The sequence below is a fragment of the Margalitia sp. FSL K6-0131 genome (assembly GCF_038008735.1).
In the GTDB taxonomy this organism is placed as follows: Bacteria; Bacillota; Bacilli; order Bacillales; family Bacillaceae_C; genus Margalitia; species Margalitia shackletonii.
In genome coordinates this window covers 4,842,405-4,900,075 of the sequence record NZ_JBBOZS010000001.1, presented here as the reverse complement: position 1 = coordinate 4,900,075, position 57,671 = coordinate 4,842,405, and the positions used below count along the sequence as shown (strand labels likewise).

The 57,671-nt window shown below is 40.0% G+C and carries 37 protein-coding genes, 27 tRNA genes, 6 rRNA genes, 1 pseudogene and 2 other annotated features (1 of these 73 only partly in view); of the genes and pseudogenes, 64 read left to right on the top strand and 7 right to left on the bottom strand.

Annotated features, from left to right (window positions below):
• From NSQ59_RS24050 to NSQ59_RS23865, 38 genes are all read left to right on the top strand, one after another.
• On the top strand, positions 1-572 hold the 3' portion of the coding sequence (locus NSQ59_RS24050; RefSeq protein ID WP_340832916.1) for an ABC transporter ATP-binding protein. 118 nt of this gene lie to the left of the window's left edge; only the last 572 of its 690 coding nucleotides appear in the window; its start codon lies beyond the left edge, outside the window; its stop codon occupies positions 570-572.
• Positions 565-1,737: an ABC transporter permease gene (locus NSQ59_RS24045; RefSeq protein ID WP_126649541.1), complete on the top strand. Its 1,173-nt coding sequence runs from the start codon at positions 565-567 to the stop codon at positions 1,735-1,737. Before NSQ59_RS24050 ends, NSQ59_RS24045 begins: the two co-directional genes overlap by 8 nt.
• A 451-nt stretch (positions 1,738-2,188) precedes the next feature.
• Positions 2,189-2,491 (top strand): DUF4190 domain-containing protein, encoded by a 303-nt coding sequence (locus tag NSQ59_RS24040; RefSeq protein ID WP_055741867.1) that lies wholly within the window; start codon positions 2,189-2,191, stop codon positions 2,489-2,491.
• Positions 2,492-3,002: 511 nt separating this feature from the next.
• Positions 3,003-4,553, top strand: a 16S ribosomal RNA gene (locus tag NSQ59_RS24035).
• Between the two features lie 187 nt (positions 4,554-4,740).
• A 23S ribosomal RNA gene (locus NSQ59_RS24030) occupies positions 4,741-7,675 on the top strand.
• A 66-nt stretch (positions 7,676-7,741) separates the two neighbouring features.
• A 5S ribosomal RNA gene (gene rrf, locus NSQ59_RS24025) occupies positions 7,742-7,858 on the top strand.
• Positions 7,859-7,897: 39 nt separating this feature from the next.
• Positions 7,898-7,972 (top strand) — tRNA-Glu (locus tag NSQ59_RS24020).
• Positions 7,973-7,975: 3 nt separating this feature from the next.
• Positions 7,976-8,051 (top strand) — tRNA-Val (locus tag NSQ59_RS24015).
• A gap of 136 nt (positions 8,052-8,187) precedes the next feature.
• A 16S ribosomal RNA gene (locus NSQ59_RS24010) occupies positions 8,188-9,738 on the top strand.
• Positions 9,739-9,926: 188 nt separating this feature from the next.
• Positions 9,927-12,861, top strand: a 23S ribosomal RNA gene (locus NSQ59_RS24005).
• A 66-nt stretch (positions 12,862-12,927) separates the two neighbouring features.
• Positions 12,928-13,044: ribosomal RNA gene (rrf, locus tag NSQ59_RS24000) — 5S ribosomal RNA — on the top strand.
• Together the 16S, 23S and 5S rRNA genes with 27 tRNA genes alongside form the textbook arrangement of a ribosomal RNA operon.
• A 9-nt stretch (positions 13,045-13,053) precedes the next feature.
• Positions 13,054-13,129 (top strand) — tRNA-Val (locus tag NSQ59_RS23995).
• A 156-nt stretch (positions 13,130-13,285) separates the two neighbouring features.
• Positions 13,286-13,361 (top strand) — tRNA-Thr (locus NSQ59_RS23990).
• A 166-nt stretch (positions 13,362-13,527) separates the two neighbouring features.
• A tRNA-Lys gene (locus NSQ59_RS23985) sits at positions 13,528-13,603 on the top strand.
• Positions 13,604-13,632: 29 nt separating this feature from the next.
• Positions 13,633-13,714, top strand: a tRNA-Leu gene (locus tag NSQ59_RS23980).
• 17 nt (positions 13,715-13,731) lie between these two features.
• Positions 13,732-13,806 (top strand) — tRNA-Gly (locus tag NSQ59_RS23975).
• Between the two features lie 10 nt (positions 13,807-13,816).
• A tRNA-Leu gene (locus NSQ59_RS23970) sits at positions 13,817-13,905 on the top strand.
• A gap of 36 nt (positions 13,906-13,941) precedes the next feature.
• Positions 13,942-14,018: transfer RNA gene (locus NSQ59_RS23965), tRNA-Arg, on the top strand.
• A gap of 13 nt (positions 14,019-14,031) precedes the next feature.
• Positions 14,032-14,108: transfer RNA gene (locus NSQ59_RS23960), tRNA-Pro, on the top strand.
• An 8-nt stretch (positions 14,109-14,116) separates the two neighbouring features.
• A tRNA-Ala gene (locus NSQ59_RS23955) sits at positions 14,117-14,189 on the top strand.
• Positions 14,190-14,206: 17 nt separating this feature from the next.
• Positions 14,207-14,280, top strand: a tRNA-Met gene (locus NSQ59_RS23950).
• 21 nt (positions 14,281-14,301) lie between these two features.
• Positions 14,302-14,375 (top strand) — tRNA-Ile (locus tag NSQ59_RS23945).
• Positions 14,376-14,382: 7 nt separating this feature from the next.
• Positions 14,383-14,475: transfer RNA gene (locus NSQ59_RS23940), tRNA-Ser, on the top strand.
• A 163-nt stretch (positions 14,476-14,638) separates the two neighbouring features.
• Positions 14,639-14,712 (top strand) — tRNA-Met (locus tag NSQ59_RS23935).
• A 63-nt stretch (positions 14,713-14,775) separates the two neighbouring features.
• Positions 14,776-14,852: transfer RNA gene (locus NSQ59_RS23930), tRNA-Asp, on the top strand.
• 179 nt (positions 14,853-15,031) lie between these two features.
• Positions 15,032-15,107: transfer RNA gene (locus NSQ59_RS23925), tRNA-Phe, on the top strand.
• A 162-nt stretch (positions 15,108-15,269) separates the two neighbouring features.
• Positions 15,270-15,345: transfer RNA gene (locus tag NSQ59_RS23920), tRNA-Thr, on the top strand.
• 9 nt (positions 15,346-15,354) lie between these two features.
• A tRNA-Tyr gene (locus NSQ59_RS23915) sits at positions 15,355-15,438 on the top strand.
• Positions 15,439-15,445: 7 nt separating this feature from the next.
• A tRNA-Trp gene (locus tag NSQ59_RS23910) sits at positions 15,446-15,519 on the top strand.
• An 11-nt stretch (positions 15,520-15,530) separates the two neighbouring features.
• Positions 15,531-15,606 (top strand) — tRNA-His (locus tag NSQ59_RS23905).
• A gap of 26 nt (positions 15,607-15,632) precedes the next feature.
• A tRNA-Gln gene (locus NSQ59_RS23900) sits at positions 15,633-15,707 on the top strand.
• A gap of 11 nt (positions 15,708-15,718) precedes the next feature.
• Positions 15,719-15,792, top strand: a tRNA-Cys gene (locus NSQ59_RS23895).
• Positions 15,793-15,802: 10 nt separating this feature from the next.
• Positions 15,803-15,876: transfer RNA gene (locus NSQ59_RS23890), tRNA-Gly, on the top strand.
• Between the two features lie 9 nt (positions 15,877-15,885).
• Positions 15,886-15,962 (top strand) — tRNA-Ile (locus NSQ59_RS23885).
• Positions 15,963-16,000: 38 nt separating this feature from the next.
• A tRNA-Asn gene (locus NSQ59_RS23880) sits at positions 16,001-16,075 on the top strand.
• Between the two features lie 107 nt (positions 16,076-16,182).
• Positions 16,183-16,256, top strand: a tRNA-Arg gene (locus tag NSQ59_RS23875).
• 597 nt (positions 16,257-16,853) lie between these two features.
• Complete coding sequence (gene ltrA / locus NSQ59_RS23870) at positions 16,854-18,110, top strand: group II intron reverse transcriptase/maturase (RefSeq protein WP_340828527.1); 1,257 nt, start codon at positions 16,854-16,856, stop codon at positions 18,108-18,110.
• 265 nt (positions 18,111-18,375) lie between these two features.
• Positions 18,376-18,591 (top strand): hypothetical protein, encoded by a 216-nt coding sequence (locus NSQ59_RS23865; RefSeq protein WP_083489571.1) that lies wholly within the window; start codon positions 18,376-18,378, stop codon positions 18,589-18,591.
• Positions 18,592-18,650: 59 nt separating this feature from the next.
• Here NSQ59_RS23865 and ileS read toward each other — a convergent pair whose 3' ends face one another.
• Complete coding sequence (gene ileS, locus NSQ59_RS23860; RefSeq protein WP_340832915.1) at positions 18,651-21,737, bottom strand: isoleucine--tRNA ligase; 3,087 nt, start codon at positions 21,735-21,737, stop codon at positions 18,651-18,653.
• A gap of 54 nt (positions 21,738-21,791) precedes the next feature.
• Positions 21,792-22,030: a binding site (T-box leader), on the bottom strand.
• A 342-nt stretch (positions 22,031-22,372) separates the two neighbouring features.
• Between ileS and NSQ59_RS23855 the strand changes: the two genes are divergently transcribed.
• The 9 genes from NSQ59_RS23855 (at position 22,373) to NSQ59_RS23815 (ending at position 33,960) form a co-directional block, all read left to right on the top strand.
• Positions 22,373-24,310, top strand: coding sequence for a heavy metal translocating P-type ATPase (locus NSQ59_RS23855; protein WP_340832913.1), 1,938 nt, complete (start codon positions 22,373-22,375; stop codon positions 24,308-24,310).
• Between the two features lie 594 nt (positions 24,311-24,904).
• The gene (gene ltrA, locus NSQ59_RS23850) at positions 24,905-26,161 is read left to right on the top strand and encodes a group II intron reverse transcriptase/maturase (protein ID WP_340828527.1); all 1,257 of its coding nucleotides are present in this window, start codon (positions 24,905-24,907) and stop codon (positions 26,159-26,161) included.
• Positions 26,162-26,590: 429 nt separating this feature from the next.
• Positions 26,591-27,109 carry a DinB family protein gene (locus NSQ59_RS23845; RefSeq protein ID WP_055742488.1) on the top strand — a complete coding sequence of 173 codons (519 nt, stop codon included), beginning with the start codon at positions 26,591-26,593 and terminating at the stop codon, positions 27,107-27,109.
• A 332-nt stretch (positions 27,110-27,441) separates the two neighbouring features.
• A complete protein-coding gene (locus tag NSQ59_RS23840; protein WP_340832912.1) occupies positions 27,442-28,638 on the top strand; it encodes an MFS transporter in 1,197 nt (398 codons plus the stop codon).
• 377 nt (positions 28,639-29,015) lie between these two features.
• On the top strand, positions 29,016-31,202 hold the full coding sequence (locus NSQ59_RS23835; RefSeq protein WP_083489554.1) for a transglycosylase domain-containing protein: 2,187 nt from the start codon (positions 29,016-29,018) through the stop codon (positions 31,200-31,202).
• A 739-nt stretch (positions 31,203-31,941) separates the two neighbouring features.
• Entirely contained in the window at positions 31,942-32,781 is an 840-nt protein-coding gene (locus NSQ59_RS23830; RefSeq protein WP_055742486.1) for a serine/threonine protein kinase, read from the top strand.
• Between the two features lie 29 nt (positions 32,782-32,810).
• Positions 32,811-33,134: a YbjQ family protein gene (locus NSQ59_RS23825; RefSeq protein ID WP_055742485.1), complete on the top strand. Its 324-nt coding sequence runs from the start codon at positions 32,811-32,813 to the stop codon at positions 33,132-33,134.
• Entirely contained in the window at positions 33,131-33,358 is a 228-nt protein-coding gene (locus NSQ59_RS23820) for a hypothetical protein (RefSeq protein WP_055742484.1), read from the top strand. The genes NSQ59_RS23825 and NSQ59_RS23820 overlap by 4 nt, the downstream gene beginning before the upstream one ends.
• Positions 33,359-33,393: 35 nt before the next feature.
• Positions 33,394-33,960: an AAA family ATPase gene (locus NSQ59_RS23815; RefSeq protein ID WP_055742483.1), complete on the top strand. Its 567-nt coding sequence runs from the start codon at positions 33,394-33,396 to the stop codon at positions 33,958-33,960.
• Positions 33,961-34,426: 466 nt separating this feature from the next.
• Here NSQ59_RS23815 and NSQ59_RS23810 read toward each other — a convergent pair whose 3' ends face one another.
• Positions 34,427-35,218, bottom strand: coding sequence for a class I SAM-dependent methyltransferase (locus tag NSQ59_RS23810; RefSeq protein ID WP_055742481.1), 792 nt, complete (start codon positions 35,216-35,218; stop codon positions 34,427-34,429).
• Positions 35,219-35,428: 210 nt separating this feature from the next.
• Positions 35,429-35,684 (top strand) — a binding site (T-box leader).
• A 190-nt stretch (positions 35,685-35,874) separates the two neighbouring features.
• On the opposite strand from NSQ59_RS23810, the gene NSQ59_RS23805 reads away from it, so the two are divergent.
• The 6 genes from NSQ59_RS23805 to NSQ59_RS23780 all read left to right on the top strand — a co-directional run bounded on the left by NSQ59_RS23805 (position 35,875) and on the right by NSQ59_RS23780 (position 41,599).
• Entirely contained in the window at positions 35,875-37,557 is a 1,683-nt protein-coding gene (locus NSQ59_RS23805; protein ID WP_055742480.1) for a glutamine--tRNA ligase/YqeY domain fusion protein, read from the top strand.
• A 258-nt stretch (positions 37,558-37,815) separates the two neighbouring features.
• Positions 37,816-37,983, top strand: a complete 168-nt coding sequence (locus tag NSQ59_RS23800; protein ID WP_161809324.1) for a hypothetical protein — start codon at positions 37,816-37,818, stop codon at positions 37,981-37,983.
• Positions 37,984-38,040: 57 nt separating this feature from the next.
• Complete coding sequence (locus tag NSQ59_RS23795; RefSeq protein ID WP_055742479.1) at positions 38,041-38,649, top strand: hypothetical protein; 609 nt, start codon at positions 38,041-38,043, stop codon at positions 38,647-38,649.
• A gap of 404 nt (positions 38,650-39,053) precedes the next feature.
• Complete coding sequence (locus tag NSQ59_RS23790) at positions 39,054-39,518, top strand: hypothetical protein (RefSeq protein ID WP_055742478.1); 465 nt, start codon at positions 39,054-39,056, stop codon at positions 39,516-39,518.
• 268 nt (positions 39,519-39,786) lie between these two features.
• The gene (locus tag NSQ59_RS23785; protein ID WP_055742477.1) at positions 39,787-40,983 is read left to right on the top strand and encodes an MFS transporter; all 1,197 of its coding nucleotides are present in this window, start codon (positions 39,787-39,789) and stop codon (positions 40,981-40,983) included.
• A gap of 232 nt (positions 40,984-41,215) precedes the next feature.
• On the top strand, positions 41,216-41,599 hold the full coding sequence (locus NSQ59_RS23780) for a hypothetical protein (protein WP_055742476.1): 384 nt from the start codon (positions 41,216-41,218) through the stop codon (positions 41,597-41,599).
• A gap of 118 nt (positions 41,600-41,717) precedes the next feature.
• On the opposite strand, the gene NSQ59_RS23775 is transcribed toward NSQ59_RS23780, so the two are convergent.
• On the bottom strand, positions 41,718-42,398 hold the full coding sequence (locus NSQ59_RS23775) for a DUF1129 family protein (protein WP_055742475.1): 681 nt from the start codon (positions 42,396-42,398) through the stop codon (positions 41,718-41,720).
• Positions 42,395-42,727 (bottom strand): PadR family transcriptional regulator, encoded by a 333-nt coding sequence (locus NSQ59_RS23770; protein WP_055742474.1) that lies wholly within the window; start codon positions 42,725-42,727, stop codon positions 42,395-42,397. The genes NSQ59_RS23775 and NSQ59_RS23770 overlap by 4 nt, the downstream gene beginning before the upstream one ends.
• A gap of 312 nt (positions 42,728-43,039) precedes the next feature.
• Between NSQ59_RS23770 and NSQ59_RS23765 the strand changes: the two genes are divergently transcribed.
• From NSQ59_RS23765 to NSQ59_RS23745, 5 genes are all read left to right on the top strand, one after another.
• Entirely contained in the window at positions 43,040-43,342 is a 303-nt protein-coding gene (locus NSQ59_RS23765) for an ArsR/SmtB family transcription factor (RefSeq protein ID WP_055742473.1), read from the top strand.
• Positions 43,343-43,513: 171 nt separating this feature from the next.
• Positions 43,514-44,695, top strand: a complete 1,182-nt coding sequence (locus tag NSQ59_RS23760) for an MFS transporter (protein WP_055742472.1) — start codon at positions 43,514-43,516, stop codon at positions 44,693-44,695.
• A 448-nt stretch (positions 44,696-45,143) separates the two neighbouring features.
• A complete protein-coding gene (locus tag NSQ59_RS23755) occupies positions 45,144-45,737 on the top strand; it encodes a YdeI/OmpD-associated family protein (RefSeq protein WP_055742471.1) in 594 nt (197 codons plus the stop codon).
• Positions 45,738-46,085: 348 nt separating this feature from the next.
• A complete protein-coding gene (locus NSQ59_RS23750; protein WP_055742470.1) occupies positions 46,086-46,409 on the top strand; it encodes an ArsR/SmtB family transcription factor in 324 nt (107 codons plus the stop codon).
• Positions 46,410-46,648: 239 nt separating this feature from the next.
• Positions 46,649-49,819 (top strand): ATP-binding cassette domain-containing protein, encoded by a 3,171-nt coding sequence (locus NSQ59_RS23745; RefSeq protein ID WP_055742469.1) that lies wholly within the window; start codon positions 46,649-46,651, stop codon positions 49,817-49,819.
• A gap of 198 nt (positions 49,820-50,017) precedes the next feature.
• Here NSQ59_RS23745 and NSQ59_RS23740 read toward each other — a convergent pair whose 3' ends face one another.
• The gene (locus NSQ59_RS23740) at positions 50,018-50,458 is read right to left on the bottom strand and encodes a hypothetical protein (protein WP_055742468.1); all 441 of its coding nucleotides are present in this window, start codon (positions 50,456-50,458) and stop codon (positions 50,018-50,020) included.
• 328 nt (positions 50,459-50,786) lie between these two features.
• Between NSQ59_RS23740 and NSQ59_RS23735 the strand changes: the two genes are divergently transcribed.
• Together NSQ59_RS23735 and NSQ59_RS23730 are read left to right on the top strand one after the other, a co-directional pair.
• Positions 50,787-51,533, top strand: coding sequence for a nucleotidyltransferase domain-containing protein (locus NSQ59_RS23735; protein WP_055742467.1), 747 nt, complete (start codon positions 50,787-50,789; stop codon positions 51,531-51,533).
• Complete coding sequence (locus NSQ59_RS23730) at positions 51,530-52,204, top strand: hypothetical protein (RefSeq protein WP_055742466.1); 675 nt, start codon at positions 51,530-51,532, stop codon at positions 52,202-52,204. Before NSQ59_RS23735 ends, NSQ59_RS23730 begins: the two co-directional genes overlap by 4 nt.
• Positions 52,205-52,334: 130 nt before the next feature.
• Here NSQ59_RS23730 and NSQ59_RS23725 read toward each other — a convergent pair whose 3' ends face one another.
• The gene (locus NSQ59_RS23725; protein ID WP_055742465.1) at positions 52,335-52,856 is read right to left on the bottom strand and encodes a topology modulation protein; all 522 of its coding nucleotides are present in this window, start codon (positions 52,854-52,856) and stop codon (positions 52,335-52,337) included.
• A gap of 128 nt (positions 52,857-52,984) precedes the next feature.
• On the opposite strand from NSQ59_RS23725, the gene NSQ59_RS23720 reads away from it, so the two are divergent.
• From NSQ59_RS23720 to NSQ59_RS23705, 4 genes are all read left to right on the top strand, one after another.
• Positions 52,985-53,815: a sporulation protein gene (locus NSQ59_RS23720; RefSeq protein WP_055742464.1), complete on the top strand. Its 831-nt coding sequence runs from the start codon at positions 52,985-52,987 to the stop codon at positions 53,813-53,815.
• Positions 53,816-54,087: 272 nt separating this feature from the next.
• Positions 54,088-54,861 (top strand): class I SAM-dependent methyltransferase, encoded by a 774-nt coding sequence (locus NSQ59_RS23715; protein ID WP_055742463.1) that lies wholly within the window; start codon positions 54,088-54,090, stop codon positions 54,859-54,861.
• A 310-nt stretch (positions 54,862-55,171) separates the two neighbouring features.
• The gene (locus tag NSQ59_RS23710) at positions 55,172-56,305 is read left to right on the top strand and encodes a GAF domain-containing sensor histidine kinase (RefSeq protein WP_055742462.1); all 1,134 of its coding nucleotides are present in this window, start codon (positions 55,172-55,174) and stop codon (positions 56,303-56,305) included.
• A gap of 12 nt (positions 56,306-56,317) precedes the next feature.
• Positions 56,318-56,956 carry a response regulator transcription factor gene (locus NSQ59_RS23705; protein WP_340832911.1) on the top strand — a complete coding sequence of 213 codons (639 nt, stop codon included), beginning with the start codon at positions 56,318-56,320 and terminating at the stop codon, positions 56,954-56,956.
• Between the two features lie 97 nt (positions 56,957-57,053).
• Here the strand turns inward: NSQ59_RS23705 and NSQ59_RS23700 are convergent.
• Positions 57,054-57,477: pseudogene (locus NSQ59_RS23700) on the bottom strand (acetyltransferase).
• Positions 57,478-57,671: the final 194 nt, after the last annotated feature.

Here is a 57,671-nt window from a genome sequence, read left to right as displayed (position 1 = left end):
TCTTGGGGCCATCAGGATCAGGAAAATCAACACTCATGAATATAATTGGCTGCCTTGATTCACCAACAAGCGGTGACTATTTCTTATCTAATCAAAAGGTTGATGAGCTTGATGAAGCCGACCTTGCTGCGATTCGTAACAAGGAGGTTGGTTTTGTGTTTCAGCAATTCCAACTTCTTCCCAGGCTCAGTGCAGTGCAGAACGTAGAGCTTCCACTTGTATATGCGGGTGTCACTGAAAAGGTACGCAAACAAAGGGCTGCCGACATGCTCGTTCGAGTTGGTCTTGAAGAAAAATTACACAATCGGCCTAATCAGCTTTCGGGAGGTCAGCAGCAAAGAGTGGCGATCGCCAGAGCGATGGTGACAGAGCCAACCATTCTACTAGCTGATGAACCAACTGGAGCATTGGATCAAAAAACAGGTTATCAAATAATGGAGCTCTTTCATGAGATTCACCAAGAAGGAAAGACCATTATTATGATTACTCATGATATTGAAATAGCTAATCATGCGAGCAGAATTGTAAATATTTTAGACGGAAACCTTAGAGAGGAGTTCGCACATGTTTAAGGAAAATATCAAGATGGCATGGATGAATCTGATCCATAATAAAATGCGTTCCTTTTTAACGATGCTGGGGATTGTTATAGGTGTGGCTTCGATTATAGCTTTAATTACTATCGTTGAAGGCGCAATGAACGGAATGACGAGTGAATTCTCCTCGTTTGGGACGGATAAAATAACCATTCAGGCAATGGGGACACCACTCAAGAAGGGGCTAGTGGACAGTGACATACAAAGCCTTACAAAAATTGATCAAGTAGCAGGAGTATCTCCAACCCTTTCTGGAAAAACAACAGTCGTTTATAACGGGAAGGAGAAAAAGGATGTTACGGTACAAGGTAAAAATGATGTGTATTTTTCAAAGACAAAGGATTTAATAGAAACCGGCAGAGGTCTTAATATTCTTGACATCCAAAATAAGAATCAAGTTTGTCTCATTGGTTCTAATATTGCAGGCGATTTGTTTTGGGAAGAAGATCCGATTAATAAAAAGCTTCTTATAGCTGGTGTGACATATACCGTGGTAGGGACATTACAGAAGTCGAATAGTTTTTCAGATTCCTCAAATAATGATGCGGTCATTATTCCTTATACCACCTCAATGGGGTTACTTGGCACTGGATATATGTCAAATGTAGATGTGTATATGAGCAATGCCAATGAATCCGAAAAAATAACGGAGGATATCGAATCGATCCTAAACCAGGCGTTCAATTATAAAGATAACAGTTTCACGGTCATGAATATGCAAGATATGATTTCATCGTTTAAAAAGATTACAACGATGTTATCCCTTATGCTAGGAGGGATTGCATCAATATCATTGGTTGTTGGTGGAATTGGAATTATGAATATGATGCTTGTTTCCGTAACGGAAAGAACGACAGAAATAGGTTTAAGAAAGGCTCTTGGGGCAGAGCCTAAACAAATACAACAGCAATTTCTCCTCGAGGCAGTTTTCCTTTCCCTTTTTGGAGGTACTATCGGCTTATTGCTAGGAGCATTAATCGCATTTGGTGTTTGCACGTTAATAGGTGCCAGTTTTGCACTTTCAGCGACAACTATATTATTAGCCTTTGGGTTTTCAGCAGCAATTGGTATTATTTTTGGAATTGCACCAGCAAGAAAAGCTTCAAAACTTAACCCGATTGACGCTTTGCGTAGTATTTAAAGGATAAACTATTTTTTTGCATCCATTTAAGACGAGAAAAAGTGCTTGCATCCCGTAGAAATTTGACCAAAGACAATTCATCTGCGGGACTAAAAACAAAGCAATATAGCATTAGGAAAGATTGTAAGTCATGGTACCTTAATGATTTTATAGGAAAGCGGATAATAGGGGCTTCACGGGAGAAAAATATAGAAACCCGCAAAATGGAAAAGTGTATACCTTTGAAAAATGATCATTAGAAGCAAATAATCGAATGGTAAACACATCTGAATGCAAATAACAGAAATATTTTTTGAAGAGTATGGTGAGAGGTTCTAATGGGGCAGTTTAAAAATAAACATAATTTGTATTGGACTTATCAAAGATGCATTGGAGAAAATTCAGTAACAATGTCTTTTTTTACATTTACCTTAAGAATAAAAACGATAATAGAGGAAAGGGGGATATGTGTATGGTTGAAAGAGGTAAGACAAATAGCAAATCAGTAATTTCCTTAACGCTTGGAATTCTCTCCATTGTAATACCTTTTATTGGAGTAATACTTGGTATTATCGGAATAGTATTTTCAAGAATAGGAATAAAAGAAATTAAGGAGACGAATGAAAATGGAAGGGGACTTGCAACGTCCGGGTTTATTTGTAGCATTATTGGGATTGTCATTCATCTGCTTTGGATTTTATTTGCTATTCTTTCTATCTATATGTTTACCAACGTAGAGTACGAATTACAATTTATTTCAGTTTCATTTAACTAATGGTATCTTACGAAAATAAGTATTATGTACCATATTGAATAAAAATAGCACGATTATACTTAAGGAAGTATTAGGATAATCATTTTTTCTATTAAAGGATATTGAAAGGATATTGAAAGGATATAATGATGCAGCATAACTTTTGTATCCTATTTAAGTGTATTGTTATTTGAGAAATAAGTTATGAGCAAAAGTTTAATTATATTTAATGAAAAAAATCTATTGACCTTATTAAAGAATAATAGTAATGTAATAAATGTCGTTAAGAGTTACCAACATATTAAACTTCTAATCATTAAAATGTTGTTGACAAAATAGTTTGATGTCAGTATAATTAGTTACTGTCGCTGATAAGAAAAATTATTTCAAAAAAGTAATTGACGACAGAAGAAAAAAATGATAGGATATAATCCTGTCACAAAAAAATAGTTCTTTGAAAACTAAACAAAACAGAAACGTCAACGTTAATTATAGTCTTTTATTTAAGACATTTTATGAGCAATCAAACATCTTTTTGGAGAGTTTGATCCTGGCTCAGGACGAACGCTGGCGGCGTGCCTAATACATGCAAGTCGAGCGGACTTTTAAAAGCTTGCTTTTAAAAGTTAGCGGCGGACGGGTGAGTAACACGTGGGTAACCTGCCTGTAAGACTGGGATAACTCCGGGAAACCGGGGCTAATACCGGATAACTTCTTTCCTCGCATGAGGAAAGATTGAAAGATGGCTTCGGCTATCACTTACAGATGGACCCGCGGCGCATTAGCTAGTTGGTGAGGTAACGGCTCACCAAGGCGACGATGCGTAGCCGACCTGAGAGGGTGATCGGCCACACTGGGACTGAGACACGGCCCAGACTCCTACGGGAGGCAGCAGTAGGGAATCTTCCGCAATGGACGAAAGTCTGACGGAGCAACGCCGCGTGAGTGATGAAGGTTTTCGGATCGTAAAACTCTGTTGTTAGGGAAGAACAAGTATCGTTCGAATAGGGCGGTACCTTGACGGTACCTAACCAGAAAGCCACGGCTAACTACGTGCCAGCAGCCGCGGTAATACGTAGGTGGCAAGCGTTGTCCGGAATTATTGGGCGTAAAGCGCGCGCAGGCGGTTTCTTAAGTCTGATGTGAAAGCCCACGGCTCAACCGTGGAGGGTCATTGGAAACTGGGAGACTTGAGTGCAGAAGAGGAGAGTGGAATTCCACGTGTAGCGGTGAAATGCGTAGAGATGTGGAGGAACACCAGTGGCGAAGGCGACTCTCTGGTCTGTAACTGACGCTGAGGCGCGAAAGCGTGGGGAGCGAACAGGATTAGATACCCTGGTAGTCCACGCCGTAAACGATGAGTGCTAAGTGTTAGAGGGTTTCCGCCCTTTAGTGCTGCAGCTAACGCATTAAGCACTCCGCCTGGGGAGTACGGCCGCAAGGCTGAAACTCAAAGGAATTGACGGGGGCCCGCACAAGCGGTGGAGCATGTGGTTTAATTCGAAGCAACGCGAAGAACCTTACCAGGTCTTGACATCCTCTGACAACCCTAGAGATAGGGCGTTCCCCTTCGGGGGACAGAGTGACAGGTGGTGCATGGTTGTCGTCAGCTCGTGTCGTGAGATGTTGGGTTAAGTCCCGCAACGAGCGCAACCCTTGACCTTAGTTGCCAGCATTCAGTTGGGCACTCTAAGGTGACTGCCGGTGACAAACCGGAGGAAGGTGGGGATGACGTCAAATCATCATGCCCCTTATGACCTGGGCTACACACGTGCTACAATGGATGGTACAAAGGGCTGCGAGACCGCGAGGTTAAGCCAATCCCATAAAACCATTCTCAGTTCGGATTGCAGGCTGCAACTCGCCTGCATGAAGCCGGAATCGCTAGTAATCGCGGATCAGCATGCCGCGGTGAATACGTTCCCGGGCCTTGTACACACCGCCCGTCACACCACGAGAGTTTGTAACACCCGAAGTCGGTGAGGTAACCTTTTGGAGCCAGCCGCCGAAGGTGGGACAGATGATTGGGGTGAAGTCGTAACAAGGTAGCCGTATCGGAAGGTGCGGCTGGATCACCTCCTTTCTAAGGATAATGGAAAACCACTTACGTGGTTATAAGAAGACGTTTTTAAGTTCTGTTCAGTTTTGGATGATCAATTCATCCAGGATAATTTGTTCCTTGAAAACTAGATACTGATAGAAGAAACCAAGTAAAACCGAGAATCGCCACTTTATGGATTTATCCATTTTAAAGTAGTAATAACCTTATAGGTTAAGTTAGTAAGGGCGCACGGTGGATGCCTTGGCACTAGGAGCCGATGAAGGACGGGACTAACACCGATATGCTTCGGGGAGCTGTAAGCAAGCTTTGATCCGGAGATTTCCGAATGGGGGAACCCACTGCTCGTAATGGAGCAGTATCTTTACCTGAATACATAGGGTAATGAAGGCAGACCCGGGGAACTGAAACATCTAAGTACCCGGAGGAAGAGAAAGCAAACGCGATTTCCTGAGTAGCGGCGAGCGAAACGGAAGAAGCCCAAACCAAGAGGCTTGCCTCTTGGGGTTGTAGGACACTCTATACGGAGTTACAAAGGAACGGAGTAGATGAAGAGGTCTGGAAAGGCCCGTCAAAGAAGGTAACAACCCTGTAGTTGAAACTTCGTTCCCTCCAGAGTGGATCCTGAGTACGGCGGGACACGTGAAATCCCGTCGGAAGCAGGGAGGACCATCTCCCAAGGCTAAATACTCCCTAGTGACCGATAGTGAACCAGTACCGTGAGGGAAAGGTGAAAAGCACCCCGGGAGGGGAGTGAAAGAGAACCTGAAACCGTGTGCCTACAAGTAGTTAGAGCCCGTTAATGGGTGATAGCGTGCCTTTTGTAGAATGAACCGGCGAGTTACGATTTCATGCAAGGTTAAGCTGATGAAGCGGAGCCGCAGCGAAAGCGAGTCTGAATAGGGCGAATAAGTATGAGGTCGTAGACCCGAAACCAGGTGATCTACCCATGTCCAGGGTGAAGGTAAGGTAACACTTACTGGAGGCCCGAACCCACGCACGTTGAAAAGTGCGGGGATGAGGTGTGGGTAGCGGAGAAATTCCAATCGAACTTGGAGATAGCTGGTTCTCTCCGAAATAGCTTTAGGGCTAGCCTCAAGATGAAGAGTATTGGAGGTAGAGCACTGTTTGGACTAGGGGCCCTCATCGGGTTACCGAATTCAGACAAACTCCGAATGCCAAATACTTATGCTTGGGAGTCAGACTGCGAGTGATAAGATCCGTAGTCAAAAGGGAAACAGCCCAGACCACCAGCTAAGGTCCCAAAGTATACGTTAAGTGGAAAAGGATGTGGAGTTGCTTAGACAACCAGGATGTTGGCTTAGAAGCAGCCACCATTTAAAGAGTGCGTAATAGCTCACTGGTCGAGTGACTCTGCGCCGAAAATGTACCGGGGCTAAACGTATCACCGAAGCTGTGGATGGACACCTGACAGGTGTCCGTGGTAGGAGAGCGTTCTAAGGGCGGTGAAGCTAGACCGGAAGGACTAGTGGAGCGCTTAGAAGTGAGAATGCCGGTATGAGTAGCGAAAGAAGGGTGAGAATCCCTTCCACCGAATGCCTAAGGTTTCCTGAGGAAGGCTCGTCCGCTCAGGGTTAGTCGGGACCTAAGCCGAGGCCGAAAGGCGTAGGCGATGGACAACAGGTTGATATTCCTGTACCACCTCTTCACCGTTTGAACGATGGGGGGACGCAGGAGGATAGGGTAAGCGCACTGCTGGTTATGTGCGTCTAAGCAGTTAGGCTGGTTACGAGGCAAATCCCGTAACCGTGAAGGCGGAGCTGTGATAGCGAGGGAAATATAGTACCGAAGTTCCTGATTCCACACTGCCAAGAAAATCCTCTAGTGAGGTGAAAGGTGCCCGTACCGCAAACCGACACAGGTAGGCGAGGAGAGAATCCTAAGGTGAGCGAGAGAACTCTCGTTAAGGAACTCGGCAAAATGACCCCGTAACTTCGGGAGAAGGGGTGCTCTGGTAGGGTGCAAGCCCGAGAGAGCCGCAGTGAATAGGCCCAGGCGACTGTTTAGCAAAAACACAGGTCTCTGCGAAGCCGCAAGGCGAAGTATAGGGGCTGACGCCTGCCCGGTGCTGGAAGGTTAAGAGGAGGGGTTAGCGTAAGCGAAGCTCTGAATTGAAGCCCCAGTAAACGGCGGCCGTAACTATAACGGTCCTAAGGTAGCGAAATTCCTTGTCAGGTAAGTTCTGACCCGCACGAAAGGCGTAACGATCTGGGCACTGTCTCAACGAGAGACTCGGTGAAATTATAGTACCTGTGAAGATGCAGGTTACCCGCGACAGGACGGAAAGACCCCGTGGAGCTTTACTGCAGCCTGATATTGAATTTTGGTACAGCTTGTACAGGATAGGTAGGAGCCTTTGAAGCCGGAGCGCCAGCTTCGGTGGAGGCGTCGGTGGGATACTACCCTGGCTGTATTGAAATTCTAACCCGCACCCCTGATCGGGGTGGGAGACAGTGTCAGGCAGGCAGTTTGACTGGGGCGGTCGCCTCCTAAAGAGTAACGGAGGCGCCCAAAGGTTCCCTCAGAATGGTTGGAAATCATTCGTAGAGTGTAAAGGCACAAGGGAGCTTGACTGCGAGACCTACAAGTCGAGCAGGGACGAAAGTCGGGCTTAGTGATCCGGTGGTTCCGCATGGAAGGGCCATCGCTCAACGGATAAAAGCTACCCCGGGGATAACAGGCTTATCTCCCCCAAGAGTCCACATCGACGGGGAGGTTTGGCACCTCGATGTCGGCTCATCGCATCCTGGGGCTGTAGTCGGTCCCAAGGGTTGGGCTGTTCGCCCATTAAAGCGGTACGCGAGCTGGGTTCAGAACGTCGTGAGACAGTTCGGTCCCTATCCGTCGTGGGCGTAGGAAATTTGAGAGGAGCTGTCCTTAGTACGAGAGGACCGGGATGGACGCACCGCTGGTGTACCAGTTGTCTTGCCAAAGGCATCGCTGGGTAGCTATGTGCGGAAGGGATAAGTGCTGAAAGCATCTAAGCATGAAGCCCCCCTCAAGATGAGATTTCCCATAGCGCAAGCTAGTAAGATCCCTGAAAGATGATCAGGTTGATAGGTTCGAGGTGGAAGTGTGGCGACACATGGAGCTGACGAATACTAATCGATCGAGGACTTAACCAAAATAGAGCGATTCTCTTTACTTCTTCTTCTACAGTATTTAGTTTTGAGGGAACAAACCTCATATAGTCTGGTAATTATGGCGAGAAGGTCACACCCGTTCCCATCCCGAACACGGAAGTTAAGCTTCTCAGCGCCGATGGTAGTTGGGGGCTCTCCCCCTGCAAGAGTAGGACGTTGCCAGGCAAACCCCTTTTGGGGATATTTTTTTCCCTTATTTTAATTGGCCCGTTGGTCAAGCGGTTAAGACACCGCCCTTTCACGGCGGTAACACGGGTTCGAATCCCGTACGGGTCACCATATGGAGGATTAGCTCAGCTGGGAGAGCACCTGCCTTACAAGCAGGGGGTCGGCGGTTCGATCCCGTCATCCTCCACCAAAAAAGTTCTTGACATTCTTTGTTTAGAAGAGTAATATAGAAAAAGTCGTCACTGTTAGTGACTAAGAATTGATCTTTGAAAACTGAACAGAACGAAACGTCAATGTTTTGAAATTTATGAGCTATATCAAACACTTTTTTGGAGAGTTTGATCCTGGCTCAGGACGAACGCTGGCGGCGTGCCTAATACATGCAAGTCGAGCGGACTTTTAAAAGCTTGCTTTTAAAAGTTAGCGGCGGACGGGTGAGTAACACGTGGGTAACCTGCCTGTAAGACTGGGATAACTCCGGGAAACCGGGGCTAATACCGGATAACTTCTTTCCTCGCATGAGGAAAGATTGAAAGATGGCTTCGGCTATCACTTACAGATGGACCCGCGGCGCATTAGCTAGTTGGTGAGGTAACGGCTCACCAAGGCGACGATGCGTAGCCGACCTGAGAGGGTGATCGGCCACACTGGGACTGAGACACGGCCCAGACTCCTACGGGAGGCAGCAGTAGGGAATCTTCCGCAATGGACGAAAGTCTGACGGAGCAACGCCGCGTGAGTGATGAAGGTTTTCGGATCGTAAAACTCTGTTGTTAGGGAAGAACAAGTATCGTTCGAATAGGGCGGTACCTTGACGGTACCTAACCAGAAAGCCACGGCTAACTACGTGCCAGCAGCCGCGGTAATACGTAGGTGGCAAGCGTTGTCCGGAATTATTGGGCGTAAAGCGCGCGCAGGCGGTTTCTTAAGTCTGATGTGAAAGCCCACGGCTCAACCGTGGAGGGTCATTGGAAACTGGGAGACTTGAGTGCAGAAGAGGAGAGTGGAATTCCACGTGTAGCGGTGAAATGCGTAGAGATGTGGAGGAACACCAGTGGCGAAGGCGACTCTCTGGTCTGTAACTGACGCTGAGGCGCGAAAGCGTGGGGAGCGAACAGGATTAGATACCCTGGTAGTCCACGCCGTAAACGATGAGTGCTAAGTGTTAGAGGGTTTCCGCCCTTTAGTGCTGCAGCTAACGCATTAAGCACTCCGCCTGGGGAGTACGGCCGCAAGGCTGAAACTCAAAGGAATTGACGGGGGCCCGCACAAGCGGTGGAGCATGTGGTTTAATTCGAAGCAACGCGAAGAACCTTACCAGGTCTTGACATCCTCTGACAACCCTAGAGATAGGGCGTTCCCCTTCGGGGGACAGAGTGACAGGTGGTGCATGGTTGTCGTCAGCTCGTGTCGTGAGATGTTGGGTTAAGTCCCGCAACGAGCGCAACCCTTGACCTTAGTTGCCAGCATTCAGTTGGGCACTCTAAGGTGACTGCCGGTGACAAACCGGAGGAAGGTGGGGATGACGTCAAATCATCATGCCCCTTATGACCTGGGCTACACACGTGCTACAATGGATGGTACAAAGGGCTGCGAGACCGCGAGGTTAAGCCAATCCCATAAAACCATTCTCAGTTCGGATTGCAGGCTGCAACTCGCCTGCATGAAGCCGGAATCGCTAGTAATCGCGGATCAGCATGCCGCGGTGAATACGTTCCCGGGCCTTGTACACACCGCCCGTCACACCACGAGAGTTTGTAACACCCGAAGTCGGTGAGGTAACCTTTTGGAGCCAGCCGCCGAAGGTGGGACAGATGATTGGGGTGAAGTCGTAACAAGGTAGCCGTATCGGAAGGTGCGGCTGGATCACCTCCTTTCTAAGGATAATGGAAAACCACTTACGTGGTTATAAGAAGACGTTTATAAGTTCTGTTCAGTTTTGGATGATCAATTCATCCAGGATAATTTGTTCCTTGAAAACTAGATACTGATAGAAGAAACCAAGTAAAACCGAGAATCGCCACTTTATGGATTTCATCCATTTTAAAGTAGTAATAACCTTATAGGTTAAGTTAGTAAGGGCGCACGGTGGATGCCTTGGCACTAGGAGCCGATGAAGGACGGGACTAACACCGATATGCTTCGGGGAGCTGTAAGCAAGCTTTGATCCGGAGATTTCCGAATGGGGGAACCCACTGCTCGTAATGGAGCAGTATCTTTACCTGAATACATAGGGTAATGAAGGCAGACCCGGGGAACTGAAACATCTAAGTACCCGGAGGAAGAGAAAGCAAACGCGATTTCCTGAGTAGCGGCGAGCGAAACGGAAGAAGCCCAAACCAAGAGGCTTGCCTCTTGGGGTTGTAGGACACTCTATACGGAGTTACAAAGGAACGGAGTAGATGAAGAGGTCTGGAAAGGCCCGTCAAAGAAGGTAACAACCCTGTAGTTGAAACTTCGTTCCCTCCAGAGTGGATCCTGAGTACGGCGGGACACGTGAAATCCCGTCGGAAGCAGGGAGGACCATCTCCCAAGGCTAAATACTCCCTAGTGACCGATAGTGAACCAGTACCGTGAGGGAAAGGTGAAAAGCACCCCGGGAGGGGAGTGAAAGAGAACCTGAAACCGTGTGCCTACAAGTAGTTAGAGCCCGTTAATGGGTGATAGCGTGCCTTTTGTAGAATGAACCGGCGAGTTACGATTTCATGCAAGGTTAAGCTGATGAAGCGGAGCCGCAGCGAAAGCGAGTCTGAATAGGGCGAATAAGTATGAGGTCGTAGACCCGAAACCAGGTGATCTACCCATGTCCAGGGTGAAGGTAAGGTAACACTTACTGGAGGCCCGAACCCACGCACGTTGAAAAGTGCGGGGATGAGGTGTGGGTAGCGGAGAAATTCCAATCGAACTTGGAGATAGCTGGTTCTCTCCGAAATAGCTTTAGGGCTAGCCTCAAGATGAAGAGTATTGGAGGTAGAGCACTGTTTGGACTAGGGGCCCTCATCGGGTTACCGAATTCAGACAAACTCCGAATGCCAAATACTTATGCTTGGGAGTCAGACTGCGAGTGATAAGATCCGTAGTCAAAAGGGAAACAGCCCAGACCACCAGCTAAGGTCCCAAAGTATACGTTAAGTGGAAAAGGATGTGGAGTTGCTTAGACAACCAGGATGTTGGCTTAGAAGCAGCCACCATTTAAAGAGTGCGTAATAGCTCACTGGTCGAGTGACTCTGCGCCGAAAATGTACCGGGGCTAAACGTATCACCGAAGCTGTGGATGGACACCTGACAGGTGTCCGTGGTAGGAGAGCGTTCTAAGGGCGGTGAAGCTAGACCGGAAGGACTAGTGGAGCGCTTAGAAGTGAGAATGCCGGTATGAGTAGCGAAAGAAGGGTGAGAATCCCTTCCACCGAATGCCTAAGGTTTCCTGAGGAAGGCTCGTCCGCTCAGGGTTAGTCGGGACCTAAGCCGAGGCCGAAAGGCGTAGGCGATGGACAACAGGTTGATATTCCTGTACCACCTCTTCACCGTTTGAACGATGGGGGGACGCAGGAGGATAGGGTAAGCGCACTGCTGGTTATGTGCGTCTAAGCAGTTAGGCTGGTTACGAGGCAAATCCCGTAACCGTGAAGGCGGAGCTGTGATAGCGAGGGAAATATAGTACCGAAGTTCCTGATTCCACACTGCCAAGAAAATCCTCTAGTGAGGTGAAAGGTGCCCGTACCGCAAACCGACACAGGTAGGCGAGGAGAGAATCCTAAGGTGAGCGAGAGAACTCTCGTTAAGGAACTCGGCAAAATGACCCCGTAACTTCGGGAGAAGGGGTGCTCTGGTAGGGTGCAAGCCCGAGAGAGCCGCAGTGAATAGGCCCAGGCGACTGTTTAGCAAAAACACAGGTCTCTGCGAAGCCGCAAGGCGAAGTATAGGGGCTGACGCCTGCCCGGTGCTGGAAGGTTAAGAGGAGGGGTTAGCGTAAGCGAAGCTCTGAATTGAAGCCCCAGTAAACGGCGGCCGTAACTATAACGGTCCTAAGGTAGCGAAATTCCTTGTCAGGTAAGTTCTGACCCGCACGAAAGGCGTAACGATCTGGGCACTGTCTCAACGAGAGACTCGGTGAAATTATAGTACCTGTGAAGATGCAGGTTACCCGCGACAGGACGGAAAGACCCCGTGGAGCTTTACTGCAGCCTGATATTGAATTTTGGTACAGCTTGTACAGGATAGGTAGGAGCCTTTGAAGCCGGAGCGCCAGCTTCGGTGGAGGCGTCGGTGGGATACTACCCTGGCTGTATTGAAATTCTAACCCGCACCCCTGATCGGGGTGGGAGACAGTGTCAGGCAGGCAGTTTGACTGGGGCGGTCGCCTCCTAAAGAGTAACGGAGGCGCCCAAAGGTTCCCTCAGAATGGTTGGAAATCATTCGTAGAGTGTAAAGGCACAAGGGAGCTTGACTGCGAGACCTACAAGTCGAGCAGGGACGAAAGTCGGGCTTAGTGATCCGGTGGTTCCGCATGGAAGGGCCATCGCTCAACGGATAAAAGCTACCCCGGGGATAACAGGCTTATCTCCCCCAAGAGTCCACATCGACGGGGAGGTTTGGCACCTCGATGTCGGCTCATCGCATCCTGGGGCTGTAGTCGGTCCCAAGGGTTGGGCTGTTCGCCCATTAAAGCGGTACGCGAGCTGGGTTCAGAACGTCGTGAGACAGTTCGGTCCCTATCCGTCGTGGGCGTAGGAAATTTGAGAGGAGCTGTCCTTAGTACGAGAGGACCGGGATGGACGCACCGCTGGTGTACCAGTTGTCTTGCCAAAGGCATCGCTGGGTAGCTATGTGCGGAAGGGATAAGTGCTGAAAGCATCTAAGCATGAAGCCCCCCTCAAGATGAGATTTCCCATAGCGCAAGCTAGTAAGATCCCTGAAAGATGATCAGGTTGATAGGTTCGAGGTGGAAGTGTGGCGACACATGGAGCTGACGAATACTAATCGATCGAGGACTTAACCAAAATAGAGCGATTCTCTTTACTTCTTCTTCTACAGTATTTAGTTTTGAGGGAACAAACCTCATATAGTCTGGTAATTATGGCGAGAAGGTCACACCCGTTCCCATCCCGAACACGGAAGTTAAGCTTCTCAGCGCCGATGGTAGTTGGGGGCTCTCCCCCTGCAAGAGTAGGACGTTGCCAGGCTTACATAATGGAGGATTAGCTCAGCTGGGAGAGCACCTGCCTTACAAGCAGGGGGTCGGCGGTTCGATCCCGTCATCCTCCACCATATAAAATGCCGGCCTAGCTCAATTGGTAGAGCACGCCCGATTAAGCTTCGAAGCGATGCTTCAGCGTACCGATTGAACCACATCTTGAGTAAGCTTTCTGAAATCGGGACGACGGTTATATGCACTAACATATCAGCAGGTTTTATCTTAATAATGCCGGCCTAGCTCAATTGGTAGAGCAACTGACTTGTAATCAGTAGGTTGGGGGTTCAAGTCCTCTGGCCGGCACCATTTCCGAGCCATTAGCTCAGTCGGTAGAGCACGATCGAGTAAGCTACGAAGCGATGCATCAGCGTACAGCTTGAGCTGCTACTTGAATAGGCTTACTGAAAGCTGGACGTCGTAGATGCACTTTGGTAGAAAGCAATATAAAATCCGTTCTTATAACTAAAAATAAGAGCCATTAGCTCAGTCGGTAGAGCATCTGACTTTTAATCAGAGGGTCGAAGGTTCGAGTCCTTCATGGCTCACCATTTTTTAAAGTAAATTAACTTTCCATAACGCGGGTGTGGCGGAATTGGCAGACGCACCAGACTTAGGATCTGGCGCCGCAAGGCGTGGGGGTTCGACTCCCTTCACCCGCATTGATAAAAATTTCTGCGCGGAAGTAGTTCAGTGGTAGAACACCACCTTGCCAAGGTGGGGGTCGCGGGTTCGAATCCCGTCTTCCGCTCCAAATACCCTTTGCCGGGGTGGCGGAACTGGCAGACGCACAGGACTTAAAATCCTGCGGTAGGTGACTACCGTACCGGTTCGATTCCGGTCCTCGGCACCAAGATTTTTTGCGTAGCAAAATAATCTTCCATAATATGCGCCCATAGCTCAATTGGATAGAGCGTTTGACTACGGATCAAAAGGTTAGGGGTTCGACTCCTCTTGGGCGCGCCATAATCAATACAAACGGGAAGTAGCTCAGCTTGGTAGAGCACATGGTTTGGGACCATGGGGTCGCAGGTTCGAATCCTGTCTTCCCGACCACTTAAAAAGGGGCCTTAGCTCAGCTGGGAGAGCGCCTGCTTTGCACGCAGGAGGTCAGCGGTTCGATCCCGCTAGGCTCCATTTCAATTTTTTAAAATGGCGGTGTAGCTCAGCTGGCTAGAGCGTACGGTTCATACCCGTAAGGTCGGGGGTTCGATCCCCTCCGCCGCTATAAAAATATACTTGTGTTTAAGGACCTTTAGCTCAGCTGGTTAGAGCAGACGGCTCATAACCGTCCGGTCGTAGGTTCGAGTCCTACAAGGTCCATATTAATGGAGGAATACCCAAGTCTGGCTGAAGGGATCGGTCTTGAAAACCGACAGGCGGGTTAAACCGCGCGGGGGTTCGAATCCCTCTTCCTCCGCCATTAATAATACATTTTTATCGTCGCGGGGTGGAGCAACGAGCGTTACTTCATCGAATTATCTGCGAGTTGTACCGATTGAGCCGCATCTTGAATAGGCTTTCTGAAATCGGGACAGTCCATTGCGAATTTAGTGCATATGGAAAACTTAATAATTTTTTATCGACGCGGGGTGGAGCAGTCCGGTAGCTCGTCGGGCTCATAACCCGAAGGTCGCAGGTTCAAATCCTGCCCCCGCAATTAAAAGAGTTATTTTCAAGGAAGATTATAAGGAAGTTTATTTTCAATTCTTGAAAAAAACCTGGTCCGGTAGTTCAGCTGGTTAGAATGCCTGCCTGTCACGCAGGAGGTCGCGGGTTCGAGTCCCGTCCGGACCGCCATTTATAATATATAAAATCTGAATAGTTTTTTAATTTGGCTCAGTAGCTCAGTCGGTAGAGCACGTCCGAATAAGCTACGAAGCATTACTTCAGCGTACCAGTCGAGCTGCTACTTGCGTAATCTTTCTGAGACTGGGACGAAGCGACTACAATTTAATTTACAAATAATAAACAATTACGGCTCAGTAGCTCAGTCGGTAGAGCAAAGGACTGAAAATCCTTGTGTCGGCGGTTCGATTCCGTCCTGAGCCACCATTTAGTTAAATATGCCTGCCTAGCTCAATTGGTAGAGCACGATGAATAAACTTCGAAGCAAAAGCATCCAGCGTACAGCTTGAGCCGCTTCTTGATTAGTCTTTCTGAGAGCTGGACGACGGTTATATGCACTAACATATCAGCAGGTTATATCTTAATAATGCCGGCCTAGCTCAATTGGTAGAGCAACTGACTTGTAATCAGTAGGTTGGGGGTTCAAGTCCTCTGGCCGGCACCAGTAGGTTTCGGAGGGGTAGCGAAGTGGCTAAACGCGGCGGACTGTAAATCCGCTCCTTCGGGTTCGGCGGTTCGAATCCGTCCCCCTCCACCATTCTCATAGGGGCATAGTTTAAAGGTAGAACTAAGGTCTCCAAAACCTTCAGTGTGGGTTCGATTCCTACTGCCCCTGCCAATAAGATTATGGCGGCTATGGCGAAGTGGTTAACGCATCGGATTGTGGCTCCGACATTCGTGGGTTCGATTCCCACTAGTCGCCCCATAAAATTGTTAAATAAGATTTATTATTGGGCTATAGCCAAGCGGTAAGGCAACGGACTTTGACTCCGTCACTCGCTGGTTCGAATCCAGCTAGCCCAGCCATCCATCCATATGGCAGCATAGCCAAGTGGTAAGGCAGAGGTCTGCAAAACCTTTATCACCGGTTCAAATCCGGTTGCTGCCTCCAAATAATCTTTGCGGGTGTAGTTTAGTGGTAAAACTACAGCCTTCCAAGCTGTTGTCGTGGGTTCGATTCCCATCACCCGCTCCAAAAAATAAGGGGCCTATAGCTCAGCTGGTTAGAGCGCACGCCTGATAAGCGTGAGGTCGATGGTTCGAGTCCATTTAGGCCCACCAGAGTTTTTTGCAATAGCAAAATAACTTTCAATTATTGTTCCGCAGTAGCTCAGTGGTAGAGCTATCGGCTGTTAACCGATCGGTCGTAGGTTCGAATCCTACCTGCGGAGCCATTTTTTTGGTGGAAAACTCAAATTGATGAAGAGATGCCCGCCGCTACTTTTCATAAGTTGCAGGATTCATTAAAGCTCTCTTTCTCAGTCATTTAAAATATAATAATGCGCCTTTAGCTCAGCTGGATAGAGCAACAGCCTTCTAAGCTGTGGGTCAGAGGTTCGAATCCTCTAAGGCGCGTCCTAATAGAATGACCTAATCCTATATATTGGATTAGGTTTTTTTGGTGCGCCCAGCATGGGTGCAGTCTATAGGGTGAAAGTCCCGAACTGTGAAGGCAGAAGTAGCAGTAGCTAAACGCAAGGGTGTCTGTGGTGACGCAGAATCTGAAGGAAGCGGGCGGCAAATCTCCGGTCTGAGGGACACGAACTTCATATAAGGCTAGGTATCATTGGATGAGTTTGCCAAACAAAACGAAGTCCTTTCTGCCAAAGATGATACAGAGTAAATGAAGCAGATAGATGGGGAGAAAGACTGTACTCTTACCTGGGGAGGTCTGGCTGAAATGCCGAGCACACTCGGTAACTTACTTTGTGAAGGGTAATTGAACAGCCAGAAGTCAGCAGAGGTCATAGTACCTGACTAGCTTAAGATGGTTAGGGAAGGACTGAACATTTAAGGAGAATATACACTAGGCGTTCATTGTTTATGATGATACAGACAATCCAATTGGACTTACTTAAAGGAGGAAGTGGTGAATTCCACAGGGGACTTTAAGAGGGTGGAATAAACAATGGCACAAATAGCACGTATATTCACGTGAAAGGATGTATCGAAATGATGGAACGAATACTGTCACGGGACAATCTACTTTCGGCATTGAAACGTGTCGAAAAGAATAAGGGTAGCCATGGAGTAGATGAAATGCCTGTAAAATCCCTACGAGCGCATATTCTACAAAATTGGCAAGAAATCCGAAATTCAATAAAGGACGGAACCTATGAGCCTATGCCAGTCAGACGAGTCGAAATCCCGAAACCAAATGGCGGCGTTCGTTTATTAGGTATTCCTACCGTGACAGACCGTTTTGTCCAACAAGCGATTGCCCAAATATTAACCCCAATCTATGACCCAACCTTTTCCGAACATAGCTATGGGTTTAGACCCAGAAGAAGGGCACATGATGCCGTTAGGGAAGCAAGGCAATATATAGAAGAGGGCTACAGATGGGTAATAGATATGGACTTAGAAAAGTTCTTCGACAAGGTAAATCACGATATGCTTATGGGACTCCTAGCAAAAAGAGTCAAGGATAAGACGATTCTAAAGTTAATTAGAAAATACTTAGAGTCGGGGATTATGATAAACGGTGTGGAAACTATCAGCGAAGAAGGTGTTCCTCAGGGTGGACCATTAAGTCCACTACTTTCCAATATCATGTTAGATGAATTAGATAAGGAACTAGAGGAAAGAGGACACAAATTTGTCCGCTACGCAGATGATTGTAATATTTACGTAAAAACCAAGAAGGCAGGTTTACGTGTCAAGAGTTCTATCACTACTTTCATTGAAAAGAAGCTTAAACTAAAAGTAAATGAAGAGAAAAGTGCGGTGGACAGACCGTGGAAACGAAAGTTTCTTGGATTCAGCTTCACATCAAACCGTAATCCAAAAATCCGTATCGCAAAAGAAAGTATAAAGAGAGCTAAAAGTAGAATAAAAGAACTAACATCAAGGTCAAAACCCATTCCATTGGAATTGCGTATTGAGAAACTAAATGAATACCTTGTTGGTTGGTGCGGATATTTTGCGCTGGCAGACACGCCAACTCCCTTTAAACAACTGGATGAACATATTCGAAGAAGACTCCGAATGTGCCTTTGGAAACAATGGAAACTACCCAAAACAAAAATTAAAAGGCTCATATCCCTTGGCGTTCCAAGAGAGAAGGCCCATGAATGGGGAAATTCTCGTAAGAAATATTGGCGCATTTCGAATAGTCCTATCTTACACACAACACTAAATCTAAAGTTTTGGAGAAATCAAAAGCTTAAAAGTCTGTTAGATAGATACAACCATTTGCGTCATACTTAAGTGAACCGCCGTATACCGAACGGTACGTACGGTGGTGTGAGAGGTCGGGGGTTAGTCACCCCCTCCTACTCGATTAACTTATGAAAATTGTTATTTAAATTTAGTAGTTTCGCCCCTTCTGCAATCATCAAACATTTAGGTCTTTAAAACTAAAGGGTTTCCGTCATTAAACACGAATAATACTAAAATAAGAACACTTTTAACCTCAAGTAGAATCAACAGCTTTTATCAAGATGTAGATGCTATTAAAAAAGGAGGTTTAATGGTGAAAAGGTATTTTTGGAATATCCTTGTTTCTGTTGATCAATTCTTTAACACTGTTTTCGGAGGTGATCCAGACGAAACGATTTCCTCCAGAATGGGAAAGCATCTTGCCAAGCATGACTGTCCTTTTTGCAATCTAATGTGTAAATTCCTAAACCTGTTCGACAAAGATCATTGTGTAAAATCAATTGAAAAAGATGAAGGGTTACCAATGTAAACAAAAAACTCACTGCAAACAGTTTAAGATTGTTTACAGTGAGTATTTTTTTTCATGCGTTAATAGATTAAGGAAGTCTTTACTATCTCTTTATCAAATATCATTTCGATTTGCTGTTCGTCATCGTTTAAGTTTCCGTATTCTATTGTGTGAACAAGAACATTTTCTTTTATTAGCCCATCATAAAGCTGAAGTTTTTCTTTTATCTTATCTGATGCTGAGATTTTAATGGATATATACATTTCTACAGGTAAGTTCAATTTTTTACGTGTCTCTTGTATAGCTCTAATAAATTCTCTTACATGCCCCTCATCTACCAGTTCAGGAGTCAATTTTATATCTAATAAAACCTTTAACTGATGATCACCTGCGATCACCATGCCAGAGGACATGACTTGTTCTATAGTGACATGTTCCTTCCTTAACACTACCTGTTGACCGTTTAAATTGATTGGAATCTGGCCATTATCAATAAATATTTTCTTTTCCTCATCAGATAGTTGGTCCACATATTGTTTGACTGCATTAACATATTTGCCAAACGCAGTACCTGCCGTTTTAAAATTTACTTTAAAGAGTGATTTTTCATATTGTGTTAACTCTTTCGTAAAGACAACCTCTTTAACATTTAGTTCTTCTTTAATGATGGTTGTATAAGTTTGTAACAGACGTTCATCTTCACCGCACCAAACAATTAACTGTTGTAATGGCTGCTTAACCTTTAAGTTATTAGCATTACGGATGCTGCGTCCTAGTTCAACTATTTTTAGAACTGTTTGCATGTCTGTTTCTAAATCAGATTGAATCACGGAAGTATTCGCTGTTGGATAGTTTTGCAAATGAACACTTTCTTGGTGCAGCTTCAAATGGATATCCTCTGCAATATAAGGGACAAATGGAGCTAATAATCGGCTAATCGTCGTAAGTGCTTCGAATAGGGTGGAATATGCTGCACGTTTATCCTCTGAAAATCCGGATGCCCAAAATCGACTTCTTGATCGCCGTATATACCAATTGCTTAATTCATCGACCAATGCGGCAATTTCCCGTGTTGCTTGGGTAAATTGATATTGTTCCATATATTTATTAACGACTTTAACCGTACTATTCAGTCGTGAAAGTATCCATTTATCCAGAATGGACCTCTTGCCTGTTTTTTGTTCGTCATATACAAAATGATCTATTTTTGCATACATATCATAAAATTTATAGGTATTGTCTAAGGTATCGACCAATTTTGACTTTGCATCCTGCACAATCTTTTTTGAATATCGTTTTGGGTTCCATGGTGAACTATCAACAAGGAAGGACCATCGAAGAGCATCTGCACCATATTCATACATAAGTTCAATCGGATCTAAAGCATTGCCTTTGCTTTTAGACATTTTTTGACCGTGTTCATCCAGGATATGCCCGAGTGACAAAACATTTTTATACGGTGGTTGCCCCGTGTATAATGTGGAAACAGCAAGGAGGCTGTAGAAAAATCCTCTTGTTTGGTCAATTCCTTCGATAACTACATCCGCAGGAAATTGGGATTGAAAAGCTTTTTTATTTTCAAAAGGATAGTGATGCTGCGCAAAAGGCATTGAGCCGCTATCGAACCATACATCAATCACTTCTGGAGTACGCAGCATGGTATTATTACATTTTGGACAAGTGCATTGTACATCGTCAATATATGGTTTATGCAATTCGATATTACCAGATATAGGCTTTGACGCTAGATTTTGCAGTTCCTTGATACTGGCGGGTGCTTCTTCGTGATGACAGTGAGTACATACCCATATATTTAATGGAGTGCCCCAATATCGGTTTCTACTAATATTCCAATCCAACAGATTTTCAAGAAAGCGACCAAATCGACCATCTTTAATATGATCTGGATACCAAATAACTTTACCATTGTTGGTAAGCATTTTATCTTTTAATGCCGACATCTTGATAAACCAACTGTCTGTTGCGTAGTAAAGTAAAGGAGAGTCGCATCTCCAGCAATGGGGATAGCTATGCTCATATTTTTCTTTATGGAAAAGAGTACCTAGTTCAGCAAGCATTTTAATAATCTCAACGTCACAATTTTTCACAAACTTTCCGGCAAGCGTTACAACATCAGGTGTATAGCATCCTCGTTGGTCAACAACATTGACAAAGGAGAGACCGTTTTGTTGAACTAGTTTATAATCATCTTCCCCGTAAGCCGGTGCAATGTGAACAATTCCTGTTCCGCTTTCTTCTGTAACAAAATCAGCTAATACAACAAAATGACCTTTTTCAACCTTTATATAATGAAATGGTGGGTCATAATGTGTACCGGCGAACTCCTTGCCACTATGCTCGCTCAAAATGTTTACCCGATCTCCGAGCACTTTGTTTACTAATGATTTTGCCACAATGTAAATTTCATCTTCCTTTTGGGCACGAACATACGTTAAGGAAGGATTCATTGCTAGGGCAACATTTGCGGGTAATGTCCATGGTGTAGTGGTCCATCCTAAAAAGTATTCATTTTCCGCATCAAGACGTTTAAATTTTACTGTCGCTGATAAATCTTTCACATTTTTATAGCCTTGTGCTACTTCGTGTGTACTTAAAGAGGTTTGACAGCTAGGGCAGTATGGAGATACACGATGACCTTTGTATAATAGTCCATTCTTGTGCACCTTGCTTAAAATGTGCCAGACACTTTCGATATATTCGTTGCTAAGTGTTAGATAAGGACTGTCCATATCCACCCAATAGCCTAATTCTTCTGTGAAGGAGCGCCATATTTTTTCATACGCAAACACGCTCTCCTTACATTTATTGATGAAAGATTCCACCCCATAGCGTTCGATGTCTTGTTTTCCGGAGATGCCAAGCTGCTTTTCCACACCAAGTTCAACAGGAAGACCATGTGTATCCCAACCGGCTTTTCTTTCCACTTGGAATCCCTTCATTGTTTTAAAGCGGGCTACAACATCTTTAATGGTTCGCCCAAAGGCGTGCCCTACATGAGGAAGACCGTTTGCAGTTGGTGGTCCTTCGTAAAAAACAAAAGGCGTTTTGCCTTCTCTTAATTGAATTGATTGTTTAAAAGTATTCGCTTCTGCCCAGAAATCACGGATTTTCTTCTCACGCTGGACAACTGTTTCATTAGAGTTCATCGATATCGCTCCTATTCCATTTTTTAAAAGCACACAAATAACCCCGTCCCAAATGTAAGGGACGGGGTTAACCGCGATACCACCCTAATTCTATTGATCCGCTCAATAGCACTTAGCAACGTACAATCATACGTGTTCCTTGTAACGGTAGACGCCCGGTTAGACTTACTATCTATTTCAGCCTAACTTCTCAGAGAGGATTTTCACGTAACACTCGAACACTGACTTGCACCGAAATGTCAGCTCTCTGTGGATCAAGACGAAACGCTACTTTTTCTCGTCAACGAATTTGTGTGCTTTTATTGTTGTGAATTATAACAAGGGTAAAATGGGATGTCAAACAATTCTTTAAATTTGTGGAAATTTTTTCTCTTAAAAAGGGGCCAAGCTGAATTGTTGTACCAAATATAAATAATAATAATTATCATTTACTATTATTGATAATGATTATAGTTATCACAGTATATAGGAATGATATTAATAATTATTCTCAATTAGAAAATAAAATTCTCAATTAAGGTTGACATTTCAGTTATCTATATGTAGTATATATTATATAATAATTATTATAAATAAGTTGTTTATATATGAAACTATAAATCTATTTTTTGTCAATTCAATAAGGAGGTGTCGTCATGTCACAAGGTCAACTGGCAACAACGAATAACGTAAAGGTTTTAGCTTCTTCTGCTCCAAGATTTGAAAAGATTTTTGTGCATATTGAATTAATTGCAGCCATATTAAGCGGTGTATTAATTGTGACTGCATGGCTGGTGTCAAAATGGAATCATGAATCGGTTTCGATTGCTTTTTATCTTGCAGCTTTTATTATTGGCGGCTATGCTAAAGCAAAAGAAGGTATCGAGGAAACCATTAAAAATAAAGATTTAAATGTCGAGTTGCTCATGTTTTTTGCGGCTATTGGTTCTGCTATTATTGGCTACTGGGCAGAAGGTGCAATGCTCATTTTTATCTTTTCATTAAGCGGGGCACTTGAAACTTATACAACGAATAAAAGTAAAAAGGAAATCTCTTCCTTATTAGAAATACAGCCTGAAACAGCAATCCGTGTTGTGCACGGCCGCGAGGAAAAAGTCCATGTTTCACTGTTGCAGGTAGGGGATATTATTTTAGTCAAACCTGGCGAAAGAGTTCCTGCGGACGGAAAAATTGCACATGGAACTACGACGATTGATGAGTCTACCATCTCTGGCGAATCTATTCCGGTAACAAAAGGAAGCGGTGCGGAAGTTTTTGCAGGAACGATAAACTTGAACGGATCTGTTACCGTAGAAGTGACAAGACATGCAAATGAAACAGTTTTTAATAAAATTATTCAATTAGTACAATCTGCTCAAAGCGAAAAATCACCCTCACAGTTATTTATTGAACGTTTCGAGGGCACATATGTCAAAGTCGTACTCCTCGTTGTTATATTGATGATGTTCATCCCGCATTTCGTATTTGGATGGAACTGGAATACAACATTTTATCGGGCAATGATTTTATTAGTAGTCGCTTCCCCTTGTGCACTTGTTGCCTCTATTATGCCCGCTACTTTATCCGCCATTTCGAATGGTGCGAGAAAGGGAATTTTGTTTAAAGGCGGGGTTCATATTGAAGGATTAAGTCATGTAAAAGCAATTGCCTTTGACAAAACTGGTACTTTAACAAAAGGGAAACCGGAAGTAACAGATATAATTGTTCGTCCTGATCTAAATGAGCAAGATCTGTTACACTATGCCGCATCAATTGAAAATCAATCGAACCATCCATTGGCTATTGCGATTGTTCAATACTGGAAAGCTAAGAATAATGACAGACTCATGCAGCCTGAACAAGTGGAAGATGTACCGGGATGGGGAATGAAAGCCAAGTTAAATAACCAAGAATGGTTGATTGGCAAAAAGGATTTTGTGGGCAGCAAGGAAGCTCATAATTTTGAAAACGGTGTTGCAGAAAAGCTTGAAAATGAAGGGAAAACCGTTGTTTTTGTGAAGGATTCATCCGGAATAGCTGCGGCAATTGCCCTACAGGATATAGTACGCGACGAAACGAAAAATGCGTTATTAGAATTGAAAAATGAAGGAATTCGAACGATTATGCTGACTGGGGATAGCGAAACGACCGCAAAAAACATTGCCGCACAATCACAAATTGACACTTACATTGCGGAATGTTTGCCAGAAACGAAAGTATCGTCTTTAAAAAAGGTAAAAGAACAGTACGGAATGGTGGCCATGGTAGGGGATGGCGTTAACGATGCTCCTGCCCTTGCAACAGCCAATGTTGGGATTGCAATGGGGGAAGGCAGTGACGTAGCAATGGAAACTGCGGATGTCGTCCTGATGAAAAATGATCTTTCTCGGATAGCAGAAGCCATTCGCTTATCGAGAAAAATGAATCGAATTATCAAGCAAAACGTCATTTTTTCTATTAGTGTTATCGTAATCTTAATTGCATCCAACTTCTTTGAATTTCTTAATCTCCCATTAGGGGTTGTTGGGCATGAAGGAAGTACAATATTAGTTATATTGAATAGTTTGAGATGTCTTGGTGGGGATAAAAAGTAAAGTAGTTTTGGAAGCTGGGGTTATTTACTCCAGCTTTTTTGTGGTGCGCCCAGCATGGGTGCAGTCTATAGGGTGAAAGTCCCGAACTGTGAAGGCAGAAGTAGCAGTAGCTAAACGCAAGGGTGTCTGTGGTGACGCAGAATCTGAAGGAAGCGGGCGGCAAATCTCCGGTCTGAGGGACACGAACTTCATATAAGGCTAGGTATCATTGGATGAGTTTGCCAAACAAAACGAAGTCCTTTCTGCCAAAGATGATACAGAGTAAATGAAGCAGATAGATGGGGAGAAAGACTGTACTCTTACCTGGGGAGGTCTGGCTGAAATGCCGAGCACACTCGGTAACTTACTTTGTGAAGGGTAATTGAACAGCCAGAAGTCAGCAGAGGTCATAGTACCTGACTAGCTTAAGATGGTTAGGGAAGGACTGAACATTTAAGGAGAATATACACTAGGCGTTCATTGTTTATGATGATACAGACAATCCAATTGGACTTACTTAAAGGAGGAAGTGGTGAATTCCACAGGGGACTTTAAGAGGGTGGAATAAACAATGGCACAAATAGCACGTATATTCACGTGAAAGGATGTATCGAAATGATGGAACGAATACTGTCACGGGACAATCTACTTTCGGCATTGAAACGTGTCGAAAAGAATAAGGGTAGCCATGGAGTAGATGAAATGCCTGTAAAATCCCTACGAGCGCATATTCTACAAAATTGGCAAGAAATCCGAAATTCAATAAAGGACGGAACCTATGAGCCTATGCCAGTCAGACGAGTCGAAATCCCGAAACCAAATGGCGGCGTTCGTTTATTAGGTATTCCTACCGTGACAGACCGTTTTGTCCAACAAGCGATTGCCCAAATATTAACCCCAATCTATGACCCAACCTTTTCCGAACATAGCTATGGGTTTAGACCCAGAAGAAGGGCACATGATGCCGTTAGGGAAGCAAGGCAATATATAGAAGAGGGCTACAGATGGGTAATAGATATGGACTTAGAAAAGTTCTTCGACAAGGTAAATCACGATATGCTTATGGGACTCCTAGCAAAAAGAGTCAAGGATAAGACGATTCTAAAGTTAATTAGAAAATACTTAGAGTCGGGGATTATGATAAACGGTGTGGAAACTATCAGCGAAGAAGGTGTTCCTCAGGGTGGACCATTAAGTCCACTACTTTCCAATATCATGTTAGATGAATTAGATAAGGAACTAGAGGAAAGAGGACACAAATTTGTCCGCTACGCAGATGATTGTAATATTTACGTAAAAACCAAGAAGGCAGGTTTACGTGTCAAGAGTTCTATCACTACTTTCATTGAAAAGAAGCTTAAACTAAAAGTAAATGAAGAGAAAAGTGCGGTGGACAGACCGTGGAAACGAAAGTTTCTTGGATTCAGCTTCACATCAAACCGTAATCCAAAAATCCGTATCGCAAAAGAAAGTATAAAGAGAGCTAAAAGTAGAATAAAAGAACTAACATCAAGGTCAAAACCCATTCCATTGGAATTGCGTATTGAGAAACTAAATGAATACCTTGTTGGTTGGTGCGGATATTTTGCGCTGGCAGACACGCCAACTCCCTTTAAACAACTGGATGAACATATTCGAAGAAGACTCCGAATGTGCCTTTGGAAACAATGGAAACTACCCAAAACAAAAATTAAAAGGCTCATATCCCTTGGCGTTCCAAGAGAGAAGGCCCATGAATGGGGAAATTCTCGTAAGAAATATTGGCGCATTTCGAATAGTCCTATCTTACACACAACACTAAATCTAAAGTTTTGGAGAAATCAAAAGCTTAAAAGTCTGTTAGATAGATACAACCATTTGCGTCATACTTAAGTGAACCGCCGTATACCGAACGGTACGTACGGTGGTGTGAGAGGTCGGGGGTTAGTCACCCCCTCCTACTCGATTTTGGAATTGGTTTTACTAAATGATTTAAAAGAATGGGGAACTAAATTTTTTAGATTGAAACTCAGAAAAATTGTGGGGAAGGAACGAAAAACTGGAATACAGGTTTTCGTTCCTTCCGATAAGGAATATGAAAATGATATAGAGAAACAAGAATTAATTTAAATTGAAAAAAATTCATTTTAGCAATAGAGGGTTTTAAAAGCACAAACACGAATGTTAGTAAAATAGAAAACTTGCAATACTATTCTAGGTTTCAATCCAACATTACCAATTATTAAATGGAACCATGGATGAAGCTGTCATCATGGCTTTAATGCAATAAGTAAATATTGAAAATACAGGAGGATGAATTCGTTGGGGAAAAGATCTTTAAAGATAAGTGCTTTGCCAGGATATGAGGAAGAAATCGGTCGAATGTTATGGTGTTTAGAAGATGTTAGGCGCACCCTTATTGCTGAAATGAAGGGAATCAGTCGAGAATTACTTGATACGAAAATCGATGGGAGACAAACCATTGGCTCCCTTTTATACCATATTGCCTTGATTGAGGCGGACTGGTTATATGTTGAAGTTCTCGGTTCTGACTGGGATCCTGAAATACAATCGTTATTTCCGGAAGAACACCGCTCCGAAGACGGATCATTGGCGCATGTAGAGGGACAAAGTATTCAGGAGCATTTCAATCGTCTTAATAAGGTGCGTGAAGTTTTCCTTTCACACTTTCGTTCAATGGATCTAGCAGATTGGCGCAAACCGAGGGTGTTGGAACAATATGACGTCACACCTGAATGGGTTGTGTACCATTTGATTGAACATGAAGCACATCATAGAGGACAGATTTTCCAATTGTTAAGACAATTACGGAATGAATAAAAGTAACAAAGGAAATTAAAACAAAACAGATAAATTAAGACGGGTAAATGCTCGTCTTTTCTTTTTCTAATAGACTTAAAGGAACATTGTTCTCATAAATATAGTTTGGTAATAAAAAACTATAAAAATCAAAAAAAAACTTTTTTGGATGGAAAAAATTCCAATTGAAAGCAGGAGGATCCTCACTATTTGTCGAATGGAGTAAAAACCAATGTAGATATTTGGAGGTTCGGAATGTCTAATTCCACAATACATAAATTCAATGTAACAAAAAGGTAAAAGGAATTTTTTGCAGATAAGGATCCTTCAAAATTATTAAAGGGGATGTAAGGTTGAAACGTTTTCTTTGGGCATCATATGGAATGTACTTCTTAGGTGGCATGACGAGTGTATTTTTTGGTGCAATTCTTCCTGAGTTGCTTTCCTATTATCACATTTCCTATACATCAGGCGGGTTATTAATCCTACTTCAATCGATTGGGTTTATCTTGGGAGTACCTCTTGCTGCAAGTTGTATGAACAGATACAGTTATAGAGTTGTTCTTACTGGTGCCGCACTTACTGTTGTTCTGGCACAACTGGGTATTTTATTTTTACCAACCTATTCTTGGCTTGCAGTCTTCGTAATATTAAACGGAATTGGTGCATCAAGTCTTGAGACTGCAGTTGCCTCGTATGTTATGGAACTTTTTGTTGGGAGAAGAGCCATCTATATGAGCCGCTTGGAGGTGGCATTCGGTTTGGGAGCTCTTTGTATGCCAGCAATCGAAAGTGTTCTCATTGCACTAGACTGGTGGAGGTTTTCTGCATTAATTGTCAGCGGATTCGCTTTGTTTCTGGCCATTGTTTGGCAAACAGTGTCCATCTCGCTAAAACCTACGGAGGATGAGGAGGGTGATATGGATGCACCAATGGCAAAGGCACCTGTTTTCAAGAGGAAAATTTCCAAATACACCATCCTTATGCTGTTTCTGTTGATGATATTTGTTTATGTTGGGATTGAAGGGAGTCTGAACAGTTTCCTTCCGACTATTTTTACGGTTAATATGAATTCCACCTCCTATATTGCCTCGCTCAGTACAACGTTTTTTTGGATTGCTATGCTTTGCGGGCGCCTTATGATTGGATGGATTGTACGACGCGTAAGCTACGAACGGTATTTGTTAGGCAGCATTTTAATGGGAATCCTTTTCATCTTCCTCATGACAAGATTTAATACTATTGGAGTCTCTTACATACTAGTATTTGGGCTTGGATTAGGGATGAGCGCGCTCTATAGCATTACGATGGTTTATGCAAATCATACATTTCCTGGAATGGAGAGGATAGTAACTAGCGCAGTTACTGCATTTGCTGGAATCGGAGGGGCGGTTTTCCCATTTCTGCTGGGATATATGATGGACCATTATCATCCTAGTCAGGTAATGCTAATAATGGTTGTTTTTTTCTTATTGTTATTTCTACTGTTCGCACTTATTTCTATGAGTTTACGAATCATGCGTAATCGAAGGCCAGCTAGAGATGTGTAGAGATTATTAATTGCTTTTAACTGTATAAAACAAAAGAATGGAATTTGGAAATGGACACTTTCATTAGACCCGCATTAAAATATGCAGGCTAATTTAATGAAAGTGCCTATTTTTCTATTATTCAAACCGCCCCTTCTGATCCAATGAAGTGCTGCCTCTCCTTTTACTCAAAACCTGTACTTTTTTAACATTTTTCATGTTTTCCACACATGAATATGTACACGCGACTAACATAAATATGCCTCATTTCTTCGCCGTATTTACTCCCTAAAAACTTCACTGCCCCCATAAAAATATTTTATTTACGAATGACTATAAATAGTGTGAGTAATGTTTAATTAATAAAATATAATTCTTTAACATAGGAGAGTTTAAATATGTCAGAAGAATCGTATCGTTATCGCCATGAACGTAAACAAGCGGAAAAGGCAAAACAAAAACAGGAAAGAAGAAATAAATCAAAGAAAAAAGCATCCTTGTTGAAAAAAGTAATTATTGCTTGTTTTCTTCTTGCTGTGGTTTCTGTTGGAATAGGCACCGCTGCATTGGCTAAAATGATGAAGGAAACGCCAAAATTAGATCCTTCGAAACTAGTAGTCCCGCTTTCTACTAAATTTTACGATAAGGATGGTAATTTTCTTTACGAATATGGGAAAGAAAGGCGAACGGAAATTACGTATTCCCAAGTTCCTAAAATGTTGGAAGAGGCATTCATAGCCACAGAGGATACCCGTTTTTATGAACACCATGGGGTTGATATAAAAGGAACAGCCAGAGCCATATTGGAGAATCTTACTGGGCATTTTGGTTCGCAAGGCGGGAGTACGATTACTCAGCAAGTGATTAAAAATTCCTTTTTGACTCCTGAAAAAACAATCAAGCGAAAAGTACAGGAATGGGACTTAGCCTATCAATTGGAGAAAAAGTATTCGAAACAACAAATATTAATGATGTATCTGAATAAAATCTACCTTGGAGATGGAGCTTATGGTGTGGCTGCTGCTGCAAAGACCTATTACGGAGTCGATTCCGATCATTTAAAACAATTGACACTTCCAGAGATCGCGATGTTAGCGGGGTTGCCGCAAAGTCCGAGTAATTACGATCCAACTATCCCGGGGAACAGGGAAGAAGCTACGAATCGCCGTAATGTCGTCCTAAGCGCTATGAATAAGCAAGGATATATTACTAAAAAGCAAATGAATGAGGCGAAAAAAGTTCCAGTTACAGCAGGACTTTTGCCGAAAAGGAAAAACCAAGGCATGCCGTATGAAGCGTTTTTGGATGCTGTTGTAAAAGAAGTGGAAGGGAAACTAAAGAATGTAGACATCACTTCGGATGGATTATCTATATACACAACTTTAGATACAAAAGCACAAGATTATGCGGATAAAATGATGAACACTAATACAATTATTTCTTATCCGAATGATCGTTTTCAGGGAGCGTTTGTATTTTTAGATACAAAAACGGGAGAAGTACGGGCAATTGGAAGCGGCAGAAATGATTATAAAGCATCCTTTAAAGGAAATAACTTTGCAATTGATATTAGCCGTCAACCTGGATCTTCTTTTAAGCCAATTTTTGATTATGGTCCGGCTATTGAAAATTTAAAATGGTCTACAGCGCATCAAATTAATGATCAACCAACGACGTATACAACTGGTCAGCAAATTTCAAACTGGGATCATCAATATCATGGGAATTTATCTATAAGGAAAGCACTTCAGTGGTCTTACAATATTCCTGCTCTCCTAACACTTCGTGATGTGGGGATGACAAAGGCACAAAATTTTGCGGAAAAACTGGGTATTGCCTTTAAGGATAATACCGTTTACGAATCATATGCAATTGGAAGTAATACGGTAAATCCGCTAGAGATGGCAGGGGCATACAGTGCGTTTGGAAATAACGGAATATATAATACACCTCATTTTGTCCAAAAGGTTGTTTTTCCTGATGGGAAGGTGGTAAATTTTAACCCTAAACCGGAAATTGCCATGCAAGATTACACCGCCTATCTTGTAACAGATATGCTAAGGACAGTTGTAAAATCCGGTACCGGAACAACAGCTAATATTCCTGGGTTAGATGTTGCTGGAAAAACGGGGACAACCAATTTTGATGATAAAACAATTGCAAAATACGGGTATCCGTCCAATGCGACAAATGATAGCTGGATGGTTGGATATACACCACAATATACAATGGCGGTATGGACTGGATATGCGAAAAATGGTCCAGGCAATTATATGATGGGAGATACTACTAAAGTCTCTCAGTTAATGTTTAAAAATATGATGCAAGCATTCGGCACCGATAGAAGCAGTTTTAAGCAACCTAATGATGTGTTTAGAGAAAATAATGAATTATACATTAAAGGTGGAGAGTATGTTCCGCCTCCAGTCCCTCAAAAAACGAATAATAAAAAACAAAAAGATGAAAAGAAAAAAGAAAATAAACATAAACATGAAGGGCCAAAGCCTAAACATGGACCAAAACCTAATCACGGACCCAAACCGAAACATGGTCCAAAGCATAAAGATAATAAGGGTAAACATTAATATTAATTTTTAGCTTGTTCGGTTGTTTTTATAAGGTAAGTGCTTTATAGATAGAAAATTAATGTTAGGAAAGGGGGATTAGAAATGGCATGTGGTTTCTTTTAGTCCTTCTTATTATCCTTTTAATCTTTTTAGTTATTAGCTTACTTATTGTTTGGAAACGAAGAAAAAACAAAAAATACTTCCCCGTTCCCACAAAGTGAAATGTTAAGCAGGGGGCAGTCCCATAATAGGATGGGGATATATGACCGTTGATTTAGCCAACATGAAGTTGGCTTTTTTTTATGGTTTACTAGGAAATATTAAATTGTGAACTATTAAGTCTTTTTAGTACCCTAGGATCTTATGATTTTTTCTTATTTTATACTTACGTCAAATTTTCGAAAGTGGTGTTGTCTTATACAGGTATTCAAAAGGCCAATTTCCAGTAAAAACCGTGTTAAGATATCCTTTATAAGCGTTCAAAGACCAACTTCAAGCAGAATCCGTATCCAGATGTCCTTTATAAGCGTTCAAAAGACCCACTTCTAGTAATAACCTATTCAACATGTCCTTTACAAGCTACTAAAACAGCCATAGCATTCAAAATCCTATAGTACTTTTAAACATTATCAATCTCTTGCTAATAAGACTATTTTTTTTATGAAATAAATGGAAAGGTAACTTGTAAAAATTCAAATATTTCAGATATAATCAGTAGTGAAGTTTAGAAGGATCATAGAATGCGAGGCGAGTAGCATTGATAGTCCAAAATATAGACGGTATAAACTATGAGTTGCAGGAACCCTTTGATATGTCCTTTTTATCATCATACGGGAAAGTCTTTCGGGTTTTTGATAAACAGGATTCCGGCTGTATTTGTTTTGGAGTGCAAAATAAAGGCAAAAAGTTATTTGTAAAATTTGCTGGTGCTAAACCAGTTCGATTTAAAGGAGCTCCACAGGATGCAATATCAGGGCTAAAAGCTGCCTGTAAGGTATATGAGGATTTAAGACATAAAAATTTGGTGTTCTTTATCAAGGGTGAGAATATAGGTAATGGTTATGCAACCATCTTTGAATGGACAGATGCTGAATGTATGGGCAAACAATATGATGCAAGGGATAAGTTTTTTGAATTGCCGGTTGATGATAGGATACATATATTTAAAGAAATTCTTGTCTTTCATCAATTTGTATCTGAGAAGGGTTATGTCGCTATAGATTTCTATGATGGTAGCATCATGTACGATTTTACTAACAAGAAGACAATTATCTGCGATATTGATTCTTATTCAAAGATGCCTTACATAAATTCTATGGGGAGAATGTGGGGATCATCGAGATTCATGTCTCCGGAAGAATTTGAAAAAAATGCTGTTATCGATGAGGTTACCAATGTTTATTTGATGGGGGCAACGGCATTTGCATTATTAGGAGATGCAGCAGAAAAAACTTTTCAAAAATGGAATGCAGACAAGGTGTTATTTGAGGTTGCAAAGAAAGCGGTAAGTAATGATAGATCAAATCGATATCAATCGATAGAAGAATTCATTGCGGAATGGACTCGCGCAAAGAACGGGAAATTCCACAGATTATAAAAAATAATATTAATGAAGAGGTGACTAAGGTGATTGTAGTAACAACAGAAAATATTTCAGGCTATAAAATTGTAGAAGTAAAAGGCCCGGTATTCGGACTGATCGTAAGAAGCAGGGGACTTGGAGGTGATATTGCGGCCGGCTTAAAATCCCTTGTAGGCGGAGAAATTAAACAATATACTGCGATGTTGGAGGATTCAAGAAAAGAAGCTTTAGACCGCATGATTATCAATGCCAACCAAATGGGTGCAAATGCAATCATCATGATGCGGTTTGATTCCGGTGAAATTGGTAAAAACATGAGTGAAATCGTCGCATATGGAACAGCGGTCGTGGTAGAACAGCTACAATGAAATACATCGCAGGGATTTATGCAATAGAAATTATTGCAGTAATTATTTGCATTTTACTAGGTTATTTTATTTACGATAAAAGATTTAAGCGGAATCACGGAGCAAAGGTTCCTCCCGGTTTCAAGGCAACCGAGGAAGTAAATATTGACCCTGTGACTGGAGAAAAAACTAGGGTTTATTATAATGAGAAAACTGGGGAACGGTTTTATCGACAGGAAAAGTAGTATTCAAGGAAGAAATAGCTAGAGGAGTTGAAGCGATGAAGAGGCTAGTAATTATTACAGTGGGTAAAACTCATTCTGGAAAAACAACATTTGCAAATGCTTTAGAAAAACAGTTAAGTAACTCATTTGTTATGGACCAAGATAACCATGCTGAATTTATTAATAAATATTATAAGAACTTACAACCAAAACAAGGACCGAATACTCTTAAGCATTCTCTCTCAAAGCTAATTGTCAATTATGCCAAAGAACATACAGATTTTCACTTTATTATTTGCAACTCAAACCGAAGTAGAAAAGGACGATTGTATTTGCTTGAAGAGTTGTTTAATACTGAAGAGTTTGTCCGTATCCTGGTTCATTTTGATATTCCCGACCATGTTCTTCAAAAAAGAATTACTCAAAGTCAAAGAAGTACGAATATATTTAGGGGGGCATATACAAATTTTGAAGAAGTGCTTATACGGCAACAGGCTGAATCTTTAAAAGAAGATGTAGTTGATCCAATTGAAGGTGAAGCGGACTGTTTATTTGTAATTAAAAATAACGAAGAAGTTAATTCCGTTATTCAAAAAATTGTTCGTATTGCTGAAATTTATTAAGCTAATGGGACTAAAGCATCTAAGGAAGGAGTCTGAAATGAAGAAGTTAAACAACTATTATTCTTTTGTATTTCTATCATTGTCTCTATTATTAGTGATTTTAATGAAAATAAGATATGTCTTTATATGGAATTCATTTAGGTATATCTTCTTTTGGGTTAATAACCTAGGTCCTGCATGTCTTCTTCTGTTTTTAGGAATTGTAACTTTATTTTTAATCAAAAAACCTAAGATACGATGGATTGCATTAATTGGTAATGCAGCCATCTTATTGTTCGTTTTAGGTTACACAGCTTTGATGGTAATATTAATAAATAATAATCCTAATCCAAAGTAATAAGCATGTAATTTTTTTGTCCATCTAAAACCAGGAAAGTTTCTTGGGGAGATAAGGGTGCTTTTCTTGATTATATGGAGTCTTCGTTGTTGTGAGAAATGAAAGCACCCATTGAAATAAAACCAATGATTATTTGAGACCAAGCTTCACTGATAGATTCAGTTTTTCTTTAAACTCCCCAGATTGATTCAGATTTAGTAATGCTTCTCTAAGTTCCCTCTCAAACAGCACAATATTATCGCCAAGAAATCGTTTTGAGCCATAGGAGGTAGAATAAAGGTTTCCGAGTATGGAATCAATCGTCCATGTTATTTCATATGTAGGTAAATGGTGAATTTCTAAGTTAAAGTTTGAATTGGATAATACTTCTTCATGGCTCATGGTAGGGTGTGTATAGATGCTATTTCCAGCCCTTCTATCTTGTCCATACCATTTTTCTATTACCTTATTTAGTCGATTTTGCCATGGTTCCAGCTTTTTCTCAGGTTCATAATTATCTATAATCGCAACACCGCCGCTATCCGTAACCATTTCGTATAATTCTTCTAAAATCTTAGAACGGTCCATCCAATGGAATGCTTTTGCTATTGTTACTAGGTGAAACTTCTCGTTTTGTTCTTGTTTATATTTTTCTAATGTTCCGATATACCAATCTATATTACCGATTCTTATCTCTTGATGGACACGCCTAGCTTCCTCAATCATTTCTGATTCCCTGTCGATTCCAACGATTTTTTTACACCAATCGGAAAATCTAATTGTCAGATGCCCTGTACCACATCCTAAATCAAGCAGCTGTTGCTCTCCATTTAAAGAAAATTTATCGACCAGGTATCTAATAAGAGAAGAAGGATATATTGGTCTGTATTTTGAATAATATGGTGCTGCACCTTTAAATAATTCATTACCGTATTTGTTCAAGTTTCTGTCCCCCTATATTGCAGCTTATGTTCAAAAAGCCGGATTTTTATCTCATTAATCATGAAGAACACCCTGCATAAGCTAGGACATCTATATTTCCGCTTTAAATTGATATTCTGTATGATTAATCATTAGTCCTTCTTTTGGCAATACCTATAATATCTCTTTACAAAATTCATCTAAATTGTTATCATAGGAAAAATTTATTTGATATTTGCGATGAAGAGAAGAGTAGATAAAATCCATTCTTTACAGAGAGCTCCGGTTGCTGAAAAGGAGTAAGATTGATTTATTGAACCAAGCCTCTGAGCATCACATTGGAACTATTCATAGGGATAGTGTGACGGGAGCTCCTGTTATAGAGCTAGGGTATAAGTATTGTTTTTGAATACCGTACCTGAAGAGGTTAATATGGCGACATATTAATAAACTGGGGTGGCACCGCGATACAAATCTCGCCCCAAGGCTTTTAGTGGTCTTGGGGGTGGGATTTTTTTGTTTTAGAAACTTACAGTGTTAGGTCTTTAGTGCTGAAATGAGCTATTCCATGCTAACTTGGGTCCGTTTGCAGCAAAACTCGGTCCATTTGGAGAGAACTTCGGGCCATTCAGTGAAGATTTCGGTCCGTTAAAAAATTTATGAAGGAGGATTTAAAAATGGGTGAAGAAAATGGGCTATTTTTCAATAACTACATTGATAAGCTAATGGAAGAGGATATAAAGAATCAGGCATTTAAAAGAGAAATTTGTACCAGGTTTCCTCCTGAACCAAATGGATACCTTCATATTGGGAATGCATATGCCATTCATATGAACTATATGATGGCAAGAAAATATAATGGAAATTTTAATCTTCGTTTTGATGATACAAATCCTTTAAAAGAAGACAGCGAGTATGTAAAGGCAATTATTGAAGATATTAATTGGCTGGGCTATTCCCCTGATCAGCGAATATTTTACGGTTCTGACTATACAAAGGAAATTTTTAATGCAGCTATTCAATTAATAAAAAAGGGTAAGGCATATGTTTGTGAGTTATCACCGGAAGAGATGACAGAATACAGGGGGACTTTAACAGAACCTGGAAGAAACAGTCCTTATAGAAATCGATCTGTGGAGGAAAACTTGGATTTATTTTTGAAAATGAAAAACGGTGAATTTCCAACGGGTTCTATGGTATTGCGTGCGATAATAGATATGGCTTCACCAAATATGAATTTTAGAGATCCAGTCCTTTACAGAATCATTCACGCAGCCCATTATCGAACAGGTAACGAATGGTGTATATACCCAATGTATGATTTTGCTCATCCAATACAAGATGCGATAGAAGGAGTCACTCACTCCTTATGTTCCATCGAGTTCAAGGATCACCGGCCTCTCTATGAGTGGGTTTTAAACGAATTAGAAATCAAGGAGCCGCCTAAACAACGAGAATTTGGCAGAGTTAACTTAACGGGTGTTGTTACAAGTAAGAGATATTTGCGGGAACTAGTAGCGGGCCATTTTGTGGATGGATGGGATGACCCGAGATTACCGACACTACGCGGGTTAAGAAGAAGAGGGATTACACCAGAGAGCATACGAATTTTTGTCCATGAAATGGGTTTTGTTAAACATCGAAGTACTATTGATTATGCTATGCTGGATCAGTCCTTGCGCAGCGACTTAAAACCCAAGGCTAAAACGATTATGGCGGTTTTAAATCCTTTAAAGGTTACGATTACAAATTATGACGAGGCAAAAACAGAATTATTATCTATTGAAAATAATATGGAAAATGCCGCATTGGGGAGCAGAGAGGTTCCTTTTTCAAACGTAATTTACATTGAAAAAGAAGATTTTATGGAGGTACCGACGAAAGGGTTTAAAAGATTGTCTCTACATTCAGAAGTTCGTTTAAAAGGTGCTTATTTCATCAAGTGTAATGAGGTTATAAAAGATGGAAAAACAGGAGAAGTACTAGAACTGCGATGCACCTATGATCCAATGACAAAAAGCGGTACTGGGTTTACAGGAAGAAAGGTGAAAGGAACGATTCACTGGGTTTCTGCTAGTCATGGGGTAAAAGCGGAGGTTCATCTGTTCGATAAATTATTCGAAAATGAAGAGATTGTAAGGGACACCGAAAAAACATGGGAGGAAAAAATTAACCCGAATTCCAAAGTGGTAATGAAGGACTCAATTATTGAACCATCTATTAAAGAGGCCAAAGTGGAAGAGAAATTTCAATTTATTCGCCACGGATATTTTTGTGTTGATAAATATTCAACGGATAAAAAACTTATCTTTAATAGGATAGTTCCATTGAAAGACTCATGGAAAGGGAATAACGGTTAATTGAACCTTCAAAAATATATAGCTGTCAATTTGGCAGCTTTTTTTGTATGCTTATAAAGGAAAATTGTGGTTAATCAGAGAAGTATTAAAAACGTACACAGTGTCCGCTAATTCCTTTAAATGGAGGGATTCATTAAAAATAACGGATTCTATGTCCGCAAGAGATATTCATTTCTCCGGTTTAAAGCCTTTGAGCCCTATTATTTGATAAGAGTTTTACTTTCATAATTGAAATACATACAAAAGGAGGATCATATATTGATAGTTATACTACTAATTGTTGCTGTTTTGGCAGCAATTGCATCTATTGTTGCATGTATTAATACACAAGCAATAGTAAGAGATTTATCGGAAATAAAGGAAAAGCTGGGGATTAAAGAAATTAAAAAGCCATCCTTTTTAGATAAGGATCTGGATAATGATTAATTCTTAGAGTCATATCCGGTCTTTAGAGGATTTACTTATTATACGAGAGGTATCAAAATGAACGGAATAGATTTACTAGATTTTATCGAGAATTGGCATTCCCTTTGCACAAAAGAAAACTTTATTGGTTTAGGATCAACAAGAAAAGTGTATCGATTTAATGAATATGTCATAAAAGTGCATTTAAACCATATTGGATATTTGCAATCTTTAAGAGAACTTGAAATATATCAATATATTAAACAAACTAAGTATGCACATATCTTTTCCCCGGTTTTTTATGTAGATAAAGAAGTATGCATTCAACAATATTATCAGGAAGTTCCAATGTATGATAATCAAACCTTTGACATTCACGAACGCAGTGGTTATTGGACGTTTCCAATCCATTATGATGAATGCATTGAAGTATTGGATAATGAATGGGATGTATTTGATATCAAGGATAGCAGCAATTATGGGATCAATGAAAAGCAGGAGTTAGTATTGATAGATTACGGGATGAGCAAGACATTATATGAGAAGGAATGGGTGCCTGCCGCAGAAAAAGGAGAAGTTCCGCAAATTGAAGTTCATATTTGCAGGGGTTGTGGAACACAAAAAGAAATTCGTATGTATGGGAAAGATGATTCGGATATACGTTGTATTGCTTGTGGAAAAGAATAACTGTGGAAGTTCTCTGGTTTTGTTTCCAGTTGAAGTTATTATATAAAAATGTTCGACTCTCTCTTATGTGGAATTCGGAAATAATTTAAATATTAATGTCTATGTATCTCTGCCTGGTTTCATTACTTTAATTTAAATGAAATATAATCAATATGCCTCCAATGTAAAATCCTTTATTGGAGGCATATTGATTTTAATCCTTTTTTCAGAAGAACTAAGGCTTAGGTCTTAATATTATTTACTTCTTTCGCTCGTTATAAAGTGATATAGGTTATTGATATGATGTAATATATAGGTGTATAAGGTAATATGCGGAAATACTCCATCTGTCTTAACTGAGTATCCTAACTAATAACAAAATAATAATGATTATAGAGAAATCTAAAAAGGAATGGTGGGTAATAGTGAAAAGATTTGTTGTATCGATAGTTATGGTTATTACACTCGTACTTGCTGGATGTGATTCTAGTAATAATTCACAAGGTTCAGAAACAAAACGAGAAAATTTACAGGACAGTATTCAAACTTTGACAAAAGCCCAAAAGATTGAGATGAAGTCTGAAGATAGCGGTACAGTGGTGCGTACAATTACAAAAAAAGAGGAAGTTAAAACATTTATAAAGCAACAGCGAATGGATAAATGGGAGTATGCTGGTGCTTTACCTAAAGAAGCTAAAAAGCAGTATGAGTATATATTTTCGCAGGAAGCTACCGTAAAACCTGCTGAAAAAGAGAAAAATCGAGAGTTGAATGAAGTGGCAAGGCTAATCACATATAAAAATATACCTTACGTGACACTTAAAGTATCATTTATCAACTTAAATATGAAAATACCTAAGGATGTTGCAGAATACTTAAATCAAAATTAACTTGAAATTTTACGCGAATACGGCCAAATTTTTAATCAGAAAAAAATTTAGGAAAGACTCTACCCATAAAAATATGGGTAGTTTTTTTGTCTACAAATTTTTTCCAACGAACCTCTCCTGGTGAATAATTTAAAATATTCGTAATTTCCCCTCGAATATATTACAGTAGTATTGAGATTAGCATTACGTTACAACTTATAAGACATACTTATAACATGTTTCTAGTAAACTATCTATTTTATTTTGAGAAAGGAAGCATTTGAATTATATGGAAGAACAACTGATAAAAGGACGACGTAAAGAGAAGATATGGACAAAGGATTTTATTCTAATTGTAATTGCAAACTTTTTTATCTTTCTCGGGTTCCAAATGACTCTTCCGACGATTCCCCTTTTTGTAGAAAATCTAGGTGGGAATGATCAATTAATCGGTTACGTTGTTGGAATCTTTACTTTTTCCTCTTTACTTCTTCGTCCGTTTGCGGGAAATTTATTGGAAACAAAGGGAAGAGGCTTTGTTTATTTAATTGGCTTAGCTGTTTTTGTCCTCTCTGTTGGATCATTTGGGTTTTTAATGAGTATCGCCTTGCTATTTCTCATGCGAGTCATACAAGGGGTTGGCTGGGGATTCTCGACTACAGCTTCTGGTACAATCGCAACCGATTTAATCCCGGCATCTAGAAGAGGAGAGGGAATGGGATACTTCGGATTATCCGGGAATTTAGCACTTGCATTCGGTCCGTCACTTGGGCTAATTTTAGCCAACCCGAACATATTATCTTTCAAGTCTTTTTTCTTCATTTGTGCCGGATTAGGTTTTGTTGCTTTGCTGCTTTCTTCCAGAATTAACTACAAAAAAGTAGAACGGAACCAGGAAAAGAAGAAAGTGAAGCTAGATTTATATGAAAAAGGAGCACTGAAACCATCTTTATTATTATTTTTCATTACCGTTACATTTGGAGGCATCGCGTCTTTTCTCCCTTTATTCACGGCTGAAAAGCATATAGAAGGAATACAAGTATATTTCCTTATATATGCGCTTGCGTTAATGGTAACAAGAACATTTGCAGGACAATTATATGATCGCAAAGGGCATCAAGCTGTGTTCATTCCGGGGACATTATTAGTGTTAGCAGCGATGGTCTTACTTGCGTGGCTTCCAAATAGCGCAGTTCTTTTTACGGCAGCTGCCTTATATGGTCTTGGCTTCGGTTCCGTTCAGCCTGCTTTGCAGGCATGGGCAATTGAAAAGGCTCCTATAAACCGCAGAGGTATGGCGAACGCAACATTCTTTTCCTTTTTTGATCTAGGTGTCGGTCTAGGTGCGATGGTGTTTGGCCAAATCGGACACCTTTTTGGTTATAGCAGTATTTATAAAGCTGCTGCAATTTCCGTTTTTATCTCCATACTGCTTTATGTCTTTTTCTTGTTAAAGGAAAGAATTACTATGGTTGAGCATAGGTGAAAATTTAGATTAATTTGTATTTAAATTGAAATCCAAAAATATATAAGAAGATTACAGAGAAAAGATAAATAGTGTAGAAGAGTCGAAGAACTAAAGTAAACTTCGGCTCTTTTTTATTGTTCGGATCCAACCCATAATAGTTTAAAAGCATATTTCTGCAACATATGAATAAGATTTCTAGAAAGGAAGTGTTCCAATATTAGTAAATTATGAGTATTAAAGGAGGTTCCAAATGGAAAGTGTAGACAAGGCTGGTAGAGAAAACTTATTGGGTTATATCGCGTTGGGCATTGCTGTTATTTTTATTATAGGCTTTGTGTTTTTCTCTCAACATCAAAATAACGTGATAGTGAAAAATAATATCAATGAGGCATTAAAGCAGGATAAAACAACGCTAGCTTCTTATACATTCGATCATAAAAGAGTTGATTATCCAAAATCAAAAGTAACATTAGATAATAATCATAGTTCCTTGTATATGGCCTTTTACAATATGCTGCATTTTAATACGGAGTTTGGAAACGACAAAATCTATGAAGTGGTAGGTTCCAATGGTGAAAACTATATAATGGACGTGGATAGAAAATTGCAAGTAGTGGAATGGCAAAAGAAGTAAAGAAGTATTAAATCATTAGGGTGTTAATTATCCAAAAAATAGCCTGTATCCTAAGTTCACTCAGTAAACTTGGATACAGGTTATTCTTACTGTGTGCTCTTGCTACTAATTATACAACCTATCTAACCCCAACATTTATTCTTCGCAGCGTGTATACAATTATCCAAAGGATTCCTCCTGCTAGTAGTGAGGCCCACCAAGTAAAGTGGAAGGTTGGCCCAAAACGAGGGATGAACATACTTGCTACAACAACAATTACCGTTGATAACGCAACGAAAATTCCTACCATGAGCCTACTCTTCTTTTCATTGGGATTTTGATTAAACAAGGATTGTTGGATTACCCTAAAGATAAGCCATACTCCGAACAAGACGGAAGCCAGTATAATGGCAAATATAATAAGAGAAGACAATGGATAGACAGTATCTCCTATATTCCTAAATTGTGACGTTACTAGAATAGCGATTCCCCGAACGATCAAGATCCAACTGATCAGATGAAAGATAATTCCTAATAGCAAAGGAACGACTTCTCGTTTCTTTCCATTTGGAAGGTTTTGAATAATTTCATCAGCATATCGTTTCGGGTCATCACCAAAAATATCGCGTGCCGACTTTCCTTCCTGTTGACCTTCAAGCAGGTGATCCAGCATTTCCATTAAAACTTCCTCGGAGTGTTGTTCAGACAGAGATAAATTCAGGCGAATGTAAATTAACATGTCACTATAGTATTGTTTGTTCTCTGGGGTGAGAAGTTCACGTTTTCGGTTATTTTCTTCAATTAATTGTTTTGCCTTCATGGTAAATTCCTCCCATTGAATAAAGAATTAACAGGTTTTACAATTTGCATCCACTCGGAGGCAATGGTATCAAGGGACTCTTTGCCTTGCTCGGTTAAATAGTAGTACTTACGGTTTGGCCCAGACTCTGAGGGCTGCATTTTTCCACTTATAAGACCGTTTTTTTGTAGCCGCAGTAAAATGGGATATATCGTCCCCTCGCTGACATCACCTAATCCCGCTTCTTGGAGCTTTGTTGATAATTCATAGCCATACACTGGTTTCTTTTCGATAATGGATAACACACAACCATCCAATATTCCCTTTAATAATTGACTCCTTAAGGACATTGTATAGCTCCCTTCCTAAATTTTAAGTTGTATAGCTATTTTGCATAGCAAGATAGCTAGTTGAAAAAAATAACTATCTTGCTATACATAATAGTTGATTTTATTATATTCTTTTTTCTCCAATCATGTCAATTCGAATTTTAAAGGTGATAGTTCCTTTTGTAACGAATAAATAGTTAGAAGAAAAACATATCGTTCAAAAAAGAATTTTAATCAAGATTTTTTTGCTGAACTGGGTATTCCCGAGCTGCATGAAAAAACAATGATCAAAAAACACATTGACATATTAAGATATCACGATATAATAACCGTATGGAACCAATTGAAATCTTCAAAGCCTTATCAAATGAATCAAGGTTGCAAATTTTGCAATGGCTGAAGGAGCCTGATCGCCATTTTATACCCCATGAAGGGATTGATATGAACACAACAGGGGTGTGTGTTAGTCAAATAACAGATAAATTAAAAATGACGCAATCAACTGCTTCCCAATATCTCACCATACTTTTAAGATCTGGTCTTATTAAGGCAGAACGAATAGGAAAGTATACGTATTACAAAAGAGATGAGGATGCCATAAAAAAAATTGCTGACTTTTTCAAAAAAGAGATATGAAAATGAAACTAGAGAATTCAGTTTCCTAACTTCATAACAAATAAACATCTTTAGATGTTTATTTTTAAGACCTACATATCGACATATTGCGATGTGTTTATTTTTAAAACTAACATATCGTTATATTGCAATATGTGAAAATATAAACAGTAATTAAGGAGTGAATTTTTTATGTCAAACACTTGGAAAATATATATTTTAGCTATTATCAGCTTTTTAGTAGGAACATCTGAGTACATAATTTCCGGTATTTTGGATAATATTGCTCATACACTTGGGATAACAATAGCTGCAGCGGGCCAATTAATTACGATCTTTTCACTTGTATATGCTATTTTTACACCAATCCTCATGTCGTTGACTGCAAGTATGGATAGACGAAAATTAATGCTTTATTCTCTTGGCCTATTTATTATAGGAAACATCTTGGCGTTTGCCCTGCCTGGTTATGGATGGTTTATTGTTGCACGAGTAATTATGGCACTTGGGGCAGGTATGGTAGTTGTAACTGCATTAACCATTGCAGCGAAGATTGCTTCAGATGGTAAGCAGGGAAGTGCCATTGCTACTGTAGTTATGGGATTTACAGCTTCTTTAATTATTGGAGTTCCTCTCGGAAGAATGACAGCAGTAGCGCTTGGTTGGAAGTCTGTATTTGGTGGAATTGCTCTATTGGGATTAATAGCAATGTTAGTTATATTTCTTACTCTTCCACAAACAGAAGGGGATAAACCCATACCATTATCTCAGCAAATTTCTCTTTTTAAGAAACGAAAAGTAGTGCTAGGATTATCTATTACGTTTTTCTGGCTAGGAGGATATTCTATTGCTTATACCTATCTTTCCCCTTACCTCCTTACCATTTCTGGGATAAGCGAAAAGTTGCTTAGTGGAGTTTTACTTATATTTGGAATAGCTAGTTTGGTTGGATCGAAGTTCGGGGGATATAGCACGGATCGCTGGGGAGTGTCCTATACTCTGGTTGGTGGTATGGGACTGCACATCATCATGCTGATTTTGCTATCACTCGTAACTCACTCCTATATCGGAGTGCTAATCATTCTTATATTATGGTCATTTTCGGCATGGTCTACTGGTCCAACACAACAATATCACTTAGCCACAATTGAACCAGAATTATCAGGCGTATTGCTTGGCATTAATCAGTCCATGATGCAATTAGCGATGGCTGTAGGTGCGGGAATAGGGGGTATTTTTGTAGAGAAAGTATCACTGGCTTCCATTACTTGGATTGGAGCATTGGGGGTTGCAATCGCTATTGTTGCTTCCTTAGCTGCTTTCCATTCAAGTGCAAAACAGAAATCATCGAATTTAAAAGAAATGAATTATTAATATGGATTCAAATAGGTTCCTTTAGCCATTGAACCAGGTATAGTCTTTTCATTTACAAGGGGTTCTTAGTTGAAAAATAATAATGGGATAAAAGGAATAAATATTCCTCAATTAGACGCTTTTTTCTTTAAAAAGAAGAGCGTCTTTTTATGTAAATTAAGCTTTAAGTGAATTTGTTTAATTGTGATAGCAGTGCTTAGTCTGATATGAATTTTATGGTCAACACAAAATTATACATTATTTATGAAAAAGTTAATAGTAGCAGTCCTGCGGAATGGCGGAGTTCCGACATAAGCTTCTTGTAACTTGCCAACCCAGGTCTGCTTGACATGACAGCAATTAATTGCCTATTATAAACGCGGATAGCAATCGGAGTCTTTTATTAATGTGAAGGCAGGGGGAGGTTGATTTTGACCGATATTAAAAAATTGAAAAGGAGTGTTCCTTGATGGCAGAGAATAAATTGAATCCTAAAGTTAATGAATTTATAAGTAAATCTAAAAAGTGGAAGATTGAATATGAGAAGTTGAGAAATATCGTTCTTGACTGTGAGTTGACTGAAGAATTTAAATGGATGCATCCTTGTTACACGTATGAGAATAAAAACATTGTTTTAATACATGGATTTAAAGAATATTGTGCGCTTCTGTTTCACAAAGGTGTCTTATTAAAGGATACCCATGGGATTCTAATTCAACAAACCGAGAATGTACAGGCGGCGCGCCAGATACGGTTCACTAATGTTGAAGAAATAGTAGAAATGGAAAACATCTTGAAAGCCTATATTTATGAAGCAATTGAAGTAGAGAAAGCCGGTTTGGAAGTAAATTTTAAGAAAACAGAAGAATTTATTATTCCGAAAGAGTTTCAAAATAAATTAAATGAAATCCCTGCCTTGAAAACTGCTTTTGAAGCATTAACCCCGGGACGGCAAAGAGCATACATTCATTATTTTTCTTCAGCCAAACAATCCAAAACTCGAGAATCAAGGGTTGAAAAATATGTGCAGCAAATTCTCGATGGAAAGGGATTAAATGATTAGTTTATTCGATGAGAAAATTAACTATCAAACACTTTGTTTATCCTAACTCCTTTCTGGATTGTAGGTGAAACTTAATCAAAATAATAGACTTACGTATTACCACACAAAAGTGTTCCTATTGTTTTAATGCTGAATACAGGCTTTTCTTTAACTGATGGGGCAAGAGTTTCAATAAGCAACGGTAAAAACTTTGACGTTGCTCCTATTAATTTGTTAGAAATACTTTTGCTAAAATTCCTTCCTAAGCCGACCACTTAACTCACCATCTATTGGAGTTGTTTCACTTTTCTTATGTCTCATCAAACTCAGGACACCAATTGGTGTTGAAATAATAAGGGGGTGGCGATTTTGAACGAGAAAAATCAAGAGCGTGACGTTTATGTAGCTATCGCTGACCCAACAAGACGTAAATTGTTACGTTTATTGGCAGATGCAGAGGAGTTACCGCTTCACGAATTAACCGCTCAATTTCAAATGGGGCGTACTGCTGTTTCTAAACATTTGGCCATCCTTAAAGCAGCTGGTCTAGTTACGGACCGTAAAGTTGGGAGAGAAACAAGATATCGTCTAAATGCAGCTCCCTTACAGGAAATTAAAGATTGGATATCCTTTTACGAAAAATTTTGGAATGAAAAAGTGGCACTGTTAAAAATTTTATTAGAGGAGGAATAATGAATGGCGGAATTTTCATTGGATTATCAGATTAATAGTTCAATCAATAAGGTTTGGAACGCGAACAGATTCAGATAATCTTGCAAAATGGATAATGGAAAATAAGAAAAAGTAAACGGCTCGGCTTAGAACGGAGCCGTTTAATTTTTTGTATTAATATCGATACAAAACACAATACAAATTCATTTAAAGTTGTGCTAACATGGCAATACTAGATTTAGAGAATGGAGAGGATTTTAATGAAAATAAATCAATTAATTGCCAACAATATTAACCGTTTAGATACTGTTCTGCCGGAAGATCAGACGCTCGGAATTGCTGGTCTGTCCGGATCTGGAAAAACAACTTTTTGCAGGACCATTGGTGAAGAATCCAAGAAGCGCCTCGTGTCCTTATTGCCAAAGGCTGATTATCAGTATTTATTTCCGAATATTATGGAAACTAATTTCAGTGCCATCAAGATGGAAGAGATGCCTTTAGTGCTTTTTCTTGGGAGATCATCCATTTCTTCTAATCCACGTTCAACAATTGGCACGCATACTGGCGTATTTACAGAGATTCGTGTAAGACTCGCTGAAAAATACGATCTTTCTCCAGAAGTCTTTTCATTTAATAATGAATTAGGCTGGTGTCCTAAGTGTAAAGGCCGCGGTTCTAACAATAATGTTGAATGCCCTAAGTGTAATGGAAGGCGTTATAACGAGGAAGTGGAGCATTACACAATCGATTTATTTGGTAAACCACATAGTATATCAGATATTAACAACTTAAGTATTGAAACTATTCTTTCGCTAGTAGAGGATTTAAATATTAGTGAAGAAAAACAACATATTCTTAAAAACATAATCAATATGAATATTGGTTACTTAACATTAAATCGAATTATGGGTACTTTGTCTGGTGGAGAATTAACACGGCTGTACCTCGCAGAATTCATGGCTGTAAGTGAAAATACGGTTATTATCATTGATGAAATATCAGTCGGTATAGATCACGAAACATTACTAAAAATTTTAGAACAAGTTAAACAATTAGGGTATAAGAATCAAATTTGGTTTATTGATCATTCTGACACAGTTCTTGATACAACGGAAACCCAAGTTTTCTTTGGACCTGGCAGCGGTAAATATGGCGGAAAAATCGTAGATGAATCACCGCGCCCAAAACCAGTATACTCAGAACGAAATGAGGAAGAGCCAACTGATTACTATCATTTTCAAGATTTATTTTGCCGTAATATTCAAATGGCTGAAATCAAAATACCAAAAAATAGACTTGTAACCATTACTGGAGAGTCTGGAAGTGGTAAATCAACACTTGTCAACGAGTGTATTGCCGAAGATTTTCAGAAGCGGTACAAAAAAGATAAACTCGTTATGGTTGGACAAGATCGAAATCAATCCATTACGAGTCGGTCAACCGTTGCGACTTTTCTTGATATTAAAAAGAAAATCACAAAATATAGTGAAGAAATTGATGATATTTTCGATCGCTCCATTGAAGATATCATTGATGAACTTCCAAATGAAGATATTGCACATAAACGTTTGAGCTTATTGATCAAACTCGGATTAGGTTATTTGACTTTAAATAGAAAGACACAGACACTGTCGACTGGTGAATTTCAATGTGTGCATTTAGTCTCGGAACTGTTTGCAAACTCTAGAAACCCGCATACCCTTTTCATTTTTGATGAACCTTCAAAGGGTTTATCACAAAATATTTTAAATCAATTCATGGATAGTATCAGGTCCATTCTACAAGATGAATCTGTTTCTATCATGATGATTGAACATAATGCCTATATGATGGAAAGCTCCGATTTTATTATTGATTTTGGTAAAAGAAAGAATGAACCTGTCACGCATCTTGATGTTGTTCCTCAGCATGAATATTATGAGACTAAAAATAGGGAAGATATCGCCTTGCCATCGCCTATTCCGTCGACACTCCAATCACAAAAAGGCATTACGTATTTAAAAGAATATCATATTGACTACTTTAAAAATGCAGAAAATATCTATAAGGGCGGTATATTAAAAAGCTTATCATCCATAGCCCGTTTGATTTATGGCGAATATGATTCCAATAAAATTGCACCCGTCATTGCCATTGATCTTGAAAGACATTTGTATAGTCAATATAGTTTCCTATATGAAATGGGTGGCGTGATTAACCATATTATAGCGTCGCATCCGACTAATAAAGATACGAGAAGCTTTGATTTCTTTTCTCAGGACAATCATTGTCCATCATGCTCGGGACGCCTTGAAATTGGAATATTTGATAAAGATCTTGTGATTCAAGACAAAAATCTTCCATTCTGGGATGGTCTATTCTATCCAGAAATAATGGAAGTATTAAAGTTTTATCAATACCCAAAATTAGAATTTCTATTTGAAGAAATTAAGAATGAGCTCGGGTTTGACCTGACAAAAAGCTATAATGAGATGTCTGATGAAGAAAAGCATACATTTTGGTACGGGTATTATGAAAAGTCATTTTATGATAAGAAAGGCAAGGCACGCAGAACATGGGTAGGTTTTAATACCATCCTTGGTATGTATATGGTCGTTTCAAAATCAATTATTAAAGAGCAAATGAAAGCTTCTAAAGAAAAGATTACATGTCCTATTTGTAAGGGTACTGTTTTAAACCACCATAAACCGCTTAAATTTGGAGACAAAGATATTCGTGAAATAATCAATCTGCCGATTGACCAAGTATTGAAAATAGTAGGTGAGTTACCTCCACTCGTCAAACTGAAATCTATTGTAGGCGGCGATATGATTTTGACTGAAGACGTCTCTTTATTGCCTAGAAAAACACAAGTCGCACTGAAAATGTTTGAATTAGAACAAGCAAGCTTTACCGGCTATGAAATGGTATTACAAAATGTCTTACCATTCTGGGACACAATCAAAGACAATATCGAATCCATTAGCATCAATAATCAAGTAACCATCTGTGATTTTCCTTCTATCTATGAAACAAGAGAAACGATCATAGATAAATATTTCACAAATGGAAAATACAAAAAACTAACATATGTGTATGAAGCATTTGGTTACAAAAAATTAGTTACTCCAATTAATAAAATTAAAAAGAGCCATCCATGTCCATTCTGTAAAGGAAAAAAAGTTATATCAGAAGATAATCTGCATGATGGAGTCTTTAAATTAACCATTCCATGTGTAAGTTGTTGTGCAAGTGGCATCAATGATGAGGGTCTTAAGGAAATCGTTGAAGGTATACCAGTCAAAACATGGTTAACTGGGACAGTGAGAGATGTTGTTGATGGAAGCTTATATACAGAAGCTGTAGCAGATATTCCAATCTTTAATCGTATTCGTGAGTTAAATAAACGAGATATGATGGCAGTTTATCAATGCCTTGAGCAAAATAATTAAAATGAATTAATAAAACTAGCCATATTTAAACCGAAGCTAGTAGTAGAAAACCCATTTGCATAATAAATGGCAAATGTTTTTTTACAAAAGGGGCAGTTTTGCTAAAAGAAGAACAAGATAATTTAAATCCTAGAAAAACATTGAAATAACAAAGGAAGAAAAATTTTTTTGATTTCTTCCTTTTTATTAAAAAAATATTTATTTTACTTTATTCGTATTAGATCCAAAGATAATAAAAATCGAAGAAAACAGTGCTATATACACTCCATAACGAATCTGAGACAACTGATAAATAAGTGAATCGGTTAACGTTTTTCCGATAAGCATACCAGACATAGTGTGATAAATAATGGCAATTAAAAATAAAATAATTGTCAAAATTGATGTTAATAAACGAATTTTTGAGGTGTTTTGTGATCTAAGTTCTTGAATTAAAACGATAATACAAAGTATTGGAATAATGGAGAGTACAATACCCAATATTGGAGATATCAGAAAAATCATTGCACCTGTATAGTCAAATCCTGTAAGTGTTACATCGGAAATACCTTGTAATCGGTTTGACCAAGGTAGAAAGAAAGATGCAATCAATGTAATGATAAACAAGTTTTTAAATTTGAAAATCCTTTGTATATGCATGGATATCACCTCCTTATGTATGGTGCATTTATTCAAAAAAGGCATAATAATTATACGTTCTTAATGATCGATACGTTTCATTTGTATACGATAAATAACTTTTCGCCATGAGTTAAAAGAGATTAAGCTCACTTTCATCACCGTAAAATTCTATTTCATTTGTATTAAACTAGGGAGTTGAAGAGAAGAATTTTACTTTAAAAATAAAGTAGGAGTTGAGGATTAATTGAATCAGCAACTCTTTTTTTATGGGGTAATTCTAGTAAGAAGGGAAAACACGATCTTTTAACGAATAAACTGTTATTCGGAAATAAACGGGGTGAGGATCATGACTGCAATGAAAAGGTTAAAGGCGATGGAAGCAGCTGCACTGTTCGTTGATCAGTTTTTTTCTAATTGTGATGGGGCTGTTTTAGCGGGCAGTGTGGTTAGAGGGGAGGAAACAGATACCTCTGACCTGGATATTGTTGTATTCGATAAAAATATTAACTCTTCCTATAGAGAATCATTTATAGAATTTGGATGGCCAATTGAGGTTTTCGTTCATAATTTAAGCTCCTACAAGCATTTTTTTGACCTGGATTACAAAAATGCGAAGCCTTCTATGCAAAGAATGATAGCAGAGGGACTAGTTGTTAAGGATGAAGGGATTCTGGATGCCATAAAAGAAGAAGCAAAGGCAATACTGGAAGAGGGACCAGAAAGATGGACCGATGAAACCATTCGGTCGAAACGTTATTTTATAACGGATGTCCTGGATGATTTTATCGGTTGTCAAAATCGGGCAGAAGGATTATTTATAGCAAATACTCTTGCCAATCTTCTTCATGAATTTGTTTTAAGAACTAACGGCCGTTGGATTGGGACTTCAAAATGGATCATTAGGGCATTAAAGAAGTATGATGAAAAATTTGCTGCGGATTTTGTGAATGCTTTTGATGCCTTTTATCAAGATAGTGATAAAAGCAGAGTGATCGATTTGACTGATAAAGTTTTGGAGCCCTATGGAGGCAGGTTATTCGAAGGGTTTTCGTTGGGAAAAGAAAATAGGACAGACAGGAGCTTGGATATTTGAAAGTAGATAGAGCGGTTCGGAATAATATTGCATGGTGTGAAATGGTTTGTGATACGCATGGGATTGAATATTTTTGGAAGGAAAATCTATGGGGACTGCTAACGGAAGCACCTCCATTTTACCCTGAGGTTATAACTGTGAATAGGAAGGCAACGATGGAGGAGTATAAGTTCTTTGGTGAAAAAGGAAAAGTCAGTAGTGTCAAAGATAGTTATGCACATCTTGATCTGTCACCATATGGTTTTAAAAAATTATTTGCTGCTGAATGGATTTATTACGCGCCAATTTCTGATACAGAGGCACTTGAAACAAAATGGAGTGTGATTTCGACTGAACGGGATTTAGCATACTGGACTTTGCAATCTGGTTTGATAGATGTGATCAAGCCGAATCTATTAAAATATGAAAATGTGAAGATTTTTATGCAAGAGAACAACGAAGAAATCTCAGGGTTCATCGCCAATGTGGATGCAGGTGTTGTAGGAGTATCTAATGTATTTTCGATAGGAAATGACAATGAAAATCTATGGAGTGAAATTCCAAAAATCATTTCAAATGAATATCCTGGTATGTATATGGTTGGATATGAGCATGGCAGCGACCTTCAGTTAGCACAAAAATCCGGATGGGGTTCACTGGGACCACTAAGAGTGTGGATTAAATCGGATTAATGGTAAAAAGGGAAACAGTTGGTATAAATGAATCCGGATATTGGGGCTGTGCCGTGTAAGCGGGCATGAAGAATCGTGCCCGTTCCCAAATGTAAAAATTTAAAAGTGGCACATACCCCGCTTCATCACACTAAGCAGAACCTAATGCTATATTCTCAAGATACTCCCGAATTGCTTTCTTATTTTTTAACACAATTATTGTCTTTTCGGAACCAAGTAGTTGAAAACGCTCTGCCATTTTCTTCTTCCGGGAATGGTAAGTTGTATAGATAAATTTCAGAAACGTCCACTCCATCTTTTCAGGGCATCCTTCTCCTAAGTCAGGGCGAGTTCTGCCAATATTCATTAACCATCTTTTTAATACTCGATAAAGGCAAACTGCTAAAGGAAGCTCGAGATAAATAATGGTATCAGCAGATTCTGCGCGAATATCAAAAGAATTACTATAATTTCCTTCGATGATCCACTGGTCATTTTTGACGATTTCCTTTTGGGCATGTCGAAATTCTTCTAATGAGGATTCAACCCATCCCGGTTTCCAATAGTAGGAATCCAAATGATATACTTTTTTATTCAAGATTTCTCCTAGTTTTCTCGCAAATGTAGACTTTCCGACACCAGAGGAAACACCAATTACCATAATACGCTCCATCTATCCATCCCCCTTATTTGAAAAATGCAAATATTATCGCCGTATTCTTCATTCATTATTCCTAATTATATATAATAATAGAAAAAAATGGCGGAGGGAATTAAAATCATACAAAGGGGGAGTGTAAAATGTTGAAAAAAATCATTTCAAACATGATTGGAAATGTAAAAGTTGATACCATTCTATCGAAGGATGAATTTGCACTCGGTGATCCATTTGAAGGGGAAGTCGTTTTAAAAGGAGGAATTCGAGAACAAGAAGTACGCAATATCCATATTTATTTGATGAGAAGATTTCGTGTTGCAAAAAATAGAACGGAAGCCTATCCGTGTTACTCCTTTACCATTCCTGTTAACCTGATAATGAAACCCGGGGAAAAGTATCGATGCCCTTTTCGTTTTATGTTACCGATTTATCTGCCTGTTACTTTTTCCAAAAGAGAAGTATGGGTGCAAACGGATGTAGAAATTCCACATGCTATTGATCCAACAGATAAAGACTATGTAAAACTAAATATGTCTTCTTTTGAACGAATACTTACAACTATTATGATAGAAAGATTTGGGTTTCGCCATGGGTATGTCACACATCATGGCAGTGCTCAAAAACCATACCTTTACCCGGGACACCCACTCGCTTCCTTGTATGAAAAAAGAGACTATCCCGTAGTAAAGTCCTATTACTATGATGTAGAAGGTAGGTTTGCAGAAAAATATCGGAATGTAAGTATCATGATAGGGAATTGTATAGAACAATTCGACTTATATTTTAAGTTGCACTTTAAAAATGATAAATCACTTTATAAACGAGTTTTTGATGAATTATCCGAAATAGATCAAAAAGTGGTTTATTTAAGCTTGAATTTCAATACAATGGAAAACTATGATTTGATTGAAAACAAAATAAGAACCCTTCTCGAACAAGAGGATAAGCCTTATTACATGGTGAATGATCGGTGACTGGATAACGCTGGTTGCCGATATCTTTTTTAATAATCTATGTAAATAAAAGATATGAAAAATACCAGTGTAGTCTCTGTCTAGCGCCATTTATCATCGCTAACGCATTTCTACGTCTTCTCCCTACGATAAGAGGGCATCAGCTCTGTGTTTCAAAAGATTACGAAGTGAAATGGCACTTCAAATTTTGCGCATCCTTTCTTCTCTATTTTATAGAAAAATAGAGAGAAATGGAAAAAAGGTATTTTCACCCCGATATCGAATAGGAACCGATGGAGGGGATAAACATGATAAAACAAATTTTAGATCAAAACAAACAAAGCTGGGACAAAGTAGCCCACCATTTTAACGGAGTAGACGCATTACCGAGCTATGGACCTTTTGCACAAACAGAGGATGAGTTGCGCCTTTTTGATGATATGCAGAATAAGAGAGTTTTAGATATTGGATATGGGAGCGGGCATTCCTTATTGTACATGGCCTGCAAGGGCGCGAATGAGTTATGGGGCGTTGATATTTCGGAAGAGCAAAAAAGAACGGCGGAAGTTACATTGGGAAACCTGAATCCAAAATTGTACTGCGCTCCGATGGAGGAAGATATCGGTCTGCCAAAAGAGTATTTTGACTATGTCTATTCCATTTATGCAATTGGATGGACGACGGATTTAGCAAGGACCTTTCAATTGATTTATTCGTATTTGAAGCATGGAGGCAGCTTTATTTTTAGCTGGGATCATCCTTTATATCCTCATTTAAAAAGCGAAAATGGGCGGATCTATCTTCATGACTCCTACCAGCAAGAAGAAACGGAAGTGTACAAAACATTCAAGGGCGAAGACGCACCAATGGTCATCCACAAGCGCAAAATGAGTACATACATAAATGAATTGATCAAAGTGGGGTTTACGATTGATGCAGTGATAGAAAGTGATGTATCATCTAACTTTGACTCAGTGGAAACAGAAGTGTCTGACCGTTATTATTCGCTCTATAAAGCTAAGAAATTTCCAACAACGATGATTATTAAGGCTACGAAAAAGGGATAGCAGCAGTGATGTTTATTTTAGGAAAATAAGTTTCGATTGCCATGAGTGAAATTTTGATATTTTTCAGCGAATCTTTACATTTATGCCGCCATGTTTAGCTATATCAATCTTTGCACATGGCTAATTCCTGCCGAACTTGCAGCAATTTTGCTAAAAGGATGAATAATCCCGCGAGATTTTACGATTATCCCGCCAATTTCCGATATAATCCCGCGAATCAGCCAAACCTACGACCTTAGTCGTAAAAAGACTTTAGCCAATTTGCTGAGGTAACCGTTTCAAATACTTGATAACATAAGGTTTAAAGATCATGGAGGGAGTACCGTTGTCTAAAATAATCCAGAATTCGGAACTGCTTATTCTAAAGGAGATTGCAGAACTTTTAAACGAAAGCACCGAGGTAGAGAAGATGCTGCCGGAAGTTTTAAATAAATTATTGAATGTCACTGGGCTTGAAATTGGTTGGATGTTCCTGGTAGATGGTGACGGGGGATATCGACTTGTTGCGAAAGAGTCCTTACCCCCGGCTCTTTCCCTTAACGACTGCAGCCCAATGTGCAGTGGAGAATGCTGGTGTATAAATCGCTACAATATTGGGCGTCTTCATAAAGCTACAAATATAATAGAATGCAAGCGTATTGAAGATGCTTTGGCAATTAAAAGCGGTGCAACAAATGGACTCACTCACCATGCCACTGTTCCACTCCGGGCGGGAGATGAAAAATTTGGGATATTAAACGTCGGTTCTCCTAATAAAACAACCTTCGAACCAAGTGAGTTGGCATTATTAGAGTCTGTTGCTTTTCAAATAGGAACCGCATTGAAACGGATTAGGTTGAGTCAAAAAGAACAGGAAACAGCATTAATTGCGGAACGTAATCGGTTGGCACGCGACCTTCATGATTCGGTTAATCAACTGCTTTTTTCCCTAAGCCTTACAGCGCGTGGGGGGATGGAAATGACAGATGATGAAGGAATAAAAGAAACTTTTTCTTATTTGCAGGATTTAGCGCAGGAAGCCTTGGGAGAAATGCGTGCCTTAATATGGCAGCTCCGGCCAATTGGACTGGAGCATGGAATTGTCAGTTCTTTAAAAGCGTATGGACAAATGCTGAATTTAAATATGCGAACGAAAATTAGCGGTGTGGCGGGCTTGCCTGGAAAAGTAGAAGAAGCCCTTTGGAGAATCGGTCAAGAGGCACTGGCGAATTGCAAAAAGCACTCGCAAAGTGCAGATGTAGATTTGAGCTTAATGGTTGCAAATCATAAAGTGGAAATGGAGATTACGGACCGTGGCTGTGGATTTGTTTATATGGAGCAAAATGAGATACCATCTCTCGGTCTGAAAAGTATGAAGACACGTGCGGAAAGTTTAAATGGTACATTTCATTTAACGAGCGCTCCTGGTAAAGGCACTCAAATTAAGATAAAAATACCGATTTAGGAGGCGGTTATGATGGCAATTCGTATTCTTATTGCTGATGATCATCATGTAGTCAGACGTGGACTTGTCTTCTTTTTAAAGACACAAAAGGGTTTGGACATTGTAGGAGAAGCAAAAGATGGAAAAGAAGCGATTGAAAAAGCAGCAGAACTGTTGCCTGATCTTATTCTAATGGATCTGGATATGCCAGTAATGAACGGAATTGAGGCAACAAAAGCAATTAAAGAAAAATATGAGGATATGAAAATCCTAATTTTGACTAGCTTTTCTGATCAGGATCATGTTATTCCGGCGATGGAAGCGGGGGCGTCAGGTTATCAATTAAAGGATATTGAACCGGATAAATTAGTTCATTCCATCGAAGCGATTATGCGGGGAGAAAAACAGCTTCATCCAAAAGCAACCACGCTGTTGGTGGAAAATTTGACCAAATCCAAAACGGAACGGATGCCGATGGATGAATTAACGAAGCGCGAATTAGAGGTGTTAAAAGAAATCTTAAATGGCAAAAGCAATAAAGAAATTGCAGCCTCCCTATATATTACAGAAAAAACAGTGAAAACACATATAACCAATATTTTATCCAAGCTGGACTTAGCGGACCGTACACAAGCAGCTTTATTTGCTGTGCGCTCCGGGATGTTTGAGTAAGGGATTTATAAAAGAAATGGAGGGGAGATCTTGGTTCTTAGTTTCTCCCATTGTATCGATGCTCCCAACTATTTCTAAAAAGCTCTCTATTAATCACTTAGGCAGGGTTTCCCCTGATTACCACATTCTTTGTAACCACAACCCCAGAAGTAATGACATTATTGCCACACTTCGCCTGTCATTCCAAACATTATCACCGATTCAGCTTTACCATGCTCTAAACCCGAAATTCATTGGGATTCAGCGGGCGCATCGCAGTGTATATATGCACACCTGGAGCCATCATACGGTTATCTTTGATTCGTACCTCAATCGAAAATTATCATAAAAATTTTCGCCCACGTAAATTTTGTAGCCATAATTACATCTGAAGGTAAGTTCTCCAAATAACTCTTTTATTAAGGTATCCGGCATATCTAGTTCTATTTCAAAAGTATAATTATACGATCTTGTAATCGGTGGGAGTTTCCGTTCTTGTGCTAATACGGGTCTGCAGCGTTAGATAATTCTCCGCTTACCATTTTTTGCTTATTTTGTTATCGCTCCAAAAGGAATTTTTTCGAAAAATAGGAACCTGCAGATTCCTCCATCAACGGTATCAAAGACAAAATTGCAAAAGGAAAAGCTCCGGATGTCGTTCATCGAAGGGATGAAGGACAAAAAAGCAAAAGGAAAAGCTCCAGGTGTCATTCATCGGTGGGATGAAGGACGAAAA

Excerpts from the sequence above, each read along its gene's own strand:
- NSQ59_RS23725 (WP_055742465.1), bottom strand. The coding sequence starts at position 52,856 with ATGGAGCGTATTATGGTAATTGGTGTTTCCTCTGGTGTCGGAAAGTCT.
- ltrA (WP_340828527.1), top strand. The coding sequence starts at position 24,905 with ATGATGGAACGAATACTGTCACGGGACAATCTACTTTCGGCATTGAAA.
- NSQ59_RS23785 (WP_055742477.1), top strand. The coding sequence starts at position 39,787 with ATGGAAGAACAACTGATAAAAGGACGACGTAAAGAGAAGATATGGACA.
- NSQ59_RS24045 (WP_126649541.1), top strand. The coding sequence starts at position 565 with ATGTTTAAGGAAAATATCAAGATGGCATGGATGAATCTGATCCATAAT.
- NSQ59_RS23855 (WP_340832913.1), top strand. The coding sequence starts at position 22,373 with ATGTCACAAGGTCAACTGGCAACAACGAATAACGTAAAGGTTTTAGCT.
- NSQ59_RS23820 (WP_055742484.1), top strand. The coding sequence starts at position 33,131 with ATGAAATACATCGCAGGGATTTATGCAATAGAAATTATTGCAGTAATT.
- NSQ59_RS23745 (WP_055742469.1), top strand. The coding sequence starts at position 46,649 with ATGAAAATAAATCAATTAATTGCCAACAATATTAACCGTTTAGATACT.
- NSQ59_RS23755 (WP_055742471.1), top strand. The coding sequence starts at position 45,144 with ATGGCAGAGAATAAATTGAATCCTAAAGTTAATGAATTTATAAGTAAA.
- NSQ59_RS23735 (WP_055742467.1), top strand. The coding sequence starts at position 50,787 with ATGACTGCAATGAAAAGGTTAAAGGCGATGGAAGCAGCTGCACTGTTC.
- NSQ59_RS23770 (WP_055742474.1), bottom strand. The coding sequence starts at position 42,727 with ATGTCCTTAAGGAGTCAATTATTAAAGGGAATATTGGATGGTTGTGTG.
- NSQ59_RS24040 (WP_055741867.1), top strand. The coding sequence starts at position 2,189 with ATGGTTGAAAGAGGTAAGACAAATAGCAAATCAGTAATTTCCTTAACG.
- NSQ59_RS23815 (WP_055742483.1), top strand. The coding sequence starts at position 33,394 with ATGAAGAGGCTAGTAATTATTACAGTGGGTAAAACTCATTCTGGAAAA.
- NSQ59_RS23710 (WP_055742462.1), top strand. The coding sequence starts at position 55,172 with ATGGAGGGAGTACCGTTGTCTAAAATAATCCAGAATTCGGAACTGCTT.
- NSQ59_RS23765 (WP_055742473.1), top strand. The coding sequence starts at position 43,040 with ATGGAACCAATTGAAATCTTCAAAGCCTTATCAAATGAATCAAGGTTG.
- NSQ59_RS23715 (WP_055742463.1), top strand. The coding sequence starts at position 54,088 with ATGGAGGGGATAAACATGATAAAACAAATTTTAGATCAAAACAAACAA.
- NSQ59_RS23740 (WP_055742468.1), bottom strand. The coding sequence starts at position 50,458 with ATGCATATACAAAGGATTTTCAAATTTAAAAACTTGTTTATCATTACA.
- ileS (WP_340832915.1), bottom strand. The coding sequence starts at position 21,737 with ATGAACTCTAATGAAACAGTTGTCCAGCGTGAGAAGAAAATCCGTGAT.
- NSQ59_RS23805 (WP_055742480.1), top strand. The coding sequence starts at position 35,875 with ATGGGTGAAGAAAATGGGCTATTTTTCAATAACTACATTGATAAGCTA.
- NSQ59_RS23705 (WP_340832911.1), top strand. The coding sequence starts at position 56,318 with ATGGCAATTCGTATTCTTATTGCTGATGATCATCATGTAGTCAGACGT.
- NSQ59_RS23795 (WP_055742479.1), top strand. The coding sequence starts at position 38,041 with ATGAACGGAATAGATTTACTAGATTTTATCGAGAATTGGCATTCCCTT.
- NSQ59_RS23775 (WP_055742475.1), bottom strand. The coding sequence starts at position 42,398 with ATGAAGGCAAAACAATTAATTGAAGAAAATAACCGAAAACGTGAACTT.
- ltrA (WP_340828527.1), top strand. The coding sequence starts at position 16,854 with ATGATGGAACGAATACTGTCACGGGACAATCTACTTTCGGCATTGAAA.
- NSQ59_RS23835 (WP_083489554.1), top strand. The coding sequence starts at position 29,016 with ATGTCAGAAGAATCGTATCGTTATCGCCATGAACGTAAACAAGCGGAA.
- NSQ59_RS23720 (WP_055742464.1), top strand. The coding sequence starts at position 52,985 with ATGTTGAAAAAAATCATTTCAAACATGATTGGAAATGTAAAAGTTGAT.
- NSQ59_RS23760 (WP_055742472.1), top strand. The coding sequence starts at position 43,514 with ATGTCAAACACTTGGAAAATATATATTTTAGCTATTATCAGCTTTTTA.
- NSQ59_RS23780 (WP_055742476.1), top strand. The coding sequence starts at position 41,216 with ATGGAAAGTGTAGACAAGGCTGGTAGAGAAAACTTATTGGGTTATATC.